The sequence below is a fragment of the Kitasatospora sp. NPDC056184 genome, assembly GCF_042268405.1.
Classification (GTDB): Bacteria; Actinomycetota; Actinomycetes; order Streptomycetales; family Streptomycetaceae; genus Kitasatospora.
This window is the reverse complement of the sequence record NZ_JBHJUI010000006.1, coordinates 152,517-209,656: the sequence shown is the minus strand read 5'-3', so window position 1 is coordinate 209,656 and position 57,140 is coordinate 152,517. Positions and strand designations below refer to the sequence as shown.

General features: G+C 72.1%; 50 protein-coding genes, 4 tRNA genes and 1 pseudogene (2 of these 55 cut by a window edge). 38 read left to right on the top strand and 17 right to left on the bottom strand.

All coding sequences use genetic code 11. The features are described from left to right. The 6 genes from ACFC0B_RS14955 to ACFC0B_RS14930 all read right to left on the bottom strand — a co-directional run. Positions 1-1,737 carry the 5' portion of a DUF3987 domain-containing protein gene (locus tag ACFC0B_RS14955; RefSeq protein ID WP_376086217.1) on the bottom strand. 246 nt of this gene lie to the left of the window's left edge, so only the first 1,737 of its 1,983 coding nucleotides appear in the window; it begins with the start codon at positions 1,735-1,737; the stop codon falls past the left edge of the window. 168 nt (positions 1,738-1,905) lie between these two features. Then, positions 1,906-2,193, bottom strand: coding sequence for a hypothetical protein (locus ACFC0B_RS14950; RefSeq protein ID WP_376086216.1), 288 nt, complete (start codon positions 2,191-2,193; stop codon positions 1,906-1,908). 102 nt (positions 2,194-2,295) lie between these two features. Beyond that, positions 2,296-2,622 (bottom strand): hypothetical protein, encoded by a 327-nt coding sequence (locus ACFC0B_RS14945; RefSeq protein WP_376086215.1) that lies wholly within the window; start codon positions 2,620-2,622, stop codon positions 2,296-2,298. A gap of 262 nt (positions 2,623-2,884) precedes the next feature. Then, positions 2,885-3,817, bottom strand: coding sequence for a hypothetical protein (locus ACFC0B_RS14940; RefSeq protein WP_376086214.1), 933 nt, complete (start codon positions 3,815-3,817; stop codon positions 2,885-2,887). Between the two features lie 3 nt (positions 3,818-3,820). Further along, positions 3,821-4,228 carry a hypothetical protein gene (locus ACFC0B_RS14935; RefSeq protein ID WP_376086213.1) on the bottom strand — a complete coding sequence of 136 codons (408 nt, stop codon included), beginning with the start codon at positions 4,226-4,228 and terminating at the stop codon, positions 3,821-3,823. A gap of 15 nt (positions 4,229-4,243) precedes the next feature. Then, positions 4,244-5,077, bottom strand: a complete 834-nt coding sequence (locus ACFC0B_RS14930) for a hypothetical protein (protein WP_376086212.1) — start codon at positions 5,075-5,077, stop codon at positions 4,244-4,246. 69 nt (positions 5,078-5,146) lie between these two features. On the opposite strand from ACFC0B_RS14930, the gene ACFC0B_RS14925 reads away from it, so the two are divergent. Next, on the top strand, positions 5,147-5,290 hold the full coding sequence (locus ACFC0B_RS14925) for a hypothetical protein (RefSeq protein WP_376086211.1): 144 nt from the start codon (positions 5,147-5,149) through the stop codon (positions 5,288-5,290). 239 nt (positions 5,291-5,529) lie between these two features. Here the strand turns inward: ACFC0B_RS14925 and ACFC0B_RS14920 are convergent, their stop codons facing one another. The 5 genes from ACFC0B_RS14920 to ACFC0B_RS14900 all read right to left on the bottom strand — a co-directional run bounded on the left by ACFC0B_RS14920 (position 5,530) and on the right by ACFC0B_RS14900 (position 7,575). Beyond that, positions 5,530-5,709 (bottom strand): hypothetical protein, encoded by a 180-nt coding sequence (locus ACFC0B_RS14920; RefSeq protein WP_376086210.1) that lies wholly within the window; start codon positions 5,707-5,709, stop codon positions 5,530-5,532. Between the two features lies 1 nt (position 5,710). Continuing rightward, on the bottom strand, positions 5,711-5,947 hold the full coding sequence (locus ACFC0B_RS14915; RefSeq protein WP_350561805.1) for a hypothetical protein: 237 nt from the start codon (positions 5,945-5,947) through the stop codon (positions 5,711-5,713). Next, positions 5,944-6,186, bottom strand: a complete 243-nt coding sequence (locus ACFC0B_RS14910; protein ID WP_376086209.1) for a hypothetical protein — start codon at positions 6,184-6,186, stop codon at positions 5,944-5,946. The genes ACFC0B_RS14915 and ACFC0B_RS14910 overlap by 4 nt, the downstream gene beginning before the upstream one ends. Further along, complete coding sequence (locus ACFC0B_RS14905; RefSeq protein ID WP_376086208.1) at positions 6,183-7,205, bottom strand: DUF2637 domain-containing protein; 1,023 nt, start codon at positions 7,203-7,205, stop codon at positions 6,183-6,185. The genes ACFC0B_RS14910 and ACFC0B_RS14905 overlap by 4 nt, the downstream gene beginning before the upstream one ends. A 91-nt stretch (positions 7,206-7,296) precedes the next feature. Further along, complete coding sequence (locus tag ACFC0B_RS14900) at positions 7,297-7,575, bottom strand: hypothetical protein (protein WP_376086207.1); 279 nt, start codon at positions 7,573-7,575, stop codon at positions 7,297-7,299. 427 nt (positions 7,576-8,002) lie between these two features. Here ACFC0B_RS14900 and ACFC0B_RS14895 point away from each other — a divergent pair, with 427 nt between their 5' ends. Together ACFC0B_RS14895 and ACFC0B_RS14890 are read left to right on the top strand one after the other, a co-directional pair. After that, positions 8,003-8,851, top strand: a complete 849-nt coding sequence (locus ACFC0B_RS14895; protein ID WP_376086206.1) for a GntR family transcriptional regulator — start codon at positions 8,003-8,005, stop codon at positions 8,849-8,851. Then, entirely contained in the window at positions 8,848-9,534 is a 687-nt protein-coding gene (locus ACFC0B_RS14890; protein WP_376086205.1) for an HAD family hydrolase, read from the top strand. The genes ACFC0B_RS14895 and ACFC0B_RS14890 overlap by 4 nt, the downstream gene beginning before the upstream one ends. A 120-nt stretch (positions 9,535-9,654) precedes the next feature. Here ACFC0B_RS14890 and ACFC0B_RS14885 read toward each other — a convergent pair whose 3' ends face one another. Next, positions 9,655-10,431: a hypothetical protein gene (locus tag ACFC0B_RS14885; protein ID WP_376086204.1), complete on the bottom strand. Its 777-nt coding sequence runs from the start codon at positions 10,429-10,431 to the stop codon at positions 9,655-9,657. 1,262 nt (positions 10,432-11,693) lie between these two features. Beyond that, positions 11,694-12,374, bottom strand: coding sequence for an HAD family hydrolase (locus tag ACFC0B_RS14880; RefSeq protein ID WP_376086203.1), 681 nt, complete (start codon positions 12,372-12,374; stop codon positions 11,694-11,696). A gap of 352 nt (positions 12,375-12,726) precedes the next feature. On the opposite strand from ACFC0B_RS14880, the gene ACFC0B_RS14875 reads away from it, so the two are divergent. The 8 genes from ACFC0B_RS14875 (at position 12,727) to ACFC0B_RS14840 (ending at position 25,175) form a co-directional block, all read left to right on the top strand. Beyond that, positions 12,727-14,559: an APC family permease gene (locus ACFC0B_RS14875; RefSeq protein ID WP_376086202.1), complete on the top strand. Its 1,833-nt coding sequence runs from the start codon at positions 12,727-12,729 to the stop codon at positions 14,557-14,559. A gap of 347 nt (positions 14,560-14,906) precedes the next feature. Continuing rightward, on the top strand, positions 14,907-16,901 hold the full coding sequence (locus ACFC0B_RS14870; RefSeq protein WP_376086386.1) for an APC family permease: 1,995 nt from the start codon (positions 14,907-14,909) through the stop codon (positions 16,899-16,901). Positions 16,902-17,230: 329 nt separating this feature from the next. Then, complete coding sequence (gene kdpF / locus ACFC0B_RS14865; RefSeq protein WP_344342429.1) at positions 17,231-17,320, top strand: K(+)-transporting ATPase subunit F; 90 nt, start codon at positions 17,231-17,233, stop codon at positions 17,318-17,320. A gap of 1 nt (position 17,321) precedes the next feature. Then, positions 17,322-18,983 (top strand): potassium-transporting ATPase subunit KdpA, encoded by a 1,662-nt coding sequence (kdpA, locus tag ACFC0B_RS14860; RefSeq protein ID WP_376086201.1) that lies wholly within the window; start codon positions 17,322-17,324, stop codon positions 18,981-18,983. Further along, positions 18,983-21,112, top strand: coding sequence for a potassium-transporting ATPase subunit KdpB (kdpB, locus tag ACFC0B_RS14855; RefSeq protein ID WP_376086200.1), 2,130 nt, complete (start codon positions 18,983-18,985; stop codon positions 21,110-21,112). The genes kdpA and kdpB overlap by 1 nt, the downstream gene beginning before the upstream one ends. 19 nt (positions 21,113-21,131) lie before the next feature. Next, entirely contained in the window at positions 21,132-21,755 is a 624-nt protein-coding gene (gene kdpC / locus ACFC0B_RS14850; protein ID WP_376086199.1) for a potassium-transporting ATPase subunit KdpC, read from the top strand. Positions 21,756-21,870: 115 nt separating this feature from the next. Next, positions 21,871-24,501 (top strand): ATP-binding protein, encoded by a 2,631-nt coding sequence (locus ACFC0B_RS14845; RefSeq protein ID WP_376086198.1) that lies wholly within the window; start codon positions 21,871-21,873, stop codon positions 24,499-24,501. After that, entirely contained in the window at positions 24,498-25,175 is a 678-nt protein-coding gene (locus ACFC0B_RS14840) for a response regulator (RefSeq protein ID WP_376086197.1), read from the top strand. Before ACFC0B_RS14845 ends, ACFC0B_RS14840 begins: the two co-directional genes overlap by 4 nt. A gap of 202 nt (positions 25,176-25,377) precedes the next feature. Here the strand turns inward: ACFC0B_RS14840 and ACFC0B_RS14835 are convergent, their stop codons facing one another. After that, a complete protein-coding gene (locus ACFC0B_RS14835; protein ID WP_376086196.1) occupies positions 25,378-26,661 on the bottom strand; it encodes a hydrolase in 1,284 nt (427 codons plus the stop codon). Positions 26,662-26,899: 238 nt separating this feature from the next. On the opposite strand from ACFC0B_RS14835, the gene ACFC0B_RS14830 reads away from it, so the two are divergent. From ACFC0B_RS14830 to ACFC0B_RS14805, 6 genes are all read left to right on the top strand, one after another. After that, positions 26,900-26,972: transfer RNA gene (locus ACFC0B_RS14830), tRNA-Thr, on the top strand. 43 nt (positions 26,973-27,015) lie between these two features. Beyond that, positions 27,016-27,088 (top strand) — tRNA-Met (locus tag ACFC0B_RS14825). 84 nt (positions 27,089-27,172) lie between these two features. Next, a complete protein-coding gene (gene rpmG / locus ACFC0B_RS14820) occupies positions 27,173-27,337 on the top strand; it encodes a 50S ribosomal protein L33 (protein WP_006604855.1) in 165 nt (54 codons plus the stop codon). 119 nt (positions 27,338-27,456) lie between these two features. Then, entirely contained in the window at positions 27,457-27,918 is a 462-nt protein-coding gene (locus ACFC0B_RS14815) for a MaoC family dehydratase N-terminal domain-containing protein (protein ID WP_376086195.1), read from the top strand. Between the two features lie 5 nt (positions 27,919-27,923). Next, positions 27,924-28,346 carry a MaoC family dehydratase gene (locus ACFC0B_RS14810; RefSeq protein WP_376086385.1) on the top strand — a complete coding sequence of 141 codons (423 nt, stop codon included), beginning with the start codon at positions 27,924-27,926 and terminating at the stop codon, positions 28,344-28,346. A gap of 65 nt (positions 28,347-28,411) precedes the next feature. Continuing rightward, positions 28,412-29,458 (top strand): UDP-N-acetylmuramate dehydrogenase, encoded by a 1,047-nt coding sequence (locus ACFC0B_RS14805; RefSeq protein WP_376086194.1) that lies wholly within the window; start codon positions 28,412-28,414, stop codon positions 29,456-29,458. A 7-nt stretch (positions 29,459-29,465) separates the two neighbouring features. Here ACFC0B_RS14805 and ACFC0B_RS14800 read toward each other — a convergent pair whose 3' ends face one another. Together ACFC0B_RS14800 and ACFC0B_RS14795 are read right to left on the bottom strand one after the other, a co-directional pair. Next, positions 29,466-30,494 (bottom strand): adenosine deaminase, encoded by a 1,029-nt coding sequence (locus tag ACFC0B_RS14800; RefSeq protein WP_376086193.1) that lies wholly within the window; start codon positions 30,492-30,494, stop codon positions 29,466-29,468. A gap of 113 nt (positions 30,495-30,607) precedes the next feature. After that, the gene (locus tag ACFC0B_RS14795) at positions 30,608-31,855 is read right to left on the bottom strand and encodes a pyridoxal phosphate-dependent aminotransferase (RefSeq protein WP_376086192.1); all 1,248 of its coding nucleotides are present in this window, start codon (positions 31,853-31,855) and stop codon (positions 30,608-30,610) included. A 259-nt stretch (positions 31,856-32,114) separates the two neighbouring features. Here ACFC0B_RS14795 and ACFC0B_RS14790 point away from each other — a divergent pair. The 21 genes and pseudogenes from ACFC0B_RS14790 (at position 32,115) to ACFC0B_RS14690 (ending at position 56,832) form a co-directional block, all read left to right on the top strand. Beyond that, positions 32,115-32,187, top strand: a tRNA-Trp gene (locus tag ACFC0B_RS14790). Between the two features lie 149 nt (positions 32,188-32,336). Then, complete coding sequence (secE, locus tag ACFC0B_RS14785; protein WP_376086191.1) at positions 32,337-32,669, top strand: preprotein translocase subunit SecE; 333 nt, start codon at positions 32,337-32,339, stop codon at positions 32,667-32,669. 211 nt (positions 32,670-32,880) lie between these two features. After that, positions 32,881-33,777 carry a transcription termination/antitermination protein NusG gene (gene nusG / locus ACFC0B_RS14780; RefSeq protein WP_376086190.1) on the top strand — a complete coding sequence of 299 codons (897 nt, stop codon included), beginning with the start codon at positions 32,881-32,883 and terminating at the stop codon, positions 33,775-33,777. Positions 33,778-33,942: 165 nt separating this feature from the next. After that, positions 33,943-34,377 (top strand): 50S ribosomal protein L11, encoded by a 435-nt coding sequence (gene rplK / locus ACFC0B_RS14775; protein WP_376086189.1) that lies wholly within the window; start codon positions 33,943-33,945, stop codon positions 34,375-34,377. A 79-nt stretch (positions 34,378-34,456) separates the two neighbouring features. Then, on the top strand, positions 34,457-35,179 hold the full coding sequence (gene rplA, locus ACFC0B_RS14770) for a 50S ribosomal protein L1 (RefSeq protein WP_045939618.1): 723 nt from the start codon (positions 34,457-34,459) through the stop codon (positions 35,177-35,179). A 180-nt stretch (positions 35,180-35,359) separates the two neighbouring features. After that, on the top strand, positions 35,360-36,235 hold the full coding sequence (locus ACFC0B_RS14765) for a hypothetical protein (protein WP_376086188.1): 876 nt from the start codon (positions 35,360-35,362) through the stop codon (positions 36,233-36,235). A 160-nt stretch (positions 36,236-36,395) separates the two neighbouring features. After that, positions 36,396-37,277: a hypothetical protein gene (locus ACFC0B_RS14760; protein ID WP_376086187.1), complete on the top strand. Its 882-nt coding sequence runs from the start codon at positions 36,396-36,398 to the stop codon at positions 37,275-37,277. Positions 37,278-37,629: 352 nt separating this feature from the next. Continuing rightward, on the top strand, positions 37,630-38,193 hold the full coding sequence (gene rplJ / locus ACFC0B_RS14755; RefSeq protein ID WP_376086186.1) for a 50S ribosomal protein L10: 564 nt from the start codon (positions 37,630-37,632) through the stop codon (positions 38,191-38,193). 90 nt (positions 38,194-38,283) lie between these two features. Further along, entirely contained in the window at positions 38,284-38,667 is a 384-nt protein-coding gene (rplL, locus tag ACFC0B_RS14750) for a 50S ribosomal protein L7/L12 (RefSeq protein ID WP_376086185.1), read from the top strand. A 700-nt stretch (positions 38,668-39,367) separates the two neighbouring features. After that, on the top strand, positions 39,368-42,844 hold the full coding sequence (gene rpoB / locus ACFC0B_RS14745; RefSeq protein ID WP_376086184.1) for a DNA-directed RNA polymerase subunit beta: 3,477 nt from the start codon (positions 39,368-39,370) through the stop codon (positions 42,842-42,844). Positions 42,845-42,945: 101 nt separating this feature from the next. Further along, complete coding sequence (locus ACFC0B_RS14740) at positions 42,946-46,839, top strand: DNA-directed RNA polymerase subunit beta' (protein WP_376086183.1); 3,894 nt, start codon at positions 42,946-42,948, stop codon at positions 46,837-46,839. A 123-nt stretch (positions 46,840-46,962) separates the two neighbouring features. Further along, positions 46,963-47,036: transfer RNA gene (locus ACFC0B_RS14735), tRNA-Met, on the top strand. Between the two features lie 212 nt (positions 47,037-47,248). Beyond that, a complete protein-coding gene (locus tag ACFC0B_RS14730; RefSeq protein ID WP_376086182.1) occupies positions 47,249-47,989 on the top strand; it encodes an NAD-dependent deacetylase in 741 nt (246 codons plus the stop codon). A gap of 220 nt (positions 47,990-48,209) precedes the next feature. Next, the gene (locus ACFC0B_RS14725; protein ID WP_376086181.1) at positions 48,210-49,598 is read left to right on the top strand and encodes a methyl-accepting chemotaxis protein; all 1,389 of its coding nucleotides are present in this window, start codon (positions 48,210-48,212) and stop codon (positions 49,596-49,598) included. Further along, positions 49,595-50,110 (top strand): hypothetical protein, encoded by a 516-nt coding sequence (locus tag ACFC0B_RS14720; protein ID WP_376086180.1) that lies wholly within the window; start codon positions 49,595-49,597, stop codon positions 50,108-50,110. The genes ACFC0B_RS14725 and ACFC0B_RS14720 overlap by 4 nt, the downstream gene beginning before the upstream one ends. Before the next feature lie 34 nt (positions 50,111-50,144). Next, complete coding sequence (locus tag ACFC0B_RS14715; RefSeq protein WP_376086179.1) at positions 50,145-50,804, top strand: VWA domain-containing protein; 660 nt, start codon at positions 50,145-50,147, stop codon at positions 50,802-50,804. Positions 50,805-50,818: 14 nt separating this feature from the next. Further along, positions 50,819-52,081: a protein phosphatase 2C domain-containing protein gene (locus tag ACFC0B_RS14710; RefSeq protein ID WP_376086178.1), complete on the top strand. Its 1,263-nt coding sequence runs from the start codon at positions 50,819-50,821 to the stop codon at positions 52,079-52,081. After that, a complete protein-coding gene (locus tag ACFC0B_RS14705) occupies positions 52,078-53,061 on the top strand; it encodes a hypothetical protein (protein WP_376086177.1) in 984 nt (327 codons plus the stop codon). Before ACFC0B_RS14710 ends, ACFC0B_RS14705 begins: the two co-directional genes overlap by 4 nt. A gap of 77 nt (positions 53,062-53,138) precedes the next feature. Next, positions 53,139-54,352 (top strand): annotated as a pseudogene (locus tag ACFC0B_RS14700) (cytochrome P450). Continuing rightward, complete coding sequence (locus ACFC0B_RS14695) at positions 54,349-55,380, top strand: ADP-ribosylglycohydrolase family protein (RefSeq protein WP_376086384.1); 1,032 nt, start codon at positions 54,349-54,351, stop codon at positions 55,378-55,380. Before ACFC0B_RS14700 ends, ACFC0B_RS14695 begins: the two are co-directional and overlap by 4 nt. A gap of 138 nt (positions 55,381-55,518) precedes the next feature. Continuing rightward, positions 55,519-56,832 carry a serpin family protein gene (locus ACFC0B_RS14690; RefSeq protein WP_376086176.1) on the top strand — a complete coding sequence of 438 codons (1,314 nt, stop codon included), beginning with the start codon at positions 55,519-55,521 and terminating at the stop codon, positions 56,830-56,832. Between the two features lie 14 nt (positions 56,833-56,846). Here ACFC0B_RS14690 and ACFC0B_RS14685 read toward each other — a convergent pair whose 3' ends face one another. Then, positions 56,847-57,140 carry the 3' end of an ADP-ribosylglycohydrolase family protein gene (locus ACFC0B_RS14685; RefSeq protein ID WP_376086175.1) on the bottom strand. The gene runs 810 nt beyond the window's last position, so the window shows 294 of its 1,104 coding nt (coding positions 811-1,104); its start codon lies off the right edge, out of view; it ends in the stop codon at positions 56,847-56,849.

Genomic DNA, 57,140 nt, shown 5'->3' with positions numbered 1-57,140 from the left:
CTGGAGGAGGGCGTGGGCGTCCTCGGCGGCGGGGTCGGCGGCGATGAGGTCGAAGACGGCGAGGGTGTGGGCGGTGTAGTACTCGGCGATCTCGGCGGCCCGCTCGACGGTGGCGGCCTCGACGGGGGCGCGCCAGTCGGCGGCCGCGCGGTCGGCGAGGTGGAGCAGGACGGCGATGCGGGCGATGTGGCCGACCAGCTTGCCGGCCCAGTCCTTGATGTGGGCGAGCGGTTCGTCCGGGCGGAGCTGGACCTCGAACTTCTCCTGGAGCTTCTCGACGGCGAGGTCGGCGGCCTCGGTCATTGTGACGGTGACCGGCTCGTCCAGGGGGACGAGCTCGCGCAGGAGGGTGGTGAGGCGCAGGTCGTAGGCGGCGGCGACCTGTTCCGGGACGGGGGTGGTGCGGATCTTGCGGTAGCCGAGGTTGGAGGGCGGCAGGGAGTAGAGGAAGCGGGCGAGCAGGCCCCGGTCCCGGGCACCGGGGGCGGCGCCGAGCTCCTGGAGCACGGCGGGCTGCGGGGTGACGCCGATCGTCAGCGCGGGCTTGTCGACGGTGGGCTGCTCGCGGGTGATCCGGTCGGCCTGCAGCCGCTCACCCTTGTGAGCCTGCAGGAACACGCCCAGGTTGGGCTTGCTGCTGTAGCGGCCGACGATGCTGTCGAACAGGTCGCCCTCGGGGGAGAGCGCGGCCAGGCAGCGGTGCACGCCGAGCTGGTGGGTGACCGTCTCCGGGGTGATGTCTCCGGACAGCGTCAGCCGCGGGCTGGGCGGGACCACGATCTCGTCGGCGAGCATCCGGGCGCCGGCGATCTCGGCGACCAGGTGGGCGCGGTCGAGGTCGGGGTTCTTGCGGGCCTTGGCCATGAGCGCGTCGACCTCGGCGAGCGCGGTCTCCTTGGCGGTCTCGGCCTCGATGATCCGGGCCCGGGCGTCGGCGCGCAGCTCGTCCTCGACCCGGTAGACCGGTGCGGTCATGAACGCGAAGACGTCGGACTTGCGGCTGGCCGGCGGCATCGCGCACACCAGGTAGAGGTTGGACTGCTCGTGCCAGCCGGGCCGGATCTCCACCCCGACCCGCCCACCGGCGGCCGTCGAGAGCGCGGCGAGGGCCATGGTGGCGGCCATGTCGGGCGGGGTCTGGGTGAACTCGGCCACCGCCTCGACGTACCCGCCCACCCACTTCGGCAAGGCGTGAACGGGGAAGGTCGGCAGCGTCCCGTGGGGGCCAAGCGGGACGGGGTCGAGCCAGCTCTCGCCGGTGGCGAGGTCGGCGAGCGCGGCCAGGGCGGCGGCGCGCACGTCGTCCAGGTCGGCCTGGCCGTCGCCGGCCATGTGGGCCAGGCGGCTGGTGGCGGTGTTGATCCGGCGCCGCTCGGCGGCCGCGCGCACGATCTCGGCGTAGTAGTCGCCGTTCGCCGCGGTGGGGGTGGCCTCGATGCAGGTGTGCAGGTAGCCGGGCCCACCGATGCGGCTGAGGTCGCCCTGCGCGCGCAGGACGCCGGTCAGCAGCAGCGGGTCCACTGGCCGCTCACCGCCGGCCATGCGGGTGATGGCGCGCCAGATCGTCTCGTGCGCGGGGTGGTAGAACGCGCCGGGATCGCCGAGCTGGGCGGCGAGCGCGGGGATCTGGGCGGGGTCGAGGAGGGCGGCGCCGATGACGGCCTGCTCGGCGGCCTTGACCTCGGAGGGTTCGGGCCGGAACGGGATCACGTTCGGGTGCGCGGACTCAGCGCTCAAGATGGGCTCCTTTCGTACGGAGCAGGGCGGCCCGCACCCGGGCGGTGCCGGACGCGGGCTGTGAAAGGGAGGGAGGTCAGAAGAGGGAGTTCGGCCCGGCGGCCTGCCGGGCGGCGAGGACGGCCTGCCACAGGCCGCCGCTGTCGCCGAGCGGCGGGGTCCGCTCGTTCACTGCCTGTCCCGGTCGGGCAGGTGGTGGTGGTCGAGCCAGGCGAACGCGGAGGTGGTGCGGGAGCGTTCGCGGACCTCGGTGTCCGCGCCGGGGACGCTGCCGGGCAGGACATGCGCGTCGGTGAGGCTGGCGTGCAGGCGGATGCCGTGGGGCACGCAGGTCTTGGTGGAGGTGCCGTGGCGATCGAGAACGGTCACGGCGTCGCGCGGGCCCTCGCAGGGGCCGGCGTCGCCGAGCAGGGTGGCTTCGCAGACGGGCTGCGGGCCGGGGGCGTTTCCGGGCATGCTGGTCCTCTGGTCTCTACGAGGGGATCGGAACGCCCCGCACCAGCCGTCTCTCTGCCAAGGTCGGCGGCTGGTGCGGGGTTGGTGTTGCACGGGGCTGGGTCAGTCCTGCTCGGTCTCGCAGGTGCCGTCGCAGTCGTAGTAGCCGCAGCCGCCGCACTCGGGGCAGCGGTCGTACGCGACGGTGACGACGTCGCACGCGTCGTCGTCCCAAGCCTCGTCCTCGTAGCCGCCGCCGGATCCGTGGCAGCCCTCGCACATCTCGGTGTGACCGGGCTGCGGTCCGGCGACCCGCTCCTCCTCGGCGTGGCGCTGTTCGTCGGCGACGTCGAGGGCGATCTCGAACGCCTTGTCCTCGGCGCGGGTCGGCCTGTCGACGTCTCCCTCGTCGGCGTAGGCGTCGTACGGGTCGTCGTGCTCGGCGGCCATGCGGCCTTCCTTTCAGACGGCGGCGCGGCGCGGAAGGTGCTGGCGGCGCGCTCCGTTGGCCCCTTCCCGGGGCGGTGTGGTCGGGGGTGTGGTCGAGCTGTGGTCGGGGATGTAGTCGCGTGGTTTTCGCAGGTCAGAGCGCGAGTGTGGTCGAGCCGGAGGGGGTTTGGGCGGGGCGGGGGAGCGGGGTCGCGGAAGGGGCCGAGGAGGCCGCCGGCAGCCCCCTGTCCGGAGAGCCGGACGGGGGCTGTGGGGCGGTGCTTCAGGCGGCCTCGGCGGGGGTGTGGTCGGGGACCGCGTGGGCGGGCAGGCGCGGGGGGTGTCCGAGGTGGGCCGTCAGGCCCGCCGCGGTGAGGCCCGGGGAGATCGCTTCGCCGACCCGCACGCGCTTCTCGACGGGGAGGCCGGCGGCCCTCACGGCGGCCCCGAAATCGCGGGTGCTGGCGCCGGGGTAGCGGCCGTGCCGCTGGAGGCTGGCGAGCACCTCGGAGAGGAGCACCTTCCCGGCCCCACCGTCGCCCTGCACGCGCAGGGCGACCATGTGCTCGATGGTGGCCGCCAGTTCGGCAGGGGCGAGGGCCGGGGAGACGACCGGCTCGGTCTGTTCCTGGCCGTCGTCGGCGTTGTCGGCGGCCGGGGCGTCGACGTCCTCCCCGGTGCTGGCTGTGTGGGTCTTCACGGGGGAGGGGGCGTGGAGGAGGGCGGCGATCCACCAGCCGCCGAGCAGCAGACCTATGCCGGGTTCGATCAGGGGGCGGGCGAGGGACCAGACCAGGGGCCCGCCGACGATCAGCAGCAGGGCGGCCGCGCCGGCGGTGTCCCCGAACTTGCTGCGGGCGGCTTTGCGGTCGGCCTTGGCGCGCTCCAGGGCGACCTGGCGGGCCGTGACCTCCGCTGCCTCCTGGGACTGGATCATCGCGGCGCGCTTGGCCGCGTCGGGCTCGCCCGCGATCTTCTTGGCGAACGCGGCCTCGGCGGCCTCGGTGGCCAGGGCGGCGATCTGGTCCTGCTTGGCCTGGAGCGCGGCGGCCTCGGCGCGACGCTCGCGCTGGGGGGCCGTGAGCCGACGGATCAGGACCGGGGTGCCGGTCATGAGGCCGGTGACGGGCCAGGCCAGGGTGGCGACGATACGCAGTCGGTGGCCGGCGGTCGCGCGCTCGGTCGGGAACAACTTCTCCGGGATCAGCTTCTCCATGGCTCAGGCCACGACCGAGGTGAGGAGGCTGCTGAGGAACGAACCGGGGATGGCCCACAGGCCCCCGGCGTAGACGAACAGGGAGGGGCTGATGGCGCCGAGGAGGGCGTCCTTCCACGCGCGGGGCGCGAGCCCGAACACCGCGATCGTGGCGATGGCGGCGGTGGCGCCGGGCTTCCACTCCCCGATGGCCGGGTTGCCCTGGAACGCGTCGTTCAACTGTTGGCCGATGGTGGGCAGTTGCTGGAACGCGGCGCCGGCGTTGGCCGCGAGCAGCCCGATGCCGTAGGACCAGTAGGGGACGTTGTCCGGCTTGACGTCGATCTTGTTCTTCCCGCGGATGCCGACGTAGAGGTAGAAGGTCGCGACGGTGGCGGCGCCGCCGCTGCCCAGGGCGATGAGGCTGCTCATGGCGGGTGTGCTCCTTCAGCGGTAGAGGGGGAGGGCGGCGATGGCGGGGCCCAGGCCCAGGGCGACGGCGAGGCCGGAGGCGACCGGGACGCGCAGGACGACCAGGAGCGCGAGGGGTCCGGGGCCGCGGACCTCGGAGACCCGCAGGCGGCCCCCGTCGCGGGCGAGCAGGTCCAGGCCCCAGCCGAAGGCGGCCAGCAGCAGGCCGACGAGCGGCCCGCCCGGGCTGATCAGCGGCACCAGGCCGGTGACGTAGCCGCCGGTCGCGCTGAGCGCGGTGAGGGTGCACCAGCGGCGGAAGCGCCGGGTGCGGTCGGACGGGGCCTTGGCGCGGGCGGTGCGGCGGCGCCGGCGGCGGGCCCGGGTGGCGGCCTCGCGCCGGTCGGCGAGCTGCTGGCGGCGGTGGCGGCGGGTGCGCTGCTCGGGGGTCTCCCCCCGGGCGGCCAGGACGGCGTCCTCCCTGGCGCGGGCCCGCTGCCGGTCCAGCTCCTGTTCGGCCTGGCGGCGGGCGGCGCGCTCCTCCGGGGTCTCTCCAATCCGGTCGGCGAGCAGGTCGACCAGGCCGACGAGGTCGTCCCGGCGGTGGTCGGGGGTGAGGATCTGCTCGACGCGGTGGCGCTCGGCGCGCTGCTCGGGGGTTTCGCCGGCGGCGGCGTACTGGGCGTCGCGCACCGCTCGCTGGGAGTTGATCAGGGCCTCGTACTGGACCTGCTCGCGGGCGTGGCGCTGGGCCTCGGTCTCGGTGAGGAGCTGGCCGACCTGCTGGCCGACCTGCGAGGCGATGTGCGGGACCTGCTCGGTGAGGATCCGCCCGACGGGCGCCCAGAACGCGGCCGCGGCGGCCTCCATGGACGGCCGGGCGCCCTGCCCTGGGCGGCGCCGAGCGGGACGGGGGTGTGCACGGGGGTGGGGCCGTCCTTGCGCCACCACTCCGGGGCGTTGACCGGCTCGGCGCCCGGGCCGGACGGCCCCGGGGACGGGACGGTCGGCGGCACCGAGGGCATCGGCGGCACGGCGGGCCGCGGCGGAACCGGCGGGGCCGGCGGCGTGGGGGTGGTGTAGGCGGCGAGCCTCTGCAGGATGTCCGAGAGGTCGTCGTCCCAGTCACCGTTCGGCGGAGGGGTGGTCACCGGTTCCACCCCCCACGGCGGGCCAGCAGACGGATGCAGTAGTAGGTGAGCGCCGCGTCCCCGCTGAGCAGGAGCAGGCAGATCAGGTTGCCGATCACGTACGTATCTCCAGGTCAGGAGAAGCGCGCACCCCGCACAACGGAGAGTGTGCGGGGTGCGCGCCTCGGGCGGTCAGCGGCGGCCGAGCTGGTTGTTGCTATGGCTGGTGCGCGGGGCGTTCAGCGGGCGGCCGTTGGCGCGGGCCTCGTCGTAGTCGTCGCCGGTCCAGGTCCGGCCGTCGGCGTCGACGTGGTCCGGGGTGTCGGTGCGCGTGCTGGGCCGGGACTCGGTGCGGCGGGAAAGGAGGGCCATCTCAGCGGCCCCCGATCCGGCCGACGAGGACGAACGGCTCGCCGTCGACCACGCACATCGCGGTGAACTCGGCGGGGCCGGCGCCGCCGTTGCGGGCGTCGGAGACCACCAGGCGCGAGCACCACGGCTCGCGGATCAGGCCGCTGACCACGTCCAGCGGCACGGGGTCGGCGACCCGGTAGGCCACGCCGTCACGGCGGACGGTGCCGACCAGCGGCAGGGAAGTGATCGCCTTCACTTCACACCGCCGGCCTTGCCGCCCGGCATGCCGGAGTCGACCTGCAGGCTGCGGAAGCGGCGGCGCTGCTCGTCCTCCCAGGCGGCCTTCTCGGTGAGGAAGGCGTGATGGATCGGGTCGCCGATCGGGCAGGGCCGCCCGTCCTGGCACGGCGCGCAGGTGGCGGTGTGCTCCGTGGCCGCCTGGAAGGCGGCCATGTAGGTGATGAACTGCGGGTCGGCCGTGGGCTCGACGGTCACGATGCCTGCTCCTCAGCGGTCGTGGTGGGGACGGCGTGCAGGGCGGGCCGGGCGACGGGGTGTTCCTTGTAGCGGGCGGCGATCCAGCCGACGGACCAGCCGGTCAGCTCCACCGCCTGGCGCTGCGGCAGCCCGGCCTCGATGGCGGCCTTGACCACCTCGCGGGCACGCTCCTCCGGCAGGCGCTCCTCGGCGGGACCGGCGGCCAGCAGCTCGGCGCGGGCGCGCTCGGCGGCCTCCCGCTCGCGTCGTTCGGCCTCGGCCCGGGCGGCGTGCTCACGATCGCTCGCTTCGCGCTCACGGCGCTCACGCTCACGCCGTTCGTGCTCACGACGCTCGCGCTCGGCCCGCTCGGCGGCCTCCCGCCGGGCCTTCTCCTCGCGCTCCGCCGCCTCGCGGCGTGCGGTCTCCGCGCGCTGCTCGCGGGCCATGCCCGCCTCGTGCTCACGCTGCTCGCGGGCCACGCTCGCGTCGTGCTCACGGCGCTCACGCTCGGCTTTCGCCGCGGACTCGAAGCGCTCGATCCGGTCGGCGCGCTCCTCCTGTCGCCGGGCCTCGGCCCGCTGTTCGCGCTGTTCGCGCTCGGCCCGCTCAGCGGCCTCTCGGGCGGCCAGCGCGGCGCCGATCGCCCGCCGATAGGCGAGGGACGTCTCAGCGGTGACGATCAGCAGCAGCGGCGCGACCGAGTGGACCGCGACCCCGACCCCGTCCCGGTCCAGGGCACTCAGACCGATGTTGAGCAGCACCGTCATGAGGCCGGTCATCCAGCGCAGGACCACCGGCCAGCGCCCGCCGTCGCCGTTCAGGCGGGCGAGCGTGGCGTCCATTCGCACGACGATGACCACCGCCGCGTCGACGACGATCGGCAGGATCGGCGCCGTCCACTGCCAGCCCTTCGGGGTGTGGCCAGCCATGAGCGGGGTCACCGTGAGCACGCTGTAGAGGACCGCGCCGAACGTGATCGCCCACGTCCCGACGCTCAGCGCCCGCTCGGCCGAACGGATCTGAACGGGACTCATCGCCGCCTTCATCGCGACCTCCGAACCGGGCGCCGTGAGCGGCCGGTGAGCGCGCTCACGGCAACCGTGAGCGCGGTGAACTCGTTGGCGTTCACGCCGCCACCCGGTCGGTGCTCGCGGTGCGGCGGATGACCGCCGGGCGCCGCAACGGCACCGGCGCCCACCGCAGCAGGCGCTCGGCGAAGGCGGCCAGCTCCGGGTCCTCCCGGCGCAGGTCCGCCAGCATCGCGTGCGCCGCGTCCAGCCGGGCCGCGCGCTCGAACTCGTCCTCGCCGGGCACCCCGGCGAACAGCTGCTCGTCCACGCCGAGCGCCAACTCGGCGAACTCGTCGTCGTCCGCGGCCGTCTGGCCCGCGATAATCAGCCTCATGGGCCTACCTCTTCTCTGGGGTGTGGGCCCGTGAGGGGTCGCCGCGCTCCGGCCAAGGAAGGCGCGGCGGCCCCGTTCTCACAGGCCCGGCCAACGTTGATCAACAGCACTGGCCGCCCCGGTTGCCCAGGACAGCCAGCAGGTCTGCGCCCTTGAGGCGGGCGCGGCCTTTTTGATCTAGGTCTCCGATCTGACAAGGCGCCGGGATGCCTCGACCCGATCTGTCCCGGGCCCCTTCGCCCTGGGCACGGCGGTAGGCCGGCCATTCACGGGCGCATTCGTACAGGTCAGAGCAGCCCAAAGAAGGCCCCTCTGTGTCACCCCCGGTCTCACTCGGTGCGACACTCACAACATAGAGAACCTGCCTAGGCAGGTCAAGAGAGTTGGGTTTCTCGCGCCTGTTGGGCACCTGCCCTAGCATTGGTCCATGGCCTTGGACCCGGACGACTCGCGCCCCCCGTATCAGCAGGTCGGCAGCTCTCTGCGGGCCTCGATCCTCACCAAGAAGCCGGGCTTCGAGACCGGCGACAAGCTCCCCTCAGGCCCCGAGCTGGCGAAGCACTTCGGCGTGGCGCGCGGCACGGTGGACAAGGCGCTCGACCTGCTCCGCACCGAGGGGCTGATCGTGACGCGGCAGGGGAGCGGCTCCTTCGTCCGGGAGCGGACGTCCCGGCCGGTCGGGCTGCGGCCTCACCTCGAAGCGGCCTTCGAGCAGCAGCAGGTGACCCTCGACTTCGCTGGCTTCTCCAGCGAGACGCTGCACAACGCGCTCCAGGAGCCGCTGGACAAGGTCCGCTCCGGCCGGCTGGCGCCGGAGTCCATCACCATCCGGTTGCTGCTGCCGGACACCACGGCGCCCATGGCCGTGCCGGTGCTCGTCGACGGCCTCCAGGACGAGGCCGCCCTCCGGCAGCGCGCCCGCAACATCGCCCTGACGAACGCCGGCGGGATCGCACACTCGGTGGAGATGCTGGCCGAGCTGGGCCTCGTCCAGAAGGCGAGCGTCCAGGTCAAGGTCCACCGGGCGTCAAGCCTGTTCAAGCTGTACATCCTGAACCGGCAGGAGGCGTTCTTCGGCTTCTACCCGCTCCGCGAGCGCACCGTGGCGATCGACGACACCGACCACACCTTCTACGACGTCACCGGCAAGGACACCACCCTGTTCCACCACGCCGCCGGTCCGGACGACGCCTCGCTCGGATCGCAGTACGTCCAGCAGGCCCAGATGTGGTTCGACAGCGTGTGGAGCACGATCGCGTACGAGCGGCAGCCATGATCGCCACCCCTCAGCAACTCGCCGACGTGCTGCGGCCGGTGAAGCACGTGCTCCTCGACTTCGACGGCCCGGTGTGCTCGGTCTTCGCCGGCCTCCCCGCCCCGGAGGTCGCGCGCCGACTCCGTGAGGGCCTGCTCACCGCTGGCGAGCAGGCCCCGGCCGGCGCGGAAGAGGAGGCCGACCCACTCGCCCTGCTCCGCCTGGTTGCGGACGCCCGGCCTGATCTCACGGAGAGCACGGACGCCGTGCTAGCCGCGCTGGAGACCGAAGCTGTCCGGGTGGCCCGCCCGACCCCGGGCGGAGAATCGGTTTTGCAGGTTGCTGCACGCTCCGGTCGGTTGGTCTCCGTGGTCAGCAACAACGCAGGCGCGGCCATCGAGGCATACCTCACCGAGCACGGCCTCAGCGACTACGTGGCCGGCGTCTTCGGACGCGCCCCGGGCGACCCCTCCTCCATGAAGCCGAACCCGCGCCTCCTGATCGAAGCCATGGAAGCCGTAGGCGCTGGGCCGGAGCACTGCATCTTCATCGGCGATGCGGCCCGCGACGTCGAGGCCGGGGAGGCTGCCGGAGTTCTAACGATCGGCTACGCCAACAAGCCCGGGAAGGGCATCAGGCTGGCGGCAGCGGGTGCTGTAGTAATTGTTGACTCGATGCAGTGCATTGCGAGCGCCTTGGATTGAAGAGATTAGTATCTCCATTTCGACATTTCCCTGGGCAAGATCATGAAGGTGGCCGAAAGTATCGCAGGGAGTTCTATGTTAAGCGGGCGATAAGTTAGTGGCGAACAGGTGCGATTGCCACTAAAAGGCACTGGTGTCAAACTTATCCCGCTTTGCGGCGTACACCCCCCTAGTAAAGGTGATGCCAGTGGACCGGGAGTTTGACTCCCTTGCGCCGGAGTGCTCACTGAGTACTCGTTTGACCTTTGCCATCGGGTTTCGAACGTGGGCTAGTCGCGGCATCACTTTAAATCGGTGTGCAGGCATCAGATCGCCCCTCTCTAGGCGGCGGTGAAACTGGATCAGCTTCCCATCGAAATGGCGATCCCCTGAGGCTACCCGCCGGATTAGGCCGAATCCCTCCAGTAGGAGATGCGCCTCGTAGACATCCCTTGAGAGGAAGTACTCGTAATCGCGAATGCTGCCGGCGCAGTAGACCCCTGTCTCGCGGTGGTTCGTGCGGAACCTCCGCGCCATGTGCAGGAGTACCAGATACATCCGGATCTCGGACTGCGACAGGATGAAGATCCAGCCATCCGTGAAGAATTCGGTCGGTAGGAGGATTAGTCGCCCAGAGTCCCACTCTGGAATCACGTATTCATTAACCCTGGAGTCGGCGATTCCGGACTCGTGAAGAGGCATGATCGAGATGGCGCCTCGCGAGGATTTGATTACCCTAACTAGGCCCTCGGAGGCTAGTCGTTGAAATCCTGACTTGACTTGCCTGGCGCGGTTTCCTGATTCTGTAATCTGCCTCTTCGCCTCTACGTTTTCCTTTGCCTGGGATGCGACAACCCTGACCCATGATGCCTCTTCTGGCTCAGTGCTAATAATTGGTAGCGGGCTCGGTCCTGCCACGCCACTGCGCTTCCTGCATTGAGCTTCAAAGAGAGCAATCAGATACAGTTGGAGGTTTAGGCCGCGGGGTGCGGCGATCCTGCAGATAGGAAGCTCTCGAAATGACTCACTGGTGAATTGGTCTCGCCAGAAGAGGTCGGCCCTGACCCTTACCCATGCTGGCTTGGTGCCCCTTTGGTGGATCAGATGCAACCATCGGGTGGCGCTCAAAACCTGAGGTGCTAGGGCATCTAGAGTCTGCCTGCGTTTGGCAAGCCTCTCATCGTTCCTCGACACACGTCCTCCCCGCCTGCGTGACCGCATCTTCGCATGCCAGGTGCTTGCAAGGGGCGCGAAGCGGGCCCAGGATCCCATTGTCACCCTTTGGCCGCAATGCCTCATGGCTGGCTACCTGCAGGTTCTTCCGGAATCGGCTACTCGCAGGGTGGTCATGCGGGCCAAAGGGTCACGTGGCTCTTTGTCACCCTTTGGCCGCAGAGCTTGTGGCTCGACTAGCTGCGGTTTTCTCCGCGATGAGGCCGCCCGCAGGGTGGTCATGCGGGCCAAAGGGTCAACTGGATGGAGCCATGTCGGCGCCAGGGATGGATCAAAGTGGGAGCAGCACGACGTGAGCGGCCTCCCTGGCCCGGGAAGCCGCTCACTGCATCACCGCTCAGCATCTAGCAGACAGATCAGGCAGGTAATGCCCTATGAATGTACGCCGAACGCGCCGCTCGGCACATGGCATCCGAAGCTCTCTACCTCTCATCGCCGTGTTCGGGGCCTCACTCTCTGCGGCTGGACTGGTGTGGCTGGCCCCGAGTCTTGCCACGCCGATCGCAACAGCTGCAGCTGTGTGTGGTGCAGTGCTGCCTGTGATCAAGCGGCGCAGCTCCCGAGGCTCTCGACGCGAGCTGGGATCCGACACCAGTACCCAACTCTTGGCCGCCCCGGGTGGTGAACACCCTGGTCAAGAGCAGGTCCTAAGGAACTGTGACTGATTGAAGGGCTGGGCTGGGCCAGCGGAGATGTCGGCTGAGCCTGGCCCTTCGGGTACTCGCGGAGGCGGGATTGGTGAGGCTCGCCATCGCCATGATCCGGACCAGGGGCGGACCAGGTCTGGCCCTGGTCCGAGAGTCCGCAGGTCAGAACGTGTCTGGTCAGCGGTCTGTAAATCTGTCGCGCAAGCTACGCAGGTTCGAACCCTGCACCAGCCACAGGATAGATGGAAGGCCCCCGATCCACGGAAACGTGGATCGGGGGCCTTTCGTCGTTTCGGGGAGTCATCGGGGGAGGGTGAGGAGGAGGGTGGCGGCGGTGGGGGTGTCGGGGGCGGTGTGGGTGGGGGCGGGGTGGGACGGGGGGAGGGGCGGGGGCGGGGTGGGGGTGATCCAGATGGAGCGGATGCCGGTGGCGTGGGCGCCGCAGAGGTCGGTGGCGGGGTTGTTGCCGACCATCCAGTCGGTGGGGGCGAGGGTGCGGCCGAGGCGGGCGGCGGCGAGGTGGAAGATCGCGGGGTCGGGTTTGCGGACGCCGGCCTCCTCGGAGACGCAGACGGCGTCGACGGCGGGGAGCAGGCCGGTGCGGGCGAGTTTGGCGCGCTGGATGTCGGCGCGGCCGTTGGTGACGACGGCGATGGTCCAGCCGGCCGCGCGGAGGGCGGCGAGGGCTTCGGGGACGCCGGGGATCAGGTGGGTGCGGCCGGCCTCGTGGGTGACGTGCTGCTCCCAGAGGGTGGCGCCCGAGTGGGGGAGGCGGAAGCGGGCGCCGATGCGGCCGAAGCCGGTGGGGGAGCGGTCGGCGCGGAAGAGGGTGCGGACGACGGGGGCGGCCTCGGCGGGCAGGTCGTGGGCGGCGCAGAAGGCGGGGGCCCAGGCGTCGGCGTCGCCGTCGCGTTCGACCAGGGTGTGGTCCAGGTCGATGAGGAGGAGGGGCGAGGCGTCGGTCGGAGGGTAGTTGAACATGTGCGGAGGGTAGTCGACGGCGAGGGGGTGGGGTTATTGCGAATGACTTGCAATTACCTGGGGCAGGCAGCACAGTGGTGGGGCAGGGGTGGGGTCGGACCGTTCAGCTTGGCTGCCGAGCAGTCCCGGGCGTGCGTGCACGCGCCGGGAGTCCTCCGAAAGAGCTGATCGTCTTCCCAACCGGCGCCCGCCGGGACAGCGGTCCACCCACCCCGCCCAGTCGCCCCCGGCCGCCGTCAAGGGCCCGTCAAGAGCGGGCGGCGGCGCGTCAGGAACGCGTAGGGGCCGCCGGGTGGGACCGGGCGCCGCCCGCAGGATCGGAGCAACCGATCGACTGCGGAGGTTCCGTCCGATGTCCAGCCCCGTCGCCCCGGCCCTCACCGCCGAGCCCGAGCCGCCGGATACCGGCGGGAGCGCCGCTGACCGGCATCGGCTGACCGCGCTCGGGGGGCTGGCGGCGCTGTCGCTGGACGCGATGGCCTCGGTGGCGTACGGGCCGGAGTCCGTGGTGCTGGTGCTCGCCGCGGCGGGAGCGTACGGCCTCGGGTTCACGCTGCCCGTCACGGCGGCGATCGCGGTGCTGCTGGCGGTGCTGGTCGCCTCGTACCGGCAGGTGATCGCGGCGTTCCCGGACGGGGGCGGCTCCTACGCGGTGGCCAAGGCGCACCTGGGCCGGCGGACGGCGCTGACGGCGGCGGCCTCGCTGGTGGTGGACTACGTGCTGAACGTGGCGGTGTCGGTGACGGCCGGGGTGGCGGCGCTGACGTCGGCGGTGCCGGGCCTGTACGAGGACCGGGTCTGGCTCTGCCTGGGCGTGCTGGCGCTGGTGACGGCGGTGAACCTGCGCGGGATCGCCGAGTCGGCCCGCTGGTTCATGGCGCCGACCGCCGTCTTCGTGCTGTCGATCCTGGCGATCGTCGTGGTCGGCCTGTTCCGGGACGCGCCGGTGAGCACGGCGGCGGCCGACGGGCACGCGTCGGTGCTGACGGAGAACGCCACGGCGGTGGGTGCGTTGCTGCTGCTCAAGGCCTTCGCGGCCGGCTGCTCGGCGCTGACCGGGGTGGAGGCGGTGGCGAACGCCGTCCCGTCCTTCCGCGCGCCGGGCGTGAAGCGCGCGCAGCACACCGAGGTCGCGCTCGGCGCGCTGCTCGGCGTGATGCTGATCGGACTGGCCGTACTGATCGGCCGCTTCCACCTCCAACCGGTCGAGGGCGTCACCGTGCTCGCCCAGCTGGCCGACGCCTCGCTCGGCCACGGCGCCGGCTTCTACCTGGTGCAGTTCGCCACCGTCGTTCTGCTCGGCCTGGCCGCCAACACCTCCTTCGGCGGCCTGCCCGTCCTGCTGCACCTGCTGGCCCGCGACAACCACCTGCCGCACGTCTTCGCCCTGCGCGCCGACCGCCAGGTCCACCGCCACGGCGTGCTCTTCCTGGCCGCCGTCTCCGCGCTGCTGCTGGCCGGCTCGGGCGGCGACGTCAACAGCCTGGTCCCGCTCTTCGCCATCGGCGTGTTCGTCGGCTTCACCGTCTGCCAGGTCGGCATGGTCCGCCACTGGTACGCCGGGAAGCCGGCCGGCTGGCGGTGGAGGGCGGCGCTGAACGGGTTCGGCGCGCTGCTCACCGGCACCGCCGCCCTCGTCGTCACCGGCACCAAGTTCACCGAGGGCGCCTGGGGCATCTGCCTGGCCCTGCCGCTGCTGGTCCTGCTGTTCGAGGCGGTGCACCGCGGCTACGCCAGGATCGGCGAGCGCCTCGAACTGGGCCGCGTCCCCGGACCGCTCACCCCGCAGCGCAGCCTCGTCGTCGTGCCCGTCACCGCCATCACCCGCCTCACCCGCGACGGCCTCTCCGCCGCCCTCTCCCTCGGCGACGAGGTCCTCGCCGTCACCGTCGTCCACGAGCCGGACGAGGCCGAGGCGCTGCGCCGGGACTGGGAGCTGTGGCAGCCCGGCGTACCGCTGATCGAGATCCCGGACGCGCACCGACGCCTCGGTCCGCCGATCGCCGCCTTCGTCAACGACCTCGCCGCCGAGCACGCCTACGACCGCCTCACCGTCCTCATCCCCGAGGTCGAACCCGCCCGCCCCTGGCAGCGCGCCCTGCAGAACCGCCGCGGCGCCGTCATCGACCGGGCGCTGCGCCGGCACACCGACGCGGTGGTCTGCCGGCTCCGGATGCGGATGTGAACAGTCGGGGATGCGAACAGCCGGGGATGCGAACAGCCGAGGAGGTGGATAGTCGGACAATCACCCCCCCCGGATTGAATTGCGACGGTATGTCCGATGTAAGCGGCCTGATCGTCATATCTTGACGATGTCTTAACGGCCCCCCTTAACGCCCTCGAAACGCCCCCGGCCCACCCGCCAGGCCCCGCCCATAGCGGCTTCGACCTGCGAAAACATCCCGCCCCTCCGTCGTTCGCGGCGATCCGGGCACGCCGGAACGGCCCATTGCGCGCCCATCGCACGCGCTTACGCTCGCCGATGTGTTCAACGTGCCCCAGGCGCTCAAGCGCCTCGTGATCGGCAGAGCCATGCGCAGCGAGGAGCTCGGGGAGACCCTGCTCCCCAAGCGCCTGGCCCTGCCGATCTTCGCCTCCGACCCGCTCTCCTCGGTCGCCTACGCGACCCAGGAGATCCTGCTGGTGCTCACCGTCGGCGGCACCGCCTTCCTCTACCTGACCCCGTGGGTCGCGGCCGGCGTGGTCGCGCTGATGGCGGTCGTGGTGATGTCCTACCGCCAGGTCGTGCACGCCTACCCGAGCGGCGGCGGCTCCTACGAGGTGGTCTCCCGCAACCTGGGCGCCAACTCGGGCCTGGTGGTGGCCGCCTCGCTGCTGGTCGACTACGTGATGACGGTCGCCGTCTCGGTGGCCTCCGGCGTGGACAACATCATCTCGGCGCTGCCCTCGCTGGCGGACCACCGGGTGGAGCTGGCGCTCGGCTTCGTCGTGCTGCTGATGGCGATGAACCTGCGCGGCGTCCGCGAGTCCGGCAAGGCCTTCGCCGCGCCGACCTACCTGTTCATCGGCGCGATCCTGCTGATGGTGGTCACCGGCCTGATCCGGGTGGCGTTCGGCGACGCGCCGGTGGCGTCCAGCGCCGCGTACGGGATCGTGCCGGAGGACGGCAAGGACTCCCTGGCCGGGCTGGGGCTGCTGATGCTGGGACTGCGGGCGTTCGCCTCCGGCTGCACGGCGCTGACCGGCGTGGAGGCGATCTCCAACGGCGTACCGGCGTTCCGGGCGCCGAAGTCGAGGAACGCCGCCGCGACGATGGCCGTGATGGGCACCACGGCCGTGGTCATGTTCGTCGGCATCACCTCGCTGGCGCTGATCTCCGAGGTCCACATCACCGACGACACCTGCCACCTCAGCGGCTTCCCGGGGGACTGCGCGAGCGCGCCCCAGCAGACCGTGATCGCCCAGCTGGCGGCGGCGATCTTCGGCGGCGACCACAGCGTCCTCTTCTACGCGGTGCAGGCGGTCACCGCGCTGGTGCTGATCCTGGCGGCCAACACGGCGTTCAACGGCTTCCCGCTGCTCGCCTCGATCCTGGCCGAGCACCGCTACCTGCCCCGGCAGATGCACACCCGCGGCGACCGGCTGGCCTTCTCCAACGGCATCATCGCGCTCGCGGTGGTGGCCGGCGGGCTGCTCTGGCTGTACGACGCGGACGTCACCAGCCTCATCCACCTCTACATCCTGGGCGTCTTCACCTCCTTCACGCTGTCGCAGATCGGCATGGTGCGGCACTGGAACCGGGCCCTGGCCACCGAGACCGACCCGGCGGTGCGCGGCGCCGCCCAGCGTTCCCGGGCGATCAACTTCTTCGGCGCGGTCACCACGGCGCTGGTGCTGGTCATCGTGCTGCTGACCAAGTTCACCCAGGGCGCCTGGCTGGCCGTGGTCGCGGCGGTGGTGCTGTGGCTGATGATGCGCGGCATCCGGCGGCACTACGACAGCGTCGCCGAGGAGCTGGCGGTGGAGGACGGGCCGGCCGAGCCGGTGCGCCCGTCCAAGGTGCACGGCATCGTGCTGGTCTCCAAGGTGCACAAGCCGACCCTGCGGGCGCTCGGCTACGCCCAGGCCTTCGCGCCGGACTCGCTGGAGGCGCTCACCGTCGCGGTGGAGCAGGACGCCACCGGGGAGTTGGAGCGCCGGTGGCGGGAGCTGGATGTCCAGGTGCCGTTGAAGGTGCTGGACTCGCCCTACCGGGAGATCACCAAGCCGGTGGTGCAGTACGTGCGGGACCAGCGGCGGGCCAGCCCGCGGGACGCGGTGGCGGTGTTCATCCCCGAGTACGTGGTCGGCCACTGGTGGGAGCACCTGCTGCACAACCAGTCGGCGCTCTGGCTGAAGAGCCGGCTGCTGTTCACGCCGGGGGTGATGGTGATCAGCGTGCCGTGGCAGCTGACCTCCTCCAGCCGGGCGAACCGGCCCTCGCGGCGCGCCCCCGGCGCGGTCCGGCGAGGCGAGCCCGAGCAGCGCGCCGAGCGGGAGAAGGCGGCGGCCCCCGAGCGCGGGTAGGCGCCCGCGCACGGGAACGAGGCCCCGGACGGCACCCGCCGTCCGGGGCCTTCGCGCACCCGGTCACGGCCCGGACAAGCCCTCGTATGGAGCCCGTCAACAATCGAACGGGCGCCGTATGGAGGGCGTCAAGAGAGCCGTTGACGCTCCGTGAGCGCGGTTGGCTGGCCTTGCCGGCCCGCCGCCGGCGCCGCACCCCGCGCTCCGGCGCGGGCGACGCGGCCACCTCCGAGCCACCGTGGTGGAGCCATGTCCGATCTCATCTACGTCGCCGTCACGCTCGCCGTGTTCGGCGTCATCGCCCTGATCGCGCGGGGGGTGGAGAAGCTGTGAGTGCGGAGAACGTCGTGGGTCTCATCGTGGCCGTCGCGCTCGTCGGCTACCTCGTCGTGGCGCTGATCTACCCGGAGAAGTTCTGACATGGGCTCGACTCTCGCGGGCTGGCTGCAGGTCCTCGCCCTGGTGGGCGCGCTGGCCCTGTGCTACCGGCCCCTGGGCGACTACATCGCCCGCATCCTCACCACCTCCCAGCACCTGAGAGCCGAGAAGGCGCTCTACAAGGTGATCGGCGTGGACGCGGACGCCGACCAGCGCTGGTCCGTCTACCTGCGCTCGGTGCTGGCCTTCTCCGCCGTCTCCGTCCTCTTCCTCTACGGTCTGATCCGCGTCCAGCAGTGGCTGCCGCTGGGCCTGGGTGTCGAGCAGATGCCGGGCCACCAGGCCTGGAACACCGCGATCTCCTTCACGGCCAACACCAACTGGCAGTCCTACAGCGGCGAGGCCGCGATGGGGCACCTGGCCCAGATGGCCGGCCTCGCGGTGCAGAACTTCGTCTCCGCGGCCGTCGGCATCGCCGTCGTCGCGACCCTGATCCGCGGGTTCACGCGCAACCGGACCGACCGGGTCGGCAACTTCTGGGTGGACCTCACCCGGATCAGCCTGCGCCTGCTGCTGCCGGTGGCGATCGTCTTCGCCCTGGTCCTGGTGGCGAGCGGCGTGGTGCAGAACTTCCACGGCTTCCACGAGGTCACCACCCTGGTGGGCGACCCGCAGGCGGTCCCGGGCGGGCCGGTGGCCTCCCAGGAGGTCATCAAGCTGCTGGGCACCAACGGCGGCGGCTTCTACAACGCCAACTCGGCGCACCCCTTCGAGAACCCGAGCGGCTTCTCGAACCTGGTCGAGGTCTTCCTCATCCTGCTGATCCCGTTCGCGCTGCCGCGCGCCTTCGGCCGGATGGTCGGCGACCACCGCCAGGGCTACGCGATCGTCTCCGTGATGGCGCTGTTCTGGATCGCCTCGACGGCGCTGATCACCCTCTCCGAGTCGCAGCACGCGGGCAGCGCCCTGCAGGCGGCCGGCGGGGCGATGGAGGGCAAGGAGCAGCGCTTCGGCATCGCGGCGTCCAGCCTGTTCGCGGCGTCGACGACGCTGACCTCGACCGGTGCGGTGAACTCCTTCCACGACTCGTACACGCCGTTCGGCGGCGGGCTGACGATGTTCAACATGATGCTGGGCGAGATCGCGCCCGGCGGGGTGGGCTCGGGCCTGTACGGGATGCTGGTGCTGGCGGTCGTGGCGGTCTTCGTGGCCGGCCTGATGGTCGGGCGCACCCCGGAGTACCTGGGCAAGAAGCTGGGCGGGCGGGAGATGAAGTTCGCCTCCCTCTACATCCTGACCACGCCGACGATCGTGCTGGTGGGCACGGGTGTGGCGATGGCGCTGCCGGGCGAGCGGGCCGGGATGCTCAACACCGGTGCCCACGGCTTCTCCGAGGTGCTGTACGCGTTCACCTCGGGCGCGAACAACAACGGGTCGGCGTTCGGCGGCATCACGGTCAACACCGACTGGTACGACACCGCGATCGGCCTGGCCATGGTGTTCGGCCGGTTCCTGCCGATGGTGTTCGTCCTCGCCCTGGCCGGCGCGCTCGCGCAGCAGCAGCCGGTCCCCGCCACCCCGGGCACCCTGCCCACTCACAAGCCGCTGTTCGTGGGCCTGCTGTCGGGCGTCGTCCTGATCGTCGTCGGCCTCACCTACTTCCCGGCCCTGGCCCTCGGGCCGATCGCGGAAGGTCTCTCCTGATGTCGTCCACCCTTACCGAGAAGACCGGGCAGCCGGCCCCGCAGCCGGAGCCGGCGTCCGCCGAGGCGGCGCACAGAGTCTCCAGCGGCCTGCTGGACCCCAAGCTGATCCTGGCGTCCCTGCCGGACGCGGTGAAGAAGCTCGACCCCCGGGTGATGGTCAAGAACCCGGTGATGTTCGTGGTCGAGGTCGGCTCGATCGTCACCACCGTCTCCGCGATGGCCGACCCGAGCGTGTTCGCCTGGTCGATCACCGTCTGGCTCTGGCTGACCACGGTCTTCGCCAACCTGGCCGAGGCCGTCGCCGAGGGCCGGGGCAAGGCGCAGGCGGACACCCTGCGCCGCACCAAGACCGACACCACGGCCCGCCGGCTCACCGGCTGGCCGGCGTCGCGGGCCGAGGAGGAGGTGCCCGGCACCGCGCTGCGGCTCGGCGACCACGTGGTGGTCGAGGCCGGGCAGATCATCCCGGGCGACGGGGACGTCGTCGAGGGCGTAGCCTCCGTCGACGAGTCGGCGATCACGGGTGAGTCCGCGCCGGTGATCCGCGAGTCGGGCGGTGACCGCTCCGCGGTGACCGGCGGCACCAAGGTGCTCTCCGACCGGATCGTGGTGAAGATCTCCTCCGAGCCCGGCAAGACCTTCATCGACCGGATGATCGCCCTGGTCGAGGGCGCCGCCCGGCAGAAGACGCCCAACGAGATCGCGCTCAACATCCTGCTGGCCTCGCTGACCATCGTCTTCCTGGTCGCGGTCGTCACCCTGCAGCCGATGGCGACCTACGCGGGCGCCCCGCAGTCGATGATCGTGCTGGTCGCGCTGATCGTGGCGCTGATCCCGACGACGATCGGCGCGCTGCTCTCCGCGATCGGCATCGCGGGCATGGACCGGCTGGTGCAGCGCAACGTGCTGGCGATGTCGGGGCGCGCCGTCGAGGCCGCCGGCGACGTCAACACCCTGCTGCTCGACAAGACCGGCACCATCACCCTCGGCAACCGCCAGGCCTCCGAGTTCCTCGCCGTGACCGGGGTGTCCACCGGGGAACTGGCCGACGCCGCCCAGCTCTCCTCGCTGGCCGACGAGACGCCGGAGGGCCGCTCGATCGTCGTCCTGGCGAAGACCGGCTACGGCCTGCGGGCTCGCGCCCAGGGCGAGCTGACCCACGCCACCTGGGTGCCGTTCACCGCGCAGACCCGGATGTCCGGCGTCGACCTCGACGAGCCCGAGGGGGCCCGCCAGGTCCGCAAGGGCGCGGCCGCGGCGGTGTCCACCTGGGTCACCGGCAACGGCGGCACCCTCACCGAGGAGGTCTCCTCCCTGGTCGACGGCATCTCCGCGGCCGGCGGCACCCCGTTGGTCGTCGCGTCGCGCATCGGCACCGCGGCTCCGAAGGCGCTCGGTGTGATCCACCTCAAGGACGTGGTGAAGGAGGGCATGCGGGAGCGGTTCGACGAGCTGCGCCGGATGGGCATCCGCACCGTCATGATCACCGGCGACAACCCGCTGACCGCCCGGGCGATCGCGGAGGAGGCGGGCGTGGACGACTTCCTCGCCGAGGCCACCCCCGAGGACAAGATGGCCCTGATCAAGAAGGAGCAGGCCGGCGGCAAGCTGGTCGCGATGACGGGCGACGGCACCAACGACGCCCCCGCCCTCGCCCAGGCCGACGTCGGGGTCGCGATGAACACCGGCACCATGGCGGCCAAGGAGGCCGGCAACATGGTCGACCTGGACTCCAACCCCACCAAGCTGATCGAGATCGTCGAGATCGGCAAGCAGCTCCTGATCACCCGCGGCGCCCTGACCACCTTCTCCATCGCCAACGACGTCGCGAAGTACTTCGCGATCATCCCGGCGATGTTCGCGGCCGTGTACCCGGGCCTGGAGAAGCTCAACATCATGCACCTGCACAGCCCGCAGTCCGCGATCACCTCGGCCATCGTCTTCAACGCCCTGGTCATCGTCGGCCTCATCCCGCTGGCCCTGCGCGGCGTGAAGTACCGCCCCACCGACGCCGGCTCCCTGCTGCGCCGCAACATCGGCCTCTACGGCTTCGGCGGCCTGGTCGTCCCGTTCGTCGGCATCAAACTGATCGACCTGGTCGTCCAGTTCATCCCCGGCCTCAACTAGCAAGAGAGGAGAACGCATCATGTCCAAGCCCCTGCCCACCGCCGTGCGCACCTACCTCACCGCGCTGCGCGCCCTGCTGGTCCTGACGGTGCTCCTCGGCATCGCCTACCCGCTGCTGGTCACCGGCGCCGCCCAGGCCGTGTTCAACGACCGGGCCAACGGCTCGATCGTGAAGGTCGACGGCAAGGAGGCCGGCTCCAGCCTGCTCGGCCAGAACTTCAACCTCCCCCAGCAGAACCCCGACGACCCGGACGAGGCCCCCCGGCCGGACCCGCGGTGGTTCCAGCCGCGGCCCGGCGCCTACGACCCCAAGGCCTCCGGCGCCTCCAACCTGGGCCCCAACAGCGTGGACCTCGCCAAGACCGTCGAGGAACGCCGCCAGGCCGTCGCCGCGTTCGACGGCGTCGACCCGGCGAGCGTCCCGGCCGACGCGGTCACCGCCTCCGGCTCCGGCCTCGACCCGCACATCTCCACCGCCTACGCCCAGGAGCAGGTCGAGCGGGTCGCCAAGGCCCGCGACCTGCCGGTCGACACCGTCCGCAAGCTGGTCGACACGCACACCGACGGCCGCCCCCTGGGCTTCCTCGGACAGCCGGGCGTCAACGTCGTCCTGCTGAACAGGGCGCTGGCGGACCAGAGGTGACGGCCGATCGGCCGAGCACCTGAGACGGGCCGATCCGGGCCGGGGGACCACCCCGGACCCGGATCGGCCCGCCGTCCGTCCCCCGTACGCCGCAGACGACGAAAGAGCAGCGCCCATGGCCCGCGACCTCACCCCCGGCACCGGCCACCGACGCGGCCGGCTGAGGGTGTACCTCGGCTCGGCCCCCGGTGTCGGCAAGACCTACCGGATGCTGGACGAGGCCCACCGCAGACAGGACCGCGGCGCGGACGTCGTCGTCGGCTGGATCGAGTGCCACGGCCGCCGGCACACCGAGGCCATGCTCGACGGCCTGGAGGTCCTGCCGCGGGCCCACCGCTCCTACCGGGACACCGATTTCGAGGAGATGGACCTCGACGCCGTGCTCGCCCGCCGGCCCGCCGTCGCCCTGGTCGACGAACTCGCCCACACCAACATCCCCGGCGGGCGCAACGGCAAGCGCTGGCAGGACGTCGAGGACCTGCTGGCCGCCGGGATCGACGTCATCACCACCGTCAACGTCCAGCACCTGGAATCGCTGAACGACGTCGTCCGCAAGATCACCGGCACCCCGCAGCGCGAAACCGTCCCGGACGAGGTGGTCCGCCGGGCCGAGCAGATCGAACTCGTCGACATGGCCCCCCAGGCGCTGCGCCGCCGGATGGCCCACGGCAACGTCTACAGGGCGGAGAAGGTGGACGCCGCGCTCTCCCACTACTTCCGGGTCGGCAACCTCACCGCCCTGCGCGAACTCGCCCTGCTCTGGGTGGCCGGGCGGGTCGACGAGGGCCTGCGCGACTACCGGGCCAGCCACAACATCGACCGGGTCTGGGAGACCCGCGAACGCGTCGTGGTCGCCCTCACCGGCGGACCCGAGGGCGAGACCCTGATCCGCCGCGCCGCCCGCATCTCGGACCGGACCGCCGGCGGCGACCTGCTCGCCGTCCACGTCACCCGCAGCGACGGCCTGGCCGGCGCCTCCTCCGGCGCGCTCGCCCAGCAGCGGCAGCTGGTGGAGAGCCTCGGCGGCAGCTACCACGTGGTCGTCGGCGACGACATCCCCACCGCGCTGCTCGCCTTCGCCCGCGCCCACGACGCCACCCAGCTCGTGCTCGGCACCAGCCGGCGCGGCCGGATCACCCGCTTCCTCACCGGCCCCGGCATCGGCGAGACCACCGTGGACGCCTCCGAGGACATCGACGTCCACATGGTCACCCACGAGTTCACCGGCCGCGGCCGGCTGCCCGCGCTCGGCCGCCGCCACTCCCGGCGGCGCACCGTCGCCGGCTTCCTCTCCGGCCTGGTGGTGCCCTGGCTGCTGACCGCGCTGCTCTCGCAGTTCCACGAGACCGTCAACCTCACCACCGACGCGCTGATCTTCCAGCTCGGCGTGGTGGCGGTGGCCCTGCTCGGCGGCGCGACCTCGGCCCTGGTGGCCTCGCTGGTCGCCTCGGTGCTGCTGAACTACTTCTTCATCCCGCCCGTCCACAACTTCACCATCGGCGAGACCAACAACATCATCGCCCTGGTGGTCTTCGCCGCCGTCGCGCTGACCGTCTCCACCGTCGTCGACCACGCCACCCGGCTCACCGCCCGGGCCGCCCGGGCCACCGCCGAGGCCGAGACCCTGTCCACCCTGGCCGGCAGCGTGCTGCGCGGCGCCGACGCGCTGCCCGCCCTGCTGGAGAAGTCCCGCACCGCCTTCGGCATGCGGACCGTCGCCCTGCTGGAGCGCACCGGCGGCGAGGTGCTGGCCTCCTGCGACGGCGGCGGCGAACCCGGCCCCGGGCAGGCCGGCGAGACCACCGAGGTCCCGGTCGGCCCCGACGCCGTCCTCGTCCTCACCGGCCGCCGGCTGCCCGCCGCCGACCAGCGCGTGCTCACCGCCTTCGCCGCGCACGTCGCCGCCGCCCTGGAGCGCGACCGGCTCGCCGTGGTCGCCGCCGAGGTCGAACCGATCAAGGCCGCCGACCGGATGCGCACCGCCCTGCTCGCCGCCGTCAGCCACGACCTGCGCACCCCGCTGGCCGCCGCGCTCGCCTCGGTCGGCTCGCTGCGCAGCCCGGACGTCGAGTTCTCGCCCGAGGACCAGGCCGAACTCCTCGCCACCGCCGACGAGTCCCTCGTCAAACTCACCCGTCTGGTGGACAACCTGCTCGACATGAGCCGCCTCCAGGCCGGCGCGCTCACCCTCCACCTCGCCGAGACCCACCTCGACGAGATCCTGCCGCGCGCCCTCGACTCGCTCGCCGACCCGTACGCGCCCGTCCAGCCGCTCGACCTGGAGACCGTGCCGCCCGTCCTCGCCGACCCGCCGCTGCTGGAGCGCGTCCTCGCCAACGTGATCACCAACGCGCTGCGGTACAACGCCCCCGGCGCACCCGTCCTGGTCGCCGCCAGCCACCACGCCGAGCGGGTCGAGCTGCGGGTGATCGACCGCGGCCCCGGCATCGCCCCCGAGGACCGCGACCGGGTCTTCCTGCCCTTCCAGCGCCTCGGCGACACCGACAACACCCAGGGCGTCGGCCTCGGCCTCGCGCTCTCCCGCGGCCTGGCCGAGGCGATGGGCGGCGGCCTGGAGGTCGAGGACACCCCCGGCGGCGGCACCACCATGCTGCTCACCCTGCCCGCCGCGAAGCCGCCGTCGGACGTCCCGCCGCCCGACTTCCCACCGGCCGACTTCCCACCGGCCGCCTTCGCACCGGCCGACGTCCCGTCGACCGCGTACCCGGGGGAGGGCCCCGCATGAGCGAGATCCTCGTCGTCGACGACGAGCCCGCGCTGCTGCGCACCCTGCGGATCAACCTGGGCGCGCGGCAGTACGCCGTCCGCACCGCCGCCACCGGCGGCGAGGCCCTGGACCGCGCCGCGCACCACAGCCCGGACGCCGTCCTGCTCGACCTCGGCCTGCCCGACCTGGACGGCATGGACGTCCTGCGCGGCCTGCGCCGCCGCAGCGCGGTGCCGATCATCGTGCTGTCCGGCCGCTCCGGCGCCGCCGACAGGATCGGCGCGCTGGACGCGGGCGCCGACGACTACCTCACCAAGCCGTTCCTGATGGAGGAGCTGCTGGCCCGGCTGCGGGCCGTGCTGCGCCGCCCGCCGGTCGCCGACCCGGCCGGGTCCGCGCCGGTGATCGGCGACCACACCGTGGACCTCGCGGCCACCACGGTGACCGGTCCGGACGGCCCGGTGCGGCTCACCCCGACCGAGTGGCGGATCCTCGCCCTGCTGCTGGCCAACCCCGGCCGGCTGGTGCCCGGGCGGCGGATCCTGCGCGAGGTCTGGGGTCCGGCCCAGGAGCAGCACGGCAACTACCTGCGGGTCTACCTGGCCGGCCTGCGGCGGAAGCTGGAGCGCGACCCGGCCCGGCCGCGCCACCTGATCACCGAGCCCGGGATCGGCTACCGCTACGAGCCCTGACGGCCCGTGCGTCAACGAGCCGTCAAGGACGGCTCCCGCGACGCCAACAGGGCGTCAAGAGCCGCCGGAAGGGGTCCTTCGCGGGCGTAGCGTCAGCGGTGAGGAAGCGGCCCCGCTCCAGTGGGGGATGTCCGGGGCCGCTTCGCCGCTCCGGCGGCCAGTTGGTGGGGAGGGGCGCGCGGTGCCATGCCGCGCGCCCCGATCACTCGCTCGGCCCGCGCCCGTCCGTGCCGTCCGCCTGCCGGGGCAGCGCCAGGGCCACCGTGTCGGCGAACTCGCGCACCGCGCTGGTCCGGCTGACCACCCGCCCGCTGTGCACCACGAGCCGGCTGTGCCCGCCCGCCAGCGCCCCGGCCAGGCTGTCCCCGCGCACCGCCAGCAGCTCGGCCGGGAAGCCGGCGTCCACCCGCACCGGCGGCAGTCCGAGCGCCAGCCGCGCCTGGTTGGACACCGCGTCGTAGGCCGCCTCCACGTCCAGCACGCCGCCCGCCGCCAGCAGGTACGCGGCCTCCAGCGGATCGGCCCGCCCGACCGGATTGGCGCCGTCCCGCAGCGATCCGCTGCCGGCCGCCAGCGGCACCCGGGCCTTCACCAGCTCGCGCAGCAGCGCCGGCCGCAGTCCGGCGGCCAGGCCCTCCAGCCCCGCGCAGCCGCCGTTCTGCGGCAGGCAGACCACCCGGATCCCCGCGTTGGCCAGCACCGTCGAGGCGCCCGGCGCGAGCGACCCGCACGGCCCGAGCACCACCCGGGGCCGCAGTGGGGCGAGCGCCCCGGCCAGCCGGGCCAGCCGGCCCGGGTCGGCGGCGGTGGTGTGCAGGTCCACCGGGCAGTCCGCCTCCCGGGCGGCCTCCAGCAGCAGCTGGACGTAGCCCGCCGGGTCCGGGTCCAGCTCGGGGCAGCCGCCGGCCGCGGTGGCGCCGAGCTTGAGCGCGTCCCGCAGCTGGGCCCGGCCGTCCGCCCCGGCCAGGCCGGTCAGCAGCCGGGGCATCGCCACCGCCTGCAGCTCGGCGAGGCCGCGCAGCGCCTGCTGGGCGGTGAGCACCGCCTCCAGCCGGCGCAGCCCGTGCACGTCGCCGATCCGGACGTGGGTGCGCTGGGCGGTCGCGCCGTAGCCGAGCGAGGTCAGCGCGGCCTCGGTGACCCGGCGGGTGAGGTCGGTGGAGGTCTCCGGCGGGGGAGCGGTCAGCGCGGCGGAGAAGGCCACGTCGTAGTGCGCGTGGGCCTCGGCCGGGGCGGGCAGCAGCAGGTAGCCGCGCAGGTCGATCCGGGCCCCGGTGGTGACGGTGGGGGCACCGGGCAGGGCGGGCAGCGGGCCGAGTCCGCCGGCGGTGCCGACGGCCTGGATCCGGTCGCCGCTGATCCGCACGTCCACCACCCGGCCGTCCGCCAGCCTGGCCCCGGTGAGCAGCAGGACGGGTCCGTGCCCGAGCGGGTTGGCGGCCGGGCCGGGGCCGGGCTGCGGTCCGTCGGCGGCTGCGCTGTCCATCGCCCGGCTCCTTCTCGCGTCCGGCTCCTGCTCGGGTCAATGAGCGACGAGCCTACGGGCGGCGGGCCCGGGGTGCCGGGAGGCGGGCAAAAGTCGTATCGGGTCGGGCCGCGGCCGAGGAGGCCGGTCGAACGCCCGGCCTTCGATCGACCGGCCGTGCGCGCCGCGGACCTGCGGACTTCGCCGCCGGATACGGATTTCACCTCTGGGCGCGGAACGTGTAATCTCTTCCTCGTTCGCCCCTATAGCTCAGTCGGTAGAGCGTCTCCATGGTAAGGAGAAGGTCTGCGGTTCGATTCCGCATGGGGGCTCTGGTGAGAAGGAGTCAGTTTCGACTGTGCTCCGGATCACTGTGGCGGTGTAGCTCAGTTGGTAGAGCAAGCGGCTCATAATCGCTGTGTCACCGGTTCAAGTCCGGTCACCGCTACCCCGCGTAGTCGGTCGGGAGATCGCACTCCCGGTCGGCTACTCTTGTCTGTGTTCTCATTCATTGTCCAAGGAAGGCACTCCCGTGGCTGCCACCGATGTCCGCCCGAAGATCACGCTGGCCTGCGTGGAGTGCAAGGAGCGGAACTACATCACCAAGAAGAACCGGCGTAACGACCCGGACCGTCTTGAGATGAAGAAGCACTGCCCCCGCTGCAACTCGCACACCGCGCACCGCGAGACCCGCTGACCCTCTCGCAGGGCATCGGGCCTGTGTGAACCAGGTCTACGACTCCGGGCCGCATCCCTCATTGGGTTGCGGTCCGGAGTTTTTTTCGTTTGTCCACCGCGTTTCCGAGGAGCTTGCCGATGGCGCTCGACCCCTCCTTCATCGGGCGGACGTATCCGCCCACCGAGCCCTACGAGGTCGGCCGGGAGAAGATCCGTGAGTTCGCCGTCGCGGTCGGTGACGCCAACCCGGCGTACACCGACCCGGAGGCGGCCAAGGCGCTCGGCCACCCGGACGTGATCGCCCCGCCGACCTTCCCGATCCTGCTCAGCATGCGGGCCTCCGCCCAGGTGGTCCAGGACCCGGAGCTCGGCCTGGACTACAGCCGGGTCGTGCACGGCGACCAGAAGTTCAGCTACACCCGCCCGGTGCGGGCCGGCGACCGGCTGACCGTCTCGGTCACCGTCGACAACATCAAGTCGCTGGCCGGCAACGACGTGCTCACCGTGCGCGGCGAGATCGCGGACGAGTCCGGCGAGCACGTGGTGACGTCCGTCATGACCCTGGTGGCCCGGGCCGCCGACGAGAAGGCGGGGGAGTGAGCCCGATGACGGTCCGCTACGACGAGGTCGAGGCCGGCACCGAGCTGCCGGCGCAGTCCTTCCCGGTGACCCGCGCCACACTGGTGCAGTACGCGGGTGCCTCCGGCGACTTCAACCCGATCCACTGGAACGAGAAGTTCGCCCTGGAGGTCGGCCTGCCCGACGTCATCGCGCACGGCATGTTCACCATGGCCGAGGCGATCCGGGTGGTCACCGACTGGGTCGGCGACCCGGCCGCGGTGGTCGAGTACGGCGTCCGGTTCACCCGCCCGGTGCCGGTGCCCAACGACGGGGTCGGCTCGGTGATCGAGGTCACCGGCAAGGTGGCCAAGCTGCTCGACGACCGGAAGGTCCAGGTCGACCTGGTGGCGACCTACGCCGGCCAGAAGGTGCTCGGCATGTCCCGGGCGGTCGTCCGGCTGGCCTGAGCGGTCCGGGGAGCGGGCCCGGGTCCGGGAAATCGACCCGGGTCCGCTCCCCGTACGCTGGGGGCGTGCTGGAAGAACTCGACGCCCCCCTCGCCCCGCTGACCACCCTGCGGCTCGGCGGCCCGGCCCGCCGCCTGGTGACCGCGCACACCGATGACGAGGTGGTCGCCGCCGTCCGCGCCGCGGACGCGGCGGGGGAGCCGCTGCTGGTGATCGGCGGCGGCTCCAACCTGGTGATCGGCGACGCCGGCTTCCCCGGCACCGTGCTGCGGATCGCCACCACCGGCTTCGTCCTCGACGGCACCGCGCTGGAGCTGGCGGCCGGCGAGGTGTGGGCCGACGCGGTGGCCAGGACCGTGGACGCGGGCCTGGCCGGCATCGAGTTCCTGGCCGGCATCCCCGGCTCGGCCGGCGCCACGCCGGTGCAGAACGTCGGCGCGTACGGCCAGGAGGTCGCCCAGACGGTCACCGAGGTGGTCGCCTACGACCGCCGCACCGGCGAGACCGTCACCCTCGGCAACGAGGCCTGCGCCTTCTCCTACCGGCACAGCCGCTTCAAGGCGGAGCCGGACCGCTACGTGGTGCTGCGGGTCCGCTTCGCGCTGGAGGACGCCGCCGGGCGCTCCACCCCGGTCCGCTACGCCGAGGTCGCCAAGCACTTCGGGGTGGCCCAGGACGAGCGGGTCGGCCTGCGCGAGGCGCACGACGCGGTGCTCGGCCTGCGGGCCGGCAAGGGCATGGTGCTGGACCCGGCGGACCACGACACCTGGTCGGCCGGCTCCTTCTTCACCAATCCGGTGCTGAGCCCCGAGCAGTACGCCGCCTTCCTGGCGGTGGCCGCCGGTCGCGAGCTGACCGCCCCCGGCTACCCGGCGCCGGACGGGTGCACCAAGACCTCGGCGGCCTGGCTGATCGACAGGGCCGGGTTCGGCAAGGGCTACGGCAGCGGCCCGGCGACCCTCTCCACCAAGCACACCCTGGCGCTGACCAACCGCGGCGCCGCCAGCACCGAGGACCTGCTCGCCCTGGCCCGGGAGATCCGCGACGGCGTGCGGGCGGCCTTCGGGGTGGAGCTGGTCAACGAGCCGGTGATGGTGGGCGTCAGCCTGTAGCGGCCGTTCAGGCGGTCAGCCAGGCGTCGATGTCGGCCAGCAGTTCCTTCCGCACGCTCTCGGGCGCGCACGAGCCGCGCACCGACTGGCGGGCCAGCTCGGCCAGCTCCTGGTCGGAGAAGCCCAGGACGTCGCGGGTCAGGTCGTACTGGGCGGCGAGCCGGGTGCCGAACAGCAGCGGGTCGTCGGCGCCGAGCGCGAGCGGCACCCCCGCGTCGAACAGCCGCCGCAGCGGGACCTCCTCGGGGTGCTCGTAGACGCCGAGCGAGACGTTGGAGGACGGGCAGACCTCGCAGGTGATCTGACGGTCGGCCAGCCGCTGCATCAGCCGCTCGTCCTCGGCCGCCCGCACGCCGTGGCCGATCCGGCCGGCGCCGAGGTCGTCCAGGCAGTCCCGGACGGACTCCGGGCCGGCCAGCTCGCCGCCGTGCGGGGCGGCCAGCAGTCCGCCCTTGCGGGCGATGTCGAAGGCCCGGTCGAAGTCGCGGGCCAGGCCGCGGCGCTCGTCGTTGGAGAGGCCGAAGCCGACCACGCCCCGGTCGGCGTACCGGACGGCCAGCCGGGCCAGCGTCCGGGCGTCCATCGGGGACTTCATCCGGTTGGCGGCGACCAGGACCCGGATGCCGACGCCGGTGGCCGCGGCGGCGTCCTCCACCGCGTCCAGGATCAGCTCCAGGGCGGGGATCAGGCCGCCCAGCCGGGGCGCGTAGGAGGTCGGGTCGACCTGGATCTCCAGCCAGCGGGAGCCGTCCCGCCGCTCGTCCTCGGCGGTCTCCCGGACCAGCCGGCGGATGTCGCTCTCGTCGCGCAGGCAGGAGCGGGCGGTGTCGTAGAGGCGCTGGAAGCGGAACCAGCCGCGTTCGTCGGTGGCCCGCAGCTTGGGCGGCTCGCCGGAGCTGAGCGCCTCCGGCAGCCGGATCCCGTGCTTGTCGGCCAGCTCCAGCAGGGTGGCCGGGCGCATCGAGCCGGTGAAGTGCAGGTGCAGGTGGGCCTTCGGAAGGTCCCTGACGTCTCGCGGGTTCAGCAGGCGTTCCATTCACGAATCCTGCCGCATCAGGGGGTGCTACGGGAACCGCCCTCTTCCCCTCCCCCGAAGGGGTGAAAAGAGGGCGGTCCGGTCACCCGCGATTGACGCGGGCCTCAGAAGATTCAGTCGCGGGCCTCGGCGAGCAGCTTCTGGATGCGGCCGACGCCCTCGGCGAGGTCGGCGTCGCCGAGCGCGTAGGAGAGCCGCAGGTAGCCGGGGGTGCCGAAGGCCTCACCCGGGACGACCGCGACCTCGGCCTCGTCCAGGATCAGCGAGGCCAGCTCGGCGGAGGTCTGCGGGCGCCGGCCGCGGATCTCCTTGCCCAGCAGGGCCTTGACCGACGGGTAGACGTAGAAGGCGCCCTCGGGCTCGGGGCAGACCACGCCGTCGATCTCGTTGAGCATCTTCACGATGGTGCGGCGGCGCCGGTCGAAGGCGGTGCGCATCTCGTGGACCGCGGAGAGGTCGCCGGCGACGGCGGCCAGGGCGGCGCGCTGGGCCACGTTGGAGACGTTCGAGGTGGCGTGCGACTGCAGGTTGGTCGCGGCCTTGACGACGTCCTTGGGGCCGATCACCCAGCCCACCCGCCAGCCGGTCATCGCGTAGGTCTTGGCGACGCCGTTGACCACGATGGTCTTGTCGGCCAGCTCGGGCAGCAGGGCCGGCAGCGAGGTGAACTCCGCGTCGCCGTAGACCAGGTGCTCGTAGATCTCGTCGGTGAGCACCCAGAGGCCGTGCTCCAGGGCCCAGCGGCCGATCGCCTCGGCCTCGGCCCGGGTGTACACCGCGCCGGTCGGGTTGGACGGCGAGACGAACAGCACCACCTTGGTGTTCTCGGTGCGGGCGGCCTCCAGCTGCTCGACCGAGACCTTGTAGCCGGTGGTCTCGTCGGTCACGACCTCCACCGGCACGCCGCCGGCCAGCTGGATCGACTCGGGGTAGGTGGTCCAGTACGGCGCCGGGACGATGACCTCGTCGCCCGGGTCGAGGATCGCCGCGAACGCCTCGTAGATCGCCTGCTTGCCGCCGTTGGTCACCAGCACCTGCGAGGCGTCCACCGCGTAGCCGGAGTCGCGCAGCGTCTTGGCCGCGATCGCCGCCTTGAGCTCCGGCAGGCCGCCGGCCGGGGTGTAGCGGTGGTTCTTCGGGTCGCGGCAGGCCTCGACGGCCGCCTCGACGATGTAGTCCGGGGTCGGGAAGTCCGGCTCGCCGGCGCCGAAGCCGATGACCGGACGGCCGGCCGCCTTGAGGGCCTTGGCCTTGGCGTCCACGGCGAGGGTGGCGGACTCGGCGATCGCGCCGATCCGGGCGGAGACGCGGCGGTCGGCGGGGCGGACGGAACTGTCGGGCTGCGGGGTGGAAGCGCTCATGCCTGCATGGTCGCAGACCGCACACCGCGCGGGCATGGCGGTTTCACCATATGTACGGGGCCGTCCGCATGGCGGCCCGGTGGGGCCGGGGCGACAGTCGGAAAAAGAAGAGGTTCGACCAAACGCCCTCCGACCACGTACACTCACTGCTCGACGGCCACCGAACGAACCGGAGCCTCCGCCGCCGTACAGAGCCTGTACGGAGATCGACGGAAGATGCGGTAGGTTGGTGGACGCTACTGGGGCCGAGAGGTTCCGTAGGGCAATAGCTCAATTGGTAGAGCACCGGTCTCCAAAACCGGCGGTTGGGGGTTCAAGTCCCTCTTGCCCTGCTGCTTGATCCGTCATCAGCCCGTTCGCTCCGACAGAGCGAGCGGGCTTGATGCGGAGAGGGCGCCGATCAGCACCGTTAGCCGGCCGCTCGTGCCCATTTCGGGTACGCAGTCGACGTCCGGCAGGACCCGGATTCAGGTGAGGACGAGTGACGGAGACCACGGGCTCCACCGCAACGCCTGAGAGCGGCAACCCCGAGGGGACCGACGGCGCTGCCGAGACCACGCCCGCGGAGGGCGAGTCGCGCCGCAAGCGCTCTGGCGACAAGAAGTCCGGCAAGCGCGGCAAGAAGGGCGTCTTCGCCCGGCTCGCGCTGTTCTACCGGCAGATCATCGCCGAACTCCGCAAGGTCGTCTGGCCGACGCGCAACCAGCTGATGAGCTACACCAGCGTCGTGGTCGTGTTCGTCGTGATCGTGATGGCCTTCGTGTGGGGTCTCGACTACGGGTTCTCCAAGGCCGCCCTCTGGATCTTCGGCTGACAACAGTCTTCCACCTTCGAATCAGCTTCCCCGACCCGGGCCGGTCCTCGGCCCGGGTCGAGCTGTCTGCGTCGGAGGGACGGGGCCGCTACCGTTGACTCGGTACTGTTGAAGTCTCCGAGGCGAACTTCCGGCGACCGCGTGAGCGGAGCGTGGCCGGTTCGTCGCGGAGCGCGCCACCTTCACCATCTCCAGGAAAGAAGCAGCCACCGTGTCTGAGTCCCCCCTGTACGACGCCGACGAGACCGTCCGCGCGGCGGATGTCGCCGCCGAGGACGCGGCCGAGCTGGCTGACGACGTCGAGACCGACGAGCAGCAGATCGTGGACGCCGTCGACGCCGACGAGGACGAGGCCGAGGCGTACGACGAGGCCGAGGCCGGGGAGTCGGCCGAGGAGGCCGCGCTGCACGTGGAGTCCGACGAGGAGCCGGCCGAGGAGGCCGCCGCCGAGGAGACCGAGGCCGAGGAGACCGCCGCCGAGGAGGCCGAGGAGGCCGAGGAGGTCGACCCGGTCGCCAAGTTCCGCGAGGACCTGCGGTTCATGCCGGGCGAGTGGTACGTGATCCACACCTACGCCGGCTACGAGAACCGGGTGAAGCAGAACCTGGAGCAGCGCGCCGTCTCCCTCAACGTCGAGGAGTACATCTTCCAGGCCGAGGTGCCGCAGGAGGAGGTCGTCCAGATCAAGAACGGCGACCGCAAGACCATCCGCCAGAACAAGCTCCCCGGCTACGTCCTGGTGCGCATGGACCTCACCCCGGAGTCCTGGGGCGTCGTGCGCAACACCCCCGGTGTCACCGGCTTCGTCGGCAACGCCTACGACCCGTACCCGCTGACCCTGGACGAGGTCGTCAAGATGCTCGCCCCCGACGTGGAGCGCCAGGCGGCCAAGGAGGCCGGCAAGCCCTCGCCGGTCAAGCCCAGCGAGATCCAGGTGCTCGACTTCGAGGTCGGCGACTCGGTCACCGTCACCGACGGTCCGTTCGCCACCCTCCAGGCGACCATCAACGAGATCAACCCGGACTCGAAGAAGGTCAAGGGCCTGGTCGAGATCTTCGGCCGGGAGACCCCGGTCGAGCTCTCCTTCGACCAGATCCAGAAGAACTAGTCATACGGTCTTCGGATTCGGGGCGGGGCCGTGGGCCCCGCCCCGAATCCGTTTTGGTCCAGCGACGCCGAGGCGTTAGCCTGGTCCGATGTGTGTGCTGGCGACCGGGTGTCGCCCCGGTTCCGCGCACACCAGCAATCACCTCTCGGAAGGACCCGGAGAGACATGCCTCCCAAGAAGAAGAAGGTCACGGGGCTTATCAAGCTCCAGATCAACGCCGGTGCGGCCAACCCGGCCCCGCCGGTCGGCCCCGCGCTGGGTCAGCACGGCGTCAACATCATGGAGTTCTGCAAGGCCTACAACGCCGCGACCGAGTCGCAGCGCGGCATGATCGTGCCGGTGGAGATCACGGTCTACGACGACCGTTCCTTCACCTTCATCACGAAGACGCCGCCGGCCGCGCGCCTCATCCTGAAGGCCGCCGGTATCGAGAAGGGCTCCAGCGAGCCGCACAAGACCAAGGTCGCGAAGCTCACCAGCGCCCAGGTCCGCGAGATCGCCACCACCAAGATGCCCGACCTGAACGCCAACGACCTGGACGCGGCGGAGAAGATCATCGCCGGCACCGCCCGGTCGATGGGCATCACCGTCGAGGGCTGATCACCCCTTCTCGTCCCCCGTGGTAGGGCCTGCGCTGGCCCGTGAATACCACAACTCCCATCACCATTCAGGAGCAGCTATGAAGCGCAGCAAGGCCCTGAAGGCCGCGGACGCCCAGGTCGACCGCGAGCGCCTTTACGCCCCCCTCGAGGCCATCCGCCTCGCCAAGGCGACCAGCACCAGCAAGTTCGACGGCACCGTCGAGGTCGCCATGCGTCTGGGTGTCGACCCGCGCAAGGCCGACCAGATGGTCCGCAGCACCGTGATCCTCCCGCACGGCACCGGTAAGACCGCTCGGGTCCTGGTCTTCGCGACCGGCGAGCGTGCCGAGGCCGCGCGTGCTGCGGGTGCCGACATCGTCGGTGCCGACGAGCTCATCGACGAGGTCGCCAAGGGCAAGCTGGACTTCGACGCCGTCGTCGCCACCCCGGACCTCATGGGCAAGGTCGGCCGCCTCGGCCGCGTGCTCGGTCCCCGTGGCCTGATGCCGAACCCGAAGACCGGCACCGTCACCCCCGATGTCGCCAAGGCTGTCAACGACATCAAGGGCGGCAAGATCGAGTTCCGCGTCGACAAGCACTCGAACCTGCACTTCATCATCGGTAAGGCCTCCTTCACCGACGAGCAGCTGGTCGAGAACTACGCCGCCGCGCTGGACGAGGTGCTCCGCGCCAAGCCGTCCGCCGCCAAGGGCCGCTACATCAAGAAGACCGCGTTCTCGACCACCATCGGCCCCGGCATCCTGGTGGACCCGAACCGCACCCGCAACCTCCTCGTCGAGGAGGACCCGGCCGCGGTCTGATCGCAGCTGTCGTCCGTACGGCGGGCCCGTACCCCCTTCGCCGGGGGTGCGGGCCCGCCGTCGTTTCCCGATCGATACCCCCGGCGGGGCGAACCGGTGCGCGGTCCGTCGTACGCTCGCCCGGTCCGCCCGCGTGCTCCCGCCCAGGGGGCCGCCGCCGTCCGACCGCCGGGGAGTGCCGTGCCCGCCCTTCGTCCCGCCGCCAAGGGGGCGGCCCTGCTGCTGCTCGCCGCCGGCCTGACCGCGTGCAGCGTGCTGGCCGTGTCCGGCGACCGGACCCCGATCAGCGACCGCCCCACCCAGCGTCCGCCCCGGCAGGTGCTGCTCTCCGCCTCCCAGCGGCTGGACGACAGCGGCGGGGCCCGGGTGCAGGTGGTCCAGGAGGGCCCGGCCGGGCGGCGCGGCGCCGACGGGACGCTGTCCTGGGGCGCCCGCGACGCGGTCGAGCTGACCGTCACCGACGAGCTGGGCACCGGGCGGCTGCGCGGCCAGGACGGCTCGCTGGAGCTGGACCACCCGGGAGCGGCGCCCAGGACGGCGGACCGGGGCCGGGCGGAGTCGCTGGACCCGCGGGCGGCGGCCGCCCCGGCCGGGTCGACCGGGTGGGTCGGCGGCTGGATCACCGGAGTGCTGTCCAACCCGGGCGGACCGGCGCACACGATGGCGCTGGCCGGCCGGCTCACCCCGCTCGGCGGCGAGCAGCTGAACGGCGAGACGGTCGCGCACTACCGGGGCACCGCCTCGCCGGCGGACTACTTCGGCGCCGAGGAGGGGCTGAGCCCGGCGCGGCTGACCGAGGTGCTCGGCTACTACGAGCGCAACGGGGTCGGGGCGCTCGAGTACGACTTCTGGGTGGCCCCCGGGGACCGGCTGCTGCGGGTGCGGTCCACCGTGCGCGGCACGGCCGGCGCGGTGGTGACCACGACGGACATCGCCGAGGGCGCCGAGCCCGCCGCCGATCCGTCCGCGGAGCCGGCCGCCGGGCCGTCCGGCGGCCCGTCCTCCGGCGCCCCGTCCGGTCCGTCCGGAACGCCCTCCGCCAGGCCGGCGCCGTAGGGAGCTCCCGGGTCGGAACGAGGGCCGTGCGGCCGAGTGGCGGGGGGTGCCACCGGGTCGCGCGGGCCCGGGTGGCAAGGTGGGCGGGAGCGGACGCTCCGGCCTGTGCGGTCGTCGGGTGTGAACGGATCGGACGGACCGATCGGACGGGGAGGCGTGGATGGCGGTGCGGCAGCGGTTGGCGGCGGTGGTCGCCGTCGCGGTGCTGGCGGCCGGACCGGCCGGGTGCAGCTCGGCCGGCGGCCCGGGGCCGTCCCCGTCGCCGAGCGCGCCCGGCGAGGCCACCCCGACGCCCAGCAGCGCCTCGCCGACCTGGCCGGCCAAGCCGACCGACCGCTCCCCGCACGGGGTGCTGCTCTCCTCCCAGCTGGCCATGCAGACCGCCCGCCGGGCCAAGGTGAGCTACCGGCTGGGCGCGGACGCCGGCTCCGGGCCGCTGTTCTGGCAGCCGAAGACCGCGCTCCAGGTCAAACGTTCCACCCCGGCCGCGGCCGAGCAGCTGATCGTCGTCGACACCGTCGCCTACGAGGGCGGCGACGCGGCCGCCGCCGCCCGGCAGGGCGGGAGGCACTGGGAGCGGTTCGCCGGTCCGCAGGGGCCGGACGGGCACCGGGAGATCCCGTACGCCGGGCTGATCGACCTGCTCAACCCGGTGGTGGCGCTGGCCGCCGCGACCGCCGACGGGATCACCGCCCAGTACGTCGGCGAGGAGCGGTTCGAGGACTCCACGGTCGAGCACTACCGGGTGGCCACCGACGCGGCCCGCTACGCGGCGGCGCAGACCCAGCTCACCCCGGCGCGCCGGGAGGGGCTGCGGACCGCGCTGGCGCCCGGCGGCTCGGCCTCGCTGACCCTGGACCTCTGGCTGAACGACAAGGACCAGCTGGTCCGGATGGAGCGGACCGGGACGGGGGACGGCGGCGGCCGGCTGGACGACTCGGTGGTCTACACCGAGCCCGGCGGCTCGCTCTCGGTGCAGGCCCCGGCGGAGGCGGACACCGTGGACACCGGCACCCGCAGCGTCTCCCCGCTGGCCCGCTGAACCGGCTCGCCGGGGCGCGGACCGGGGGCGATTTGCCCCGGACGGCGGCGTCCGGCTACTGTGGCGGAAGCCAAAGACCGCTGGTTGTCGCGGTGCCCCCGTCAGGGAGCGCGCGACCGAAGGACCCGCGCTTCGCGCGCGGGCAGCCCGCGCAGGACTGTTTGGAGCTTTGACCTCCGGGTCGCGTGCCTCGCACGTGGATCCGTCGAGTTCACGCCGAGCCCCGTGCGCCTGCGCACCGGGGCTCATCTGCTTTTCCGCAGGGGCTTTCCTCCGTCCAGTGGTTCGCGGCGCGAATGGTCGACTCTCGCGGTCGGCCCGACTTCGACATCACGGAAGGAGGCGTAAGCCTATGGCTAGGCCCGACAAGGCTGCTGCCGTCGCCGAGATCACGGAGCTTTTCCGTGGCTCGAACGCGGCCGTGCTGACCGAGTACCGCGGTCTCACGGTGAAGCAGGTCAAGACCCTGCGTCGCTCCCTGGGTGACAACGCCCAGTACGCCGTGGTGAAGAACACGCTGACCAAGATCGCGGCCAATGAGGTCGGGATCACGGAGCTCGACGACCTGTTCGCCGGTCCGACGGCTGTCGCCTTCGTCACCGGTGACCCGGTGGAGTCGGCGAAGGCTCTGCGTGACTTCGCCAAGGAGAACCCCGCTCTCGTCATCAAGGGCGGTGTCCTTGACGGTAAGGCGCTGTCCGCCGACGAGATCAAGCAGCTCGCGGACCTCGAGTCCCGCGAGGTGCTGCTCGCCAAGCTGGCGGGTGCCCTGAAGGCCAAGCAGTCCCAGGCTGCCGCGCTCTTCCAGGCGCTCCCGTCGAAGCTCGTCCGCACCGTGGACGCGCTGCGCGACAAGGTCGAGCAGGGCGGTGCCGGTACGCCGGCTCCCGCCGCCGAGGAGACCGCGGCCGAGTAATCGGCCGGGGCCACGCCTCGCTGCGGGCCCGTACGCCCGCCAATCCGTACATCCGGCACCACCTGCCGATTTAGTGGAAGGACGCCAATCATGGCGAAGCTGTCCCAGGACGAGCTGCTCGCGCAGTTCGAGGAGCTCACCCTCATCGAGCTGGCCGCGTTCGTGAAGGCCTTCGAGGAGAAGTTCGACGTCACCGCCGCCGCCCCGGTCGCCGTTGCCGCCGCCGGCGTTGCCGGCCCGGCCGCCGAGGCCGCTGAGGAGCAGGACGAGTTCGACGTCATCCTCGACGGTGCCGGCGACAAGAAGATCCAGGTCATCAAGGAGGTGCGCACCCTGACCTCCCTCGGCCTGAAGGAGGCCAAGGACCTCGTTGACACCGCCGGTGCCAAGGTCCTGGAGAAGGTTGCCAAGGACGTTGCCGAGAAGGCCAAGGCTGCCCTCGAGGCCGCTGGCGCCAAGGTCACCGTCAAGTGACTCCCGGCCCCCTCTGAGGGGGCTGCGGGGCCGGGCCGATCACCCTTGCGGGTGGTCGGCCCGGCCTTTTTCGCATCCCCGTGCGGACGGCCGGCCGGCGACGGGACACACCGGTGTGGCCGAACGCCCACTCGGCACTGTCGGTGCGGGCGGGTATGGTGATCGCTGTCATCGGGTGAGGCCCCGACCACGGCTTCTGTAACGCCGGGGCGGTCCGGCGCGATGAAGGGGTCGAGGCCCGCGCCGGAGGCGGGCCCTTGACGAACCCGGCGGCGCGCGCGATTCTCAAGGCGCGAGTCGACCCGGTTGGTCCTCCGTCGGATGCATAACCGGCGGCTCCGGCGGGAAGTGACTCCACGTGAGTCGTGGGGCCCGGCGAGTCCGGGCCGGTGCAGTACCCGGAGGGCGTTCGCGCCCGACGGCTACCGGGAGGAGTCTCCGATTCGGTCTCCGAATCAGAGCTGGACAGCAGTGTCGCCTTTGGCTACACTGTCCCTTTGCGCTGCCTGTTAGCTGCTCCGTGACTCGTCGCCCGGAGTTTGCGTTGCCCCGAAGGGGTCTGGCACCACCTCCGCAAAGCGGCTCTGACCTCGGGTTTCGACCTCGGCAGAGGCCAGTGGCGAGGGAGGCGGGACCAAGCCCGTGAAGGCCCGGCTGGTACGCGCGTAGTGAGCTCCGAGCCCTCGGAAGGACCCCCCTCTTGGCCGCGCCGCGCAACGCCTCGAACAATTCCGCCGCATCCACCGCCCCGCTCCGCGTCTCCTTCGCGAAGATCAAGGAGCCCCTCGAGGTCCCGAACCTCCTGGCCCTGCAGACCGAGAGCTTTGACTGGCTGCTCGGCAACGCGGCCTGGAAGACCCGGGTCGAGAAGGCGCTGGAGAACGGTCTGGACGTCCCCACCAAGTCCGGTCTGGAGGAGATCTTCGAGGAGATCTCGCCGATCGAGGACTTCAGCGGGTCGATGTCCCTGACCTTCCGCGACCACCGTTTCGAGCCGCCGAAGAACTCCATTGACGAGTGCAAGGACCGCGACTTCACGTTCGCGGCCCCGCTCTTCGTCACGGCCGAGTTCACCAACAACGAGACCGGTGAGATCAAGTCTCAGACGGTCTTCATGGGCGACTTCCCGCTCATGACCCACAAGGGCACGTTCGTGATCAACGGCACCGAGCGTGTCGTCGTGTCGCAGCTCGTCCGTTCCCCGGGTGTGTACTTCGACTCCACCCTGGACAAGGTCTCCGACAAGGACATCTACTCCTGCAAGGTCATCCCCTCGCGTGGTGCCTGGCTGGAGATGGAGATCGACAAGCGCGACATGGTCGGCGTCCGCATCGACCGCAAGCGCAAGCAGTCCGTCACCGTGCTGCTCAAGGCGCTCGGCTGGACCAACGAGATGATTCTCGAGGAGTTCGGCGAGTACGAGTCGATGCGCGCCACCCTGGAGAAGGACCACACCCAGGGCCAGGACGACGCGCTGCTGGACATCTACCGCAAGCTGCGCCCGGGCGAGCCGCCGACGCGCGAGGCCGCGCAGACGCTGCTGGAGAACCTGTACTTCAACCCGAAGCGCTACGACCTCGCCAAGGTCGGCCGCTACAAGGTGAACCGCAAGCTCGGCAACGCCGAGTCGCTGGACTCCGGTGTGCTCACCGAGCCCGACATCATCAACGCGATCAAGTACCTGGTCAAGCTGCACGCCGGCGAGGTCGACTGGCGTGACGAGACCGGCCGCGACATCGTGGTCGAGGTCGACGACATCGACCACTTCGGCAACCGCCGCCTGCGCAACGTGGGCGAGCTCATCCAGAACCAGGTCCGTACGGGTCTCGCCCGTATGGAGCGCGTCGTGCGCGAGCGCATGACCACCCAGGACGTCGAGGCGATCACGCCGCAGACCCTGATCAACATCCGGCCGGTCGTCGCCTCCATCAAGGAGTTCTTCGGCACCAGCCAGCTGTCGCAGTTCATGGACCAGACGAACCCGCTGTCGGGCCTGACCCACAAGCGCCGTCTGTCCGCCCTCGGCCCCGGCGGTCTCTCCCGTGAGCGCGCCGGCTTCGAGGTCCGTGACGTGCACCCCTCGCACTACGGCCGCATGTGTCCGATCGAGACCCCGGAAGGCCCGAACATCGGTCTGATCGGGTCGCTGGCCTCGTACGGCCGGGTCAACGCCTTCGGCTTCATCGAGACCCCGTACCGCAAGGTCGTCGAGGGTGTCGTCACCGAGCAGGTCGACTACCTCACGGCCGACGAGGAGGACCGCTACGTCATCGCGCAGGCCAACGCCCCGCTGACGGCGGAGCTGACCTTCGCCGAGCCGCGCGTCCTGGTCCGCCGCCGCGGCGGCGAGATCGACTACATCCCGGGCACCGAGATCGACTACATGGACGTCTCGCCGCGCCAGATGGTGTCGGTCGCGACCGCCATGATCCCCTTCCTCGAGCACGACGACGCCAACCGCGCGCTCATGGGCTCGAACATGATGCGCCAGGCGGTGCCGCTGCTGAAGAGCGAGGCCCCGCTGGTCGGCACCGGCATGGAGTACCGCTGCGCCGTCGACGCCGCGGACGTCATCACCGCCGAGAAGCCGGGTGTCGTCCAGGAGGTCTCGGCCGACTACGTCACCGTGGCCAACGACGACGGCACGTACACCACGTACCGCGCCGCCAAGTTCACCCGCTCCAACCAGGGCACCGCCTTCAACCAGAAGGTGCTCGTGGACGAGGGCGCCCGGGTGGAGGTCAACCAGGTGCTGGCCGACGGCCCCTGCACCGACGAGGGCGAGATGGCCCTCGGCAAGAACCTCCTCGTGGCGTTCATGTCGTGGGAGGGCCACAACTACGAGGACGCGATCATCCTGTCGCAGCGCCTCGTGCAGGACGACGTGCTCTCCTCGATCCACATCGAGGAGCACGAGGTCGACGCCCGTGACACCAAGCTCGGCCCCGAGGAGATCACCCGGGACATCCCGAACGTCTCCGAGGAGGTCCTCGCGGACCTCGACGAGCGCGGCATCATCCGCATCGGCGCCGACGTCGTCACCGGCGACATCCTGGTCGGCAAGGTCACCCCGAAGGGCGAGACCGAGCTGACCCCGGAGGAGCGCCTGCTCCGCGCGATCTTCGGCGAGAAGGCCCGTGAGGTCCGCGACACCTCGCTGAAGGTCCCGCACGGTGAGTCCGGCAAGGTCATCGGCGTGCGCGTGTTCGACCGCGAGGAGGGCGACGAGCTCCCCCCGGGTGTCAACCAGCTGGTCCGCGTCTACGTGGCCCAGAAGCGCAAGATCACCAACGGTGACAAGCTCGCCGGCCGCCACGGCAACAAGGGCGTCATCTCCAAGATCCTGCCGGTCGAGGACATGCCGTTCCTGGAGGACGGCACCCCGGTCGACATCATCCTCAACCCGCTGGGCGTCCCGTCCCGAATGAACCCGGGACAGGTCCTGGAGATCCACCTCGGCTGGCTCTCCAAGCAGGGCTGGGACGTCTCCGGCCTCGCCGACGAGTGGGCCAAGCGCCTCCAGGCGATCGGCGCCGACAAGGTCGAGGGCGGCACCAACCTGGCCACCCCGGTGTTCGACGGCGCCCGCGAGGACGAGATCACCGGTCTGCTGGACCACACCACCCTCACCCGTGACGGTGAGCGCCTGGTGAACTCCACCGGTAAGGCGCGGCTGTTCGACGGCCGCTCCGGCGAGCCGTTCCCGATGCCCGTCTCGGTCGGCTACATGTACATCCTCAAGCTGCACCACCTGGTCGACGACAAGCTGCACGCCCGCTCGACCGGCCCGTACTCGATGATCACCCAGCAGCCGCTCGGTGGTAAGGCGCAGTTCGGTGGTCAGCGCTTCGGTGAGATGGAGGTGTGGGCCCTTGAGGCATACGGCGCGGCCTACGCGCTGCAGGAGCTCCTCACCATCAAGTCCGACGACGTCCTCGGCCGCGTGAAGGTCTACGAGGCCATCGTCAAGGGCGAGAACATCCCCGAGCCCGGCATTCCCGAGTCCTTCAAGGTCCTCATCAAGGAAATGCAGTCGCTCTGCCTCAACGTGGAGGTGCTGTCCTCGGACGGCCAGTCCATCGAGATGCGGGACTCCGACGAGGACGTCTTCCGCGCCGCCGAGGAGCTCGGCATCGACCTGTCCCGGCGCGAGCCGAGCAGCGTCGAAGAGGTCTGACGGAGGTGGGGCCGGCTGCCCACTGAGCAGCCGGCCCGCCCCCAGGCCCCCCTCAGACCACACGAACGACTCTCGACTTACGAAAGAGGGCTTGACGACCAGTGCTTGACGTCAACTTCTTCGACGAGCTCCGCATCGGCCTGGCCACCGCCGACGACATCCGCCAGTGGTCGCACGGCGAGGTCAAGAAGCCGGAGACCATCAACTACCGCACCCTGAAGCCCGAAAAGGACGGCCTCTTCTGCGAGAAGATCTTCGGCCCCACCCGGGACTGGGAGTGCTACTGCGGTAAGTACAAGCGCGTCCGCTTCAAGGGCATCATCTGCGAGCGCTGCGGCGTCGAGGTGACCCGCGCCAAGGTGCGCCGTGAGCGGATGGGCCACATCGAGCTGGCCGCCCCGGTCACCCACATCTGGTACTTCAAGGGTGTGCCGTCCCGCCTCGGCTACCTGCTCGACCTGGCGCCGAAGGACCTCGAAAAGGTCATCTACTTCGCCGCCTACATGATCACCTGGGTCGACGACGAGCGCCGCCAGCGCGACCTGCCGTCCCTGGAGGCGCACGTCTCGGTCGAGCGCCAGCAGATCGAGAACCGCCGCGACTCCGACCTCGAAGGCCGCGCCAAGAAGGCCGAGACCGACCTGGCCGAGCTGGAGGCCGAGGGCGCCAAGGCCGACGTGCGCCGCAAGGTGCGCGAGGGCGCCGAGCGCGAGATGAAGCAGCTGCGCGACCGCGCGCAGCGCGAGCTCGACCGCCTCGACGAGGTGTGGGCCCGCTTCAAGAACCTCAAGGTCCAGGACCTCGAGGGCGACGAGCTGCTCTACCGCGAGCTGCGCGACCGCTTCGGCACCTACTTCTCCGGCTCGATGGGCGCGGCGGCCCTCAAGGACCGCCTTGAGACCTTCGACCTGGCCGAGGAGTCCGAGCGCCTGCGCGAGATCATCCGCACCGGCAAGGGCCAGAAGAAGACCCGTGCGCTCAAGCGCCTCAAGGTCGTCTCCGCGTTCCTGCAGACCACCAACAAGCCCAACGGCATGGTGCTGGACTGCGTCCCGGTCATCCCGCCGGACCTGCGTCCGATGGTGCAGCTGGACGGTGGCCGCTTCGCGACCTCCGACCTGAACGACCTGTACCGCCGTGTCATCAACCGCAACAACCGCCTGAAGCGGCTTCTCGACCTCGGCGCGCCCGAGATCATCGTGAACAACGAGAAGCGCATGCTCCAGGAGGCCGTCGACGCGCTGTTCGACAACGGCCGCCGCGGCCGTCCGGTCACCGGTCCGGGCAACCGCCCGCTGAAGTCCCTGAGCGACATGCTCAAGGGCAAGCAGGGTCGTTTCCGCCAGAACCTGCTCGGCAAGCGCGTCGACTACTCGGCCCGTTCGGTCATCGTCGTCGGCCCGCAGCTCAAGCTGCACCAGTGCGGTCTGCCCAAGGCCATGGCGCTGGAGCTCTTCAAGCCGTTCGTGATGAAGCGCCTGGTCGACCTGAACCACGCGCAGAACATCAAGTCGGCCAAGCGCATGGTCGAGCGCGCCCGCCCGGTCGTGTGGGACGTCCTCGAAGAGGTCATCGCCGAGCACCCGGTGCTGCTGAACCGTGCGCCCACCCTGCACCGCCTCGGCATCCAGGCCTTCGAGCCGCAGCTGGTCGAGGGCAAGGCCATCCAGATCCACCCGCTCGTCTGCACCGCGTTCAACGCGGACTTCGACGGTGACCAGATGGCCGTCCACCTGCCGCTCTCCGCGGAGGCGCAGGCCGAGGCCCGCATCCTGATGCTGTCCTCGAACAACATCCTGAAGCCGGCCGACGGTCGCCCCGTCACCATGCCGACCCAGGACATGGTGCTCGGTCTGTTCTTCCTGACCTCGGACCGCGACAACGTGAAGGGCGCCGGCCGCACCTTCTCGTCGACCGCCGAGGCGATCATGGCCTTCGACGCCCGCGAGCTGGACGTCCAGGCCCCGATCGAGCTGCGCCTGCCCATCGGCACCGTCCCGCCCCGCGGCTGGACCCCGCCGCTGGACGAGGACGGCCAGTCGTCGTGGTTCGAGGGCGAGTCCTTCCGCCTGAAGACCACCCTGGGCCGCGCGCTCTTCAACGAGCTGCTGCCCGAGGACTACCCGTTCGTCGACTACGAGGTGGGCAAGAAGCAGCTCTCCGCGATCGTCAACGACCTGGCCGAGCGCTACCCCAAGGTCACCGTCGCGGCGACCCTGGACAACCTGAAGGCGTCCGGCTTCCACTGGTCGACCCGTTCGGGTGTCACCGTCTCGATCTCGGACGTCATCGTCCCGCCGAGCAAGCCCCAGATCCTGGAGGGCTTCGAGGCGAAGGCGGAGAAGGTCCAGAAGCAGTACGAGCGCGGTCTGATCACCAACGACGAGCGCAAGCAGGAGCTCGTCGGCATCTGGACCCAGGCGACCAACGAGGTCGCGGACGCCATGGCCGCGAACTTCCCGAAGACCAACCCGATCTTCATGATGGTCGACTCGGGCGCTCGTGGAAACATGATGCAGATGCGCCAGATCGCCGGTATGCGCGGTCTGGTGTCCAACGCGAAGAACGAGACCATCCCGCGGCCCATCAAGGCGTCGTTCCGTGAGGGTCTCTCCGTGCTGGAGTACTTCATCTCCACCCACGGTGCCCGTAAGGGTCTCGCGGACACCGCCCTCCGTACCGCCGACTCCGGCTACCTCACCCGTCGTCTGGTCGACGTCTCCCAGGACGTCATCATTCGCGAGGAGGACTGCGGCACCGAGCGCGGCCTGAAGCTGGCGATCGGCTCCGTGGGCGCCGACGGCGTGCTGCGCAAGGCCGACGACGTCGAGACCAGCGTCTACGCCCGCATGCTCGCCGAGGACATCACCGTCGACGGCAAGCTGCTGGCCACGGCCAACACCGACCTCGGTGACGTGCTGATCGACGAGCTGATCCGCCACGGCATCAGCGAGGTCAAGACCCGCTCGATCCTGACCTGTGAGTCGGCCGTCGGCACCTGTGCCTTCTGCTACGGCCGCTCGCTGGCCACCGGCAAGCTGGTCGACATCGGTGAGGCGGTCGGCATCATCGCCGCCCAGTCCATCGGTGAGCCCGGTACCCAGCTGACCATGCGTACCTTCCACACCGGTGGTGTGGCCGGTGACGACATCACCCAGGGTCTGCCGCGTGTCGTCGAGCTCTTCGAGGCCCGTACCCCCAAGGGTGTGGCCCCGATCTCGGAGGCCCAGGGCCGGGTCCGCATCGAGGACACCGAGAAGACCCGCAAGATCGTCGTCACCCCGGACGACGGCACCGACGAGATCGCCTACCCGGTCTCCAAGCGTGTCAAGCTCCTGGTGAGCGAGGGCGAGGCGGTCGAGGTCGGCCAGAAGCTGACCATGGGTGCCACCAACCCGCACGACGTCCTGCGCATCATGGGCCAGCGCGCCGTCCAGATCCACCTGGTCGCCGAGGTCCAGAAGGTCTACAACTCGCAGGGCGTGTCGATCCACGACAAGCACATCGAGATCATCATCCGGCAGATGCTCCGCCGCGTGACGATCATCGAGTCGGGCGACGCCGAGCTGCTCCCGGGCGAGCTCGTCGAGCGCGGCCGCTTCGAGCAGGAGAACCGTCGCGTGGTCTCCGAGGGCGGTCACCCCGCCTCCGGCCGTCCGCAGCTGATGGGTATCACCAAGGCCTCGCTGGCCACCGAGTCCTGGCTGTCGGCCGCGTCCTTCCAGGAGACGACCCGGGTCCTCACCGACGCGGCGATCCACGCCAAGTCGGACCCGCTGCTGGGCCTCAAGGAGAACGTCATCCTCGGTAAGCTCATCCCGGCCGGTACGGGTCTGCCCCGCTACCGCAACATCCGGGTCGAGCCGACCGAGGAGGCCAAGGCCGCCATGTACTCGGCCGTCGGCTACGACGACTACGACCTGTCGCCCTTCGGCGCCGGCTCCGGCCAGGCGGTCCCGCTGGACGACTACGACTACGGCCCGTACACCGGCTGAGTCGGACGGTTCCCGTCCGCAGGGCGGCCACCCCTTCCCGGGGTGGCCGCCCTGCGGCATTTCCCGGCGGAACGGAGCCGATTAGGGATTCCGGCGGAAGTCGCGTAGAGTCGTGTTCACCGACGCGGGGTGGAGCAGCTCGGTAGCTCGCTGGGCTCATAACCCAGAGGTCGCAGGTTCAAATCCTGTCCCCGCTACTGCATCGAAGGGCCCGGAGGCTTCAAGCCTCCGGGCCCTTCGGGGTTCCCGGGCCCGGTGGCCGCTCCGTCGCGCGGGGGAGGGCGGGAAGCCGCCACGGTACGCGGTGATCACCCCGTACGCGGTGGCCGACCGGGCGGCGGGCCGGCCGGGCGGGGCGCGTCGATTTATCGGTGGCGGGGGGACCGTGCGGGGCCGTACCGTCCGGGGCATGAACGCGAAGCGCCCGCTGATCGCCGTACTCACCGGCGCCGGGATCTCCACCGACTCAGGAATCCCCGACTACCGCGGCCCCAACGGGCTCTGGCAGCGCGACCCGGACGCGCAGCGGCTGGTCACCATCGGCCCGTACCTGGAGGACCCCGAGGTCCGCCGCAGGGCCTGGCGGATGCGCGCCGAGACGGGGGCGTCGGCCGCCGAGCCGAACGCCGGGCACCGGGCGCTGGTCGGCCTGGAGCGCTCCGGGCTGCCGGTGCGGGTGCTCACCCAGAACGTCGACGGGCTGCATCAGCGGGCCGGGCAGACACCCCGCAAGGTACTCGAACTCCACGGCACCGCACGGGAGGTGCAGTGCGTGGAGTGCCGGGTGGTGGGCCCGATGGAGGAGGCGCTGGAGCGGGTCGCGGCGGGCGAGCCGGATCCGCCGTGCCGGGCCTGCGGCGGGATCCTGCGGCCGCGCACCGTGATGTTCGGCGAGAACCTGGACCCGGAGGTGCTGCAGCAGGCGGACGCGATCAGCAAGGCCTGCGAGCTGTTCATCGCCGTCGGCACCAGCCTGCAGGTCTTCCCGGTGGCCGCGCTGCCGTACAACGCGGTGAAGACCGGCTCCCGGTTGATCATCGTCAACGGCGAGCCGACGCCGTTCGACGAGGCCGCCGAGGAGGTCGTCCGCGAGCCGATCTCCACCGCCCTGCCGGCCCTGGTCCGCCGGCTGGTCGCCCGGTACGTCTGAGCCGGCCGCGGCCGCTCCCGGGTGCGGCGGATCCGCCGGTGAATCGCCGGGCGCGTTCCGAACTCGCCACTCCCGGTGGCCGGTTCTGCGCTACGCTGCCGCGCGGGGCGGCGTGGCCGGGTTCCGGCCACCGGGGGAGGCCGCACGGGCGGACGCGCCCGCGCGCCGCACCGGCCACGGGCTTCCCCCGCTCCGCGGTGGCGCGTACGAAGGAGCCCTCATGACCTCAGGCCGACTGCTGGACCGCCATGCGATCGGGGGCGAGCTGCGGACCTTGGCGGATCGGCCCGGGCTGGCGCACCGTCAGGAGGAGCTCAGGGAGCTGGGGTTGGTGCTCTCGGGCGCCGGCGACCTCGACCGGTGGGCCGAACTCGACCTGGTGCACAGTTTCGTCCGGCCGGAGAGCGTGCGGGCCGCGGTGCGCCCGCGCCCCGAGCCGAGGTTCTGGGCCTGGGCCGAAGTCGCCCTGGGCGCCCTGGTGTTCGTTCCGCTGCTGGTCACCTGGGCCGGGCTGATGCAGGCCACCAGCGCCTACCGGGCGCTGATCGGCGCGGACGCCGGGCAGGCCGCGCGCCCGTTCCTGCAGCTGTGGCAGACCGGCTTCGAGGGCCGGCTGCCCAGCTGGGCCACCTTCGGCGACGTCGCCCTGTCCGCCACCCTGTTCATCGCGCTGCTGCTGGCGCTCTCCGTCGCGCACGGTGTGCGCCGGGCCGGCACCGAGCGCCGCGAGGCGGCGGCCGAGGGCGAGGCGGAGGACCTGCTGGCGGAACTGGCGCCGGTGCTCACCCGCGCCCAGCTGGTGCTGAACGAGCGCCGCCGGTCCGGCCCGCAGCGCTTCGCGGCGGAGCTGACCGGTGCGGCGGAGACCCTGGAGCGGCTCGGCCGGCAGGCCGCCGACACCCAGCGCGAGCTGGGCGAGGCGGCACTGGCCGTCGAGCGCTCGGTCGCCGGGGCCGAACAGCGGCTCGCCGAGGCGGGCACGGCGGTCGACCCGCTGCGCCGGGCCGTCGACGGGGTGGAGAAGGCGGTCGACGGGATCGGCCGGGCCGTCGACGGGGTCGGCCGGGCGGTGCGGGACAGCGGGGACCGGCTCGCCGAGACGGTCCGGGACGGCGCGGCGGCCACCGGCGACCTCGTCCACCGCGGCGGGGAGCGGGTCGCCGAGGCGGCCGAGCTGGTCCGGCGGGCCACCGACCGGGTGGGGGCCGAACTCGCCGGTGCGGGCGAGCGGGTGGAGGAGGCGGTGCTCGACCTGGCGGTCGCCCAGCGCGGGTTCACCACCGGCGCGGAGACCGTGGCCGACGTCAACGGGCAGGTGCTGGAGCGGCTCGACGGGCTGACCCGGGAGGTCGCGGCGCTGGCCGACCGGGTCGCCGCGGCGGCCTCGGCGGCCACCGCGGCGGCGGCGCGCCTGGAGGCGTCCGGGGTGGGCGGGCAGCGCGCCGAGTCGGGCACCGTCCTGGTGAAGACGGTCTCCGGGCCCGGGCCCGACAGCGGCGCCGCCCGGTTCCGGGACAGCGAGGCGGCCGCCCCCGGCGCGGCCGCCGTGGTGGACGACCGGACGCTGCTGGAACTGGACGAGGTGCCGGTGCAGGGGCAGGGCCGATGAGGGGCCGGTTCCGGACGGCGCGGCCGCGGGCCCGGGGCGTGCACCTGGCCGGCTGGCTGTTCGCCGACATGCTGCTCGTGCTCGCCCTGGTCGCGATGGGCGACCAGGGCGACCCGGTGGCCGCCGAGCGGGCCGCCGCCGCCGAGCCCACCGCCACCCCGAGCGCGAGCGCCACCGCCGGGCCCGGCAGCACGCCCACCCCGACCGGGCCGCGCGGCGTCGAGCACGACCCGGTCACCGTCGACGTCGGCGGGGACGCCTCGGACACGGCCGGCCTGACCGCGCAGATCCGGGCGGCCACCGAGCGGTACACCGGACGGCAGGCCGCCGTAGTCCTCACCTTCGGCAGCAACCGAGACCCGGGCCTCGGCCAGGCCTACGCCCACGCCGTCAACGGCCTGCTCGCGCAGGCCCGTCCGGAGATGTTCCGGGGCACCACCACCCGGGACTTCATCTCGCTCGCGGACAACCCCCGGCACGCCTCGCTGGAGATCTACTTCTACACCGGCTGATGCCTGATGACCTGCCAATCGAAGGAGAAGTGCAGTGCAGATCCTCCCGTTCTATGCCGTGTGTGACGAGTCGGGGTCGATGAGCGCCGACATCGACACCCTCAACAAGGCCCTGTTCGATCTCCACCAGGAGATCAGCACCAACCCGACCATCGCCGACAAGACCCGGTTCGGGCTGATCGGCTTCTCCACCGACGCCCACGAGCTGCAGCCGCTGGTCGACCTGAGCGACCTCGACGAGCTGCCCGCCCTGGAGGCCTCCGGCCTCACCTCCTTCGGCCAGGCCTTCCGGCTGCTCCGCCAGGCGATCGAGCGGGACGTGCAGGCGCTGAAGGCGGACGGCCACGACGTCTACCGCCCGGTGGTCTTCTTCCTCTCCGACGGCATGCCGACCGACGACGACTGGGAGCAGCCCTACCAGGACCTGCTGGCCGCCGCGTTCCGGCCGCACATCATCGCCTTCGGCATGACGGGCGCCGACCGGAGCGTGATCGCGCAGGTCGCGACGTTCAAGGCGTTCATGCAGGACGAGGGCACGGCGAACCCGGCGGTCGCGCTGCGGGAGTTCGCGGCCAGCCTGACCCGCTCGATCGTCCGCTCGGTGAGCGGGGCGACCGAGGCCGGCCAGGGGATGAGCCTGCAGGTCGACGACCACGTGCCCGGGTTCACCTCCGTCTCGCTCGACAAGCTCTGAGGCCGGGGCGCCGGATGAACGCGTACGACAACCAGCTGCCGGGCGGCCGCGCGCCGGAGCCCGGACCGGAGCACGCGCGGACCCGCAAGGGCGACCCGATCGACCTCGCGGCCTCGGTGTACGAGCACGGCTGGGGCCCGGAGCCGGTGGCGAAGGCCCCCGCCGAGGCGCCCGCCGAAGGGCCGGCCGAGGTGCCGGTCGAGGCGGCGCGGACCGTGGTGTCCGGGCCGGTGGTTCCGGAGGGGTTCGTGCCGCGCCCGATCGGCCCGGGGCCGTCCGCGGTCCGCGAGCCGTGGAGCGCCGACGCCCCGGCGCTGGTCCCGCCCGCGGCCGAGGCCGTCACCGCCCCCGGGGCCGGGCCGGTCGTCCGCCCGGCCTCGTTCCGGGAGTCCGGCCCGCTGACGCACGTCGGCCGCAAGCCCCCGACCTACCCGGCCGAGCCGACCGACATCCCCGCCGTCTCCGGCGGCGACCTCTTCGGCGCCCTGCTGCCCGACACCGTGGTGGACGGCGGACGGTTCGGCCCGGTCACCGTCCGCGCGGCCTCCGTCCGCGGCGACGGCCACCGCTACGCGGCCGAGTGCCGCCAGGACACCGCGCTGGTCGTCCGCACCGGCGAGCTGCTGCTGGTCGCGGTGGCCGACGGCGTCGGCTCCCAGTCGCACTCCCACCACGGCTCCCACGGGATCGTCCGGCTGCTGACCCGGCAGGTCGCGCAGAAGGCCGAGACCCTGCTGGCCTTCCTGCGCTCCGGCGCCGAACTCGACTTCGCCAGCCTGATGAGCCGGCTCGTCGCGACGGCGGCCGGCGACCTCGCCCGGGAGGCCGAGCGGGCGGGCCTCCCGCCGAAGTCCCACTCGACGACGCTGCGGGCCCTGCTGGTACCGGCCGACCCGGCCGTCCCGTTCCGCGGCTTCGTCTCGGTCGGCGACGGCGGCCTGCTGCGCCTGCGCGAGGACGGCTGGCAGAACCTCGAAGCGCCCGAGGCCGACGAGGGCGGTGCGCTGATCAGCACCCGGACCGACTGCCTCCCCGAGGCGTACGAGCACGTCCGGGCCCGGCTGATCGCCGACACCCGGCCCGGCGACCTGCTGGTGCTCTGCACCGACGGGCTCGCGCTCCCGCTGCTCAAGGAGCCCGAGCTGCAGCGCTGGCTCGGCGAACGCTGGGGCCGGGAGGCGCCCGGCCTGGCCGAGTTCCTCTGGCAGACCCAGGTCCGGGTGCGCAGCTACGACGACGACCGCTCGGTCGTCTGCCTCTGGGAGGCCGCGCCGTGACCGGAGCGGACATCGCCACCGCGCTGGCCGGCGGCGGGGACGCCCTGCTGGCGCTGCTGCCGGTCGGTGCCGAGGCGGGCCGGGGCGGCCAGGGCCTGGTGCAGCGCCTCGACGGCTACCCCGGCCTGCTGTTCAAGCGCTACCTGGAGGCCGGCCGGGTCAACGGCGCGGCCCTGGCCGAGCTGGTCGGCCTGCGGCTCGCGCTGCCGCAGGCCGACCGGGACCGGCTGGACGCCCAGGCCGCCTGGCCGCTCTGCCGGGTGCTGGACGGCCCGCGCTGCGTCGGCTTCCTGATGCGGGAGGCCCCGCCGGCGATGACCTGGCGGACGGCCGCCGGCGCGCGCAAGCTCACCGAGGCGCAGTACCTGCTCTACCCGGAGAAGACCGCCACCCAGGGCATCGTCCGCCCGGACCCGGAGCAGCGGTCGGCCCTGCTGCTGGAGCTGGTCGGGCTGATCGACCGGCTGCACCGCTGGGGGCTGGTGATCGGGGACCTCTCGCACGCCAACGTGCTCTGGACGGTGCGGCCCGAGCCGGCGGTGCACCTGCTGGACTGCGACGGCATCCGCCGGGTCGGGGCCTCCCCGGTGCTGGAGCAGGCGGACACGCCCAACTGGGCGGACCCGCGCTCCCCGCACGGCAGCGCCGCCTCCGTGGACAGCGACCGCTACAAGGCGGCGCTGCTGATCGGCCGGACCCTGGCGCAGGACCCGTACGTGGCGCCGGGCACGCCGTTGGAGCCGCTGCCGGGGGTGCTGACGGACCGGCAGCTGGCGGCGGTCCGGCGGGTCTGGGAGCAGGCGGCCGGCCCGTACGGGAGCCGGCCGGACCTGACCGCCTGGCTGCTGGCGCTCGGCGGCCGGGGCAGCATCCCGCTCGCGCCGGGCCACGCCCCGCCGCGCCAGGCCCGGCCGGTGGACGAGCGGCTCTTCGACGGCCGGGCGGCCCGGGGCAGCATCCGGTTGCAGCGGCCCGACTGACGGGGGCGGGGGCCGGATGGAGTGCATGCGTACGATGATCCTTCCGGCTCCCCCTCACAGCCTGGAGTGATCGACCGATGACGACGACGGCGAAGTTCGACCCCTGGTCGGCGGCGTTCGTGGCCCACCCCTACGACGCGTACGCCGCCCTGCGCGAGCAGGCCCCGGTGACGTACTTCGAACCCACCGGCCAGTGGCTGGTCTCGCGCTTCGAGGACGTCAGCGCGCTGCTCCGCGACCGCCGGCTCGGCCGCACCTACACCCACCGGTTCAGCCACCAGGAGTTCGGCCGCCCCGAACCCGACCCGGCGCACGAGCCGTTCCACACCCTCAACGACAACGGCCTGCTCGACCTGGAGGCCCCGGACCACACCCGGATCCGCCGCCTGGTCTCCAAGGCCTTCACCCCGCGCATGGTCGAGGGCCTGCGCCCCACCGTCCGGCGGCTCGCCGGGGAACTCGTCGACGGCCTGCTCGCGGACGGCGGCGGCGACCTCGTCGCCGCCGTCGCCGAGCCGCTGCCGGTCGCGGTGATCGCCGAGATGCTCGGCGTCCCGGAGTCCGACCGGCACCTGCTGCGCCCCTGGTCCGCCGACATCACCGGGATGTTCGAGCTCAACCCGAGCGAGGAGGCGGCCCGCCGGGCCGTCACCGCGAGCACCGAGTTCTCCGACTACCTGCGCGCCCTCATCCGCGAGCGCCGGGCCGCCCCGGGCGAGGACCTGATCAGCGCGCTGATCAGGCCCAGGAGGGCTCGGACGCGCTCAGCGAGCAGGAGATGATCTCCACCTGCGTGCTGCTGCTCAACGCCGGCCACGAGGCGACCGTCAACACCACCGGCAACGGCTGGTGGGCGCTGTTCCGCCACCCCGGGGAGCTGGCCCGGCTGCGCTCCGACGTCGACGGGCTGCTGCCCACCGCCATCGAGGAGCTGATGCGCTGGGACACCCCGCTGCAGCTGTTCGAGCGCTGGGTGCTGGAGGACATCGAGGTCCGCGGCGTCACCGTTCCGCGCGGCTCCGAGGTCGCCCTGCTCTTCGGCTCCGCCAACCGCGACCCCGAGCGCTTCGCCGACCCCGACCGGCTCGACCTCGGCCGCACCGACAACCCGCACATCACCTTCGGCGCCGGAATCCACTTCTGTCTCGGCGCCCCGCTTGCCAGACTGGAGCTCACCGAGTCCTACGGCACCCTGCTGCGGCGCGCCCCGGGCCTGCGGCTGGTCCGCGAGCCCGAGTGGCAGCCCGGCTATGTGATCCGGGGGCTGAAGGAACTGCTGGTCGAGGTCTGACCACGAGGGCGACGGGGGAGCGGGCCGTGGGCGGCAAGGCGACGGGGGCACTGCTGGGGCTGGCGATCGGGGACGCGCTGGGCAGGCCCACCGAGTTCGACGACGTCGAGGCGATCGCGTGGCGGTGGCCGGACTGGCGGCAACTGCCGCTGCCCGAGCGGGCACTGGTCACCGACGACACCCAGATGACGCTCGCCCTGGCCCGCGGCCTGCGCACCGCGCTGGCCCGGGGGCCGCTCACCCCGCTGCGGCTGGAGCGGCCGGTGCGGGAGGAGTTCGTCGACTGGTGGCGCTCGCCGCAGAACAACCGGGCCCCCGGGATGACCTGTCTGGCGTCCTGCCAGCGGCTCAGCACGCCGGGCCGCCGCTGGCAGACGGCGAGCGACGTCGGCTCCAAGGGCTGCGGCGCCAACATGCGGGTCGCCCCGATCGGCCTGGTCCGGGAGCTGACCCCGGCCCAGGCCGCCGGCGCCGCCCGGCTCCAGTCCGCGCTCACCCACGGGCACCCGACCGCGCTCGCGGCGAGCGACCTCACCGCGTACGCCGTCCGCAGGCTCGCCGAGGGCCTGCCGCCGGCCGGTCTGACCGCCGACCTGCGGGCGCACGCGCTCGCCAACCGCACCCGGTACGACGCGTTCTGGCTCGGCGACCTCGCCGACCGCGCCCAGGACCGCACGGCCGAGGCGTTCACGGCCCGGGGCTGGGACGAGTGCCTGGCGGTGCTCGACCGGCTGGACGCCGCGCTCGCGGCGCCGGACGTCGAGGCCGACCCCTGCCTGGCCACCGGCGAGGGCTGGATCGCCGAGGAGGCGCTCGCCACCGGGCTGCTCTGCTTCCTGCTGCTGCCGGACGACCCGGTGGCCGCCGTCCGCCGGGCCGCCTACTCCTCCGGGGACTCCGACTCGATCGCCTGCCTGACCGGCGCCTTCGCCGGGGCCCACCTGGGCGCCGGGGCCTGGCCGGCCGCGTGGGTGGAGCGGATCGAGCACCGGGACGAGCTGCTGGAGTTCGGCGCGCTCTGGGACTGACCGGCGGGCCGCCCCCGGACGGCGCGCGACCGCGGCACGGCGGTCCGGGCCGGGGAACCGGTGCCGGACCCGTCGCGTCCAAGCGGCGCCCAGGCGCGGGCACCCGCCCGCGCCGCGACCCGAGAGGCGGGGCCGGCCATGTCCGCGACGTCCGTCCGCACCCGCCGCCCGGCGGTGCTCCTGCTCTGCTGCGTGGCCCTGCTCACCGCCTGCGGCTCCTCCGGCGGCGGTACGGCCGTGCTCCGGGCCGACCCCGTGACCGTGCCGCCCGCCGACCCCGCCCGGACCGCCGCCACCGCCGCGGCCACCGGCGCCTTCGGCCTGGACCTGCTGCACACCCTCACCGCCGACCCCGGTGCGGCCGGCCGCAACCTGGTGCTCTCGCCGTCCGGCCTGGCCACCGTGCTCGCCATGGTGCTGCCCGGCGCCCGCGGCGCCACCGCCGAGGAACTCGCCGGGGCGCTGCACACCGAGCTCACGCCCGAGCAGTACGCGCTCGCCACCGGCGCGCTGAACCGGCCCGGCGCCCCGGCCGGCCAGGACGGGCCGGTGCTCAGGCAGTCCGACGACCTCTGGGCCCAGCAGGGCTACCCGATCGACCGGCACTACCTCGGCGTCCTGGCCGCCGCCTTCGGCACCGGCGTGCACACCGCCGACTTCGGCAAGGACCCGGAGGGCGCCCGCAAGGCCGTCAACGGCGTCGTGGAGAAGGCCACCGAGGGGCGGATCAAGAACCTCTTCGGCCCGGGGCAGATCAACCGGGGCACCCGGCTCGCGCTCACCGACGCGCTCTACCTCAAGGCCGACTGGGCCGAGCCGTTCACGGCCGCGAAGAGCGCCGACCGGCCGTTCCACCGCCTCGACGGCACCGGGTCCGCCGTCCCCACCATGGCGCAGACCACCCGCCTGCGCTACGCCGAGGGCTCCGGCGGCATCCTCGGCGAACCCTGGCAGGCCGTCGAACTCCGCTACGCGGGAAGCACCCTGGCGATGGATCTGGTGGTTCCCGCGCAGGGCGGCTTCGAGGCCTTCCGCAAGGGCCTGGACCAGGCGGAGCTGGACCGGATCCTCGGCTCGCTCACCGAGCGGACCGTCGACCTCACCCTGCCGAAGTTCCACTTCGACACCGCCAACGAACTCACGCCCGCCCTGCAGGCCCTGGGCGTCAAGGCCGCCTTCGGGGCGGCCGCCGACCTCTCCGGCATCCCCGGGCCGGGCGCCGACGGGGCGCTCGCCATCAGCACGGTGGTGCAGAAGGCCACCGTGCAGGTCGACGAGCAGGGCACGGTCGCGGCGGTCGGCAGCGGCGTCGGCATGGACGTGATGGCCGCGCCCGCGCCGGCGAACCCCGTCGAGCTGCACATCGACCGGCCGTTCCTCTTCCTGATCCGGGACACCGCCACCGGACGGCCGCTCTTCCTCGGACAGGTCACCGACCCGGCGGCCCGGTGAGCCGACCGGGACCGCTACCCGGCCGGGTAGCGGTCCCCGAGCGCCGGGTGGCCCGGCTCGCGGCTGCCGAACAGCACCAGCAGGTCGTCGGCCGTCCGCAGCAGCGCCTCCCGGCCCTCCACCGCCTCCGCCCAGGCGGCCGGCAGCGCGCTCGCGCCGTACGCCGCACCGACCAGGTTGCCGCAGACCGCGCCCGTCGAGTCGCTGTCCCCGGAGTGGTTCACCGACAGCAGCAGCGCCGTCCGGGCCGGCTCCGGGCCGCCGGCCGCCGCGAGCAGGCAGTACACCGCGATCGCCAGGCACTCCTC

Coding starts and splice junctions, on each gene's coding strand:
- ACFC0B_RS14950 (WP_376086216.1), bottom strand. CDS start 2,193: ATGCCCGGAAACGCCCCCGGCCCGCAGCCCGTCTGCGAAGCCACCCTG.
- ACFC0B_RS14945 (WP_376086215.1), bottom strand. CDS start 2,622: ATGGCCGCCGAGCACGACGACCCGTACGACGCCTACGCCGACGAGGGA.
- ACFC0B_RS14940 (WP_376086214.1), bottom strand. CDS start 3,817: ATGGAGAAGCTGATCCCGGAGAAGTTGTTCCCGACCGAGCGCGCGACC.
- ACFC0B_RS14935 (WP_376086213.1), bottom strand. CDS start 4,228: ATGAGCAGCCTCATCGCCCTGGGCAGCGGCGGCGCCGCCACCGTCGCG.
- ACFC0B_RS14930 (WP_376086212.1), bottom strand. CDS start 5,077: ATGGAGGCCGCCGCGGCCGCGTTCTGGGCGCCCGTCGGGCGGATCCTC.
- ACFC0B_RS14920 (WP_376086210.1), bottom strand. CDS start 5,709: ATGGCCCTCCTTTCCCGCCGCACCGAGTCCCGGCCCAGCACGCGCACC.
- ACFC0B_RS14905 (WP_376086208.1), bottom strand. CDS start 7,205: ATGAGTCCCGTTCAGATCCGTTCGGCCGAGCGGGCGCTGAGCGTCGGG.
- ACFC0B_RS14900 (WP_376086207.1), bottom strand. CDS start 7,575: ATGAGGCTGATTATCGCGGGCCAGACGGCCGCGGACGACGACGAGTTC.
- ACFC0B_RS14895 (WP_376086206.1), top strand. CDS start 8,003: ATGGCCTTGGACCCGGACGACTCGCGCCCCCCGTATCAGCAGGTCGGC.
- ACFC0B_RS14890 (WP_376086205.1), top strand. CDS start 8,848: ATGATCGCCACCCCTCAGCAACTCGCCGACGTGCTGCGGCCGGTGAAG.
- ACFC0B_RS14880 (WP_376086203.1), bottom strand. CDS start 12,374: ATGTTCAACTACCCTCCGACCGACGCCTCGCCCCTCCTCCTCATCGAC.
- ACFC0B_RS14875 (WP_376086202.1), top strand. CDS start 12,727: ATGTCCAGCCCCGTCGCCCCGGCCCTCACCGCCGAGCCCGAGCCGCCG.
- ACFC0B_RS14870 (WP_376086386.1), top strand. CDS start 14,907: ATGCGCAGCGAGGAGCTCGGGGAGACCCTGCTCCCCAAGCGCCTGGCC.
- kdpA (WP_376086201.1), top strand. CDS start 17,322: ATGGGCTCGACTCTCGCGGGCTGGCTGCAGGTCCTCGCCCTGGTGGGC.
- kdpB (WP_376086200.1), top strand. CDS start 18,983: ATGTCGTCCACCCTTACCGAGAAGACCGGGCAGCCGGCCCCGCAGCCG.
- kdpC (WP_376086199.1), top strand. CDS start 21,132: ATGTCCAAGCCCCTGCCCACCGCCGTGCGCACCTACCTCACCGCGCTG.
- ACFC0B_RS14845 (WP_376086198.1), top strand. CDS start 21,871: ATGGCCCGCGACCTCACCCCCGGCACCGGCCACCGACGCGGCCGGCTG.
- ACFC0B_RS14840 (WP_376086197.1), top strand. CDS start 24,498: ATGAGCGAGATCCTCGTCGTCGACGACGAGCCCGCGCTGCTGCGCACC.
- ACFC0B_RS14835 (WP_376086196.1), bottom strand. CDS start 26,661: ATGGACAGCGCAGCCGCCGACGGACCGCAGCCCGGCCCCGGCCCGGCC.
- ACFC0B_RS14815 (WP_376086195.1), top strand. CDS start 27,457: ATGGCGCTCGACCCCTCCTTCATCGGGCGGACGTATCCGCCCACCGAG.
- ACFC0B_RS14810 (WP_376086385.1), top strand. CDS start 27,924: ATGACGGTCCGCTACGACGAGGTCGAGGCCGGCACCGAGCTGCCGGCG.
- ACFC0B_RS14800 (WP_376086193.1), bottom strand. CDS start 30,494: ATGGAACGCCTGCTGAACCCGCGAGACGTCAGGGACCTTCCGAAGGCC.
- ACFC0B_RS14795 (WP_376086192.1), bottom strand. CDS start 31,855: ATGAGCGCTTCCACCCCGCAGCCCGACAGTTCCGTCCGCCCCGCCGAC.
- rplK (WP_376086189.1), top strand. CDS start 33,943: ATGCCTCCCAAGAAGAAGAAGGTCACGGGGCTTATCAAGCTCCAGATC.
- rplA (WP_045939618.1), top strand. CDS start 34,457: ATGAAGCGCAGCAAGGCCCTGAAGGCCGCGGACGCCCAGGTCGACCGC.
- ACFC0B_RS14760 (WP_376086187.1), top strand. CDS start 36,396: ATGGCGGTGCGGCAGCGGTTGGCGGCGGTGGTCGCCGTCGCGGTGCTG.
- rplJ (WP_376086186.1), top strand. CDS start 37,630: ATGGCTAGGCCCGACAAGGCTGCTGCCGTCGCCGAGATCACGGAGCTT.
- rplL (WP_376086185.1), top strand. CDS start 38,284: ATGGCGAAGCTGTCCCAGGACGAGCTGCTCGCGCAGTTCGAGGAGCTC.
- ACFC0B_RS14730 (WP_376086182.1), top strand. CDS start 47,249: ATGAACGCGAAGCGCCCGCTGATCGCCGTACTCACCGGCGCCGGGATC.
- ACFC0B_RS14725 (WP_376086181.1), top strand. CDS start 48,210: ATGACCTCAGGCCGACTGCTGGACCGCCATGCGATCGGGGGCGAGCTG.
- ACFC0B_RS14720 (WP_376086180.1), top strand. CDS start 49,595: ATGAGGGGCCGGTTCCGGACGGCGCGGCCGCGGGCCCGGGGCGTGCAC.
- ACFC0B_RS14710 (WP_376086178.1), top strand. CDS start 50,819: ATGAACGCGTACGACAACCAGCTGCCGGGCGGCCGCGCGCCGGAGCCC.
- ACFC0B_RS14690 (WP_376086176.1), top strand. CDS start 55,519: ATGTCCGCGACGTCCGTCCGCACCCGCCGCCCGGCGGTGCTCCTGCTC.